Source organism: Hungatella sp. L36 (genome assembly GCF_014288035.1).
Map to the genome: position 1 here is coordinate 173,015 of NZ_JACOPC010000007.1, position 57,671 is coordinate 230,685.

General features: G+C 50.5%; 41 protein-coding genes and 1 pseudogene (2 of these 42 running past the window's edge). 5 read left to right on the top strand and 37 right to left on the bottom strand.

Annotated elements, in window-relative coordinates:
- The 7 genes and pseudogenes from H8S80_RS17900 to H8S80_RS17930 form a co-directional block, all read right to left on the bottom strand.
- Positions 1–468, bottom strand: the 5' portion of a protein-coding gene (locus H8S80_RS17900; protein WP_002605551.1) for a carbohydrate ABC transporter permease. The gene continues 381 nt to the left of window position 1, outside the view; only the first 468 of its 849 coding nucleotides appear in the window; its start codon is at positions 466–468; its stop codon lies beyond the left edge, outside the window.
- A 2-nt stretch (positions 469–470) separates the two neighbouring features.
- Positions 471–1,349: a carbohydrate ABC transporter permease gene (locus tag H8S80_RS17905; protein WP_025530677.1), complete on the bottom strand. Its 879-nt coding sequence runs from the start codon at positions 1,347–1,349 to the stop codon at positions 471–473.
- Positions 1,350–1,490: 141 nt separating this feature from the next.
- A pseudogene (locus H8S80_RS17910) lies at positions 1,491–2,810 on the bottom strand (ABC transporter substrate-binding protein).
- Between the two features lie 185 nt (positions 2,811–2,995).
- Entirely contained in the window at positions 2,996–4,471 is a 1,476-nt protein-coding gene (locus tag H8S80_RS17915) for a response regulator transcription factor (protein ID WP_187049062.1), read from the bottom strand.
- Positions 4,472–4,486: 15 nt separating this feature from the next.
- Positions 4,487–6,274, bottom strand: coding sequence for a sensor histidine kinase (locus H8S80_RS17920; RefSeq protein ID WP_117632722.1), 1,788 nt, complete (start codon positions 6,272–6,274; stop codon positions 4,487–4,489).
- A 12-nt stretch (positions 6,275–6,286) separates the two neighbouring features.
- Positions 6,287–7,279: a LacI family DNA-binding transcriptional regulator gene (locus H8S80_RS17925; RefSeq protein WP_025530676.1), complete on the bottom strand. Its 993-nt coding sequence runs from the start codon at positions 7,277–7,279 to the stop codon at positions 6,287–6,289.
- Positions 7,212–9,533, bottom strand: a complete 2,322-nt coding sequence (locus H8S80_RS17930) for a glycoside hydrolase family 65 protein (RefSeq protein WP_117632723.1) — start codon at positions 9,531–9,533, stop codon at positions 7,212–7,214. Before H8S80_RS17930 ends, H8S80_RS17925 begins: the two co-directional genes overlap by 68 nt.
- Positions 9,534–9,709: 176 nt before the next feature.
- Between H8S80_RS17930 and H8S80_RS17935 the strand changes: the two genes are divergently transcribed.
- Positions 9,710–11,410, top strand: a complete 1,701-nt coding sequence (locus H8S80_RS17935) for a glycoside hydrolase family 13 protein (RefSeq protein WP_117632724.1) — start codon at positions 9,710–9,712, stop codon at positions 11,408–11,410.
- 355 nt (positions 11,411–11,765) lie between these two features.
- Here H8S80_RS17935 and H8S80_RS17940 read toward each other — a convergent pair whose 3' ends face one another.
- From H8S80_RS17940 to H8S80_RS17965, 6 genes are all read right to left on the bottom strand, one after another.
- Positions 11,766–13,550, bottom strand: coding sequence for an ulvan lysase-like protein (locus H8S80_RS17940; protein WP_117632725.1), 1,785 nt, complete (start codon positions 13,548–13,550; stop codon positions 11,766–11,768).
- A 13-nt stretch (positions 13,551–13,563) separates the two neighbouring features.
- A complete protein-coding gene (locus H8S80_RS17945) occupies positions 13,564–14,736 on the bottom strand; it encodes a glycoside hydrolase family 88 protein (RefSeq protein ID WP_117632726.1) in 1,173 nt (390 codons plus the stop codon).
- A gap of 27 nt (positions 14,737–14,763) precedes the next feature.
- Positions 14,764–16,227, bottom strand: a complete 1,464-nt coding sequence (locus tag H8S80_RS17950) for a sulfatase family protein (RefSeq protein ID WP_117632727.1) — start codon at positions 16,225–16,227, stop codon at positions 14,764–14,766.
- A 276-nt stretch (positions 16,228–16,503) separates the two neighbouring features.
- Positions 16,504–18,153 carry a type 2 periplasmic-binding domain-containing protein gene (locus H8S80_RS17955; RefSeq protein ID WP_117632728.1) on the bottom strand — a complete coding sequence of 550 codons (1,650 nt, stop codon included), beginning with the start codon at positions 18,151–18,153 and terminating at the stop codon, positions 16,504–16,506.
- A gap of 47 nt (positions 18,154–18,200) precedes the next feature.
- Positions 18,201–19,112, bottom strand: coding sequence for a carbohydrate ABC transporter permease (locus tag H8S80_RS17960; protein WP_110323592.1), 912 nt, complete (start codon positions 19,110–19,112; stop codon positions 18,201–18,203).
- A gap of 34 nt (positions 19,113–19,146) precedes the next feature.
- Positions 19,147–20,109 (bottom strand): ABC transporter permease, encoded by a 963-nt coding sequence (locus H8S80_RS17965; RefSeq protein ID WP_002605538.1) that lies wholly within the window; start codon positions 20,107–20,109, stop codon positions 19,147–19,149.
- A 314-nt stretch (positions 20,110–20,423) separates the two neighbouring features.
- Here H8S80_RS17965 and H8S80_RS17970 point away from each other — a divergent pair, with 314 nt between their 5' ends.
- A complete protein-coding gene (locus H8S80_RS17970) occupies positions 20,424–22,682 on the top strand; it encodes a helix-turn-helix domain-containing protein (RefSeq protein ID WP_117632729.1) in 2,259 nt (752 codons plus the stop codon).
- Positions 22,683–22,774: 92 nt separating this feature from the next.
- Here H8S80_RS17970 and H8S80_RS17975 read toward each other — a convergent pair whose 3' ends face one another.
- The 17 genes from H8S80_RS17975 to H8S80_RS18060 all read right to left on the bottom strand — a co-directional run bounded on the left by H8S80_RS17975 (position 22,775) and on the right by H8S80_RS18060 (position 47,345).
- The gene (locus tag H8S80_RS17975) at positions 22,775–24,277 is read right to left on the bottom strand and encodes a peptide MFS transporter (RefSeq protein WP_002605535.1); all 1,503 of its coding nucleotides are present in this window, start codon (positions 24,275–24,277) and stop codon (positions 22,775–22,777) included.
- Positions 24,278–24,299: 22 nt separating this feature from the next.
- Positions 24,300–26,561 (bottom strand): beta-L-arabinofuranosidase domain-containing protein, encoded by a 2,262-nt coding sequence (locus H8S80_RS17980; protein ID WP_187049063.1) that lies wholly within the window; start codon positions 26,559–26,561, stop codon positions 24,300–24,302.
- Positions 26,558–27,700, bottom strand: a complete 1,143-nt coding sequence (locus tag H8S80_RS17985) for a hypothetical protein (protein ID WP_117632731.1) — start codon at positions 27,698–27,700, stop codon at positions 26,558–26,560. The genes H8S80_RS17980 and H8S80_RS17985 overlap by 4 nt, the downstream gene beginning before the upstream one ends.
- 30 nt (positions 27,701–27,730) lie before the next feature.
- Positions 27,731–28,813: a M24 family metallopeptidase gene (locus H8S80_RS17990; protein WP_002605532.1), complete on the bottom strand. Its 1,083-nt coding sequence runs from the start codon at positions 28,811–28,813 to the stop codon at positions 27,731–27,733.
- A 391-nt stretch (positions 28,814–29,204) separates the two neighbouring features.
- Positions 29,205–29,756, bottom strand: coding sequence for a helix-turn-helix domain-containing protein (locus H8S80_RS17995; RefSeq protein ID WP_002605531.1), 552 nt, complete (start codon positions 29,754–29,756; stop codon positions 29,205–29,207).
- Between the two features lie 143 nt (positions 29,757–29,899).
- Positions 29,900–30,844, bottom strand: coding sequence for an L-lactate dehydrogenase (locus H8S80_RS18000; protein ID WP_002605530.1), 945 nt, complete (start codon positions 30,842–30,844; stop codon positions 29,900–29,902).
- A 263-nt stretch (positions 30,845–31,107) separates the two neighbouring features.
- Positions 31,108–32,259, bottom strand: a complete 1,152-nt coding sequence (locus H8S80_RS18010) for a YibE/F family protein (protein ID WP_181987996.1) — start codon at positions 32,257–32,259, stop codon at positions 31,108–31,110.
- 91 nt (positions 32,260–32,350) lie between these two features.
- Positions 32,351–37,174, bottom strand: a complete 4,824-nt coding sequence (locus H8S80_RS18015; RefSeq protein WP_187049064.1) for a fibronectin type III domain-containing protein — start codon at positions 37,172–37,174, stop codon at positions 32,351–32,353.
- 206 nt (positions 37,175–37,380) lie between these two features.
- Complete coding sequence (locus H8S80_RS18020) at positions 37,381–38,529, bottom strand: glycerate kinase family protein (protein WP_117633163.1); 1,149 nt, start codon at positions 38,527–38,529, stop codon at positions 37,381–37,383.
- Between the two features lie 50 nt (positions 38,530–38,579).
- On the bottom strand, positions 38,580–39,971 hold the full coding sequence (locus tag H8S80_RS18025; RefSeq protein ID WP_002605526.1) for a GntP family permease: 1,392 nt from the start codon (positions 39,969–39,971) through the stop codon (positions 38,580–38,582).
- 150 nt (positions 39,972–40,121) lie between these two features.
- Positions 40,122–41,300 (bottom strand): CdaR family transcriptional regulator, encoded by a 1,179-nt coding sequence (locus tag H8S80_RS18030; protein ID WP_002605525.1) that lies wholly within the window; start codon positions 41,298–41,300, stop codon positions 40,122–40,124.
- A 19-nt stretch (positions 41,301–41,319) separates the two neighbouring features.
- On the bottom strand, positions 41,320–41,844 hold the full coding sequence (locus H8S80_RS18035; RefSeq protein WP_002605524.1) for a shikimate kinase: 525 nt from the start codon (positions 41,842–41,844) through the stop codon (positions 41,320–41,322).
- A complete protein-coding gene (locus H8S80_RS18040) occupies positions 41,844–42,422 on the bottom strand; it encodes a flavin reductase family protein (protein ID WP_002605523.1) in 579 nt (192 codons plus the stop codon). Before H8S80_RS18040 ends, H8S80_RS18035 begins: the two co-directional genes overlap by 1 nt.
- A 17-nt stretch (positions 42,423–42,439) precedes the next feature.
- Positions 42,440–44,110: a putative manganese-dependent inorganic diphosphatase gene (locus H8S80_RS18045; RefSeq protein ID WP_029467586.1), complete on the bottom strand. Its 1,671-nt coding sequence runs from the start codon at positions 44,108–44,110 to the stop codon at positions 42,440–42,442.
- 449 nt (positions 44,111–44,559) lie between these two features.
- Entirely contained in the window at positions 44,560–45,345 is a 786-nt protein-coding gene (locus H8S80_RS18050) for a histidinol-phosphatase HisJ family protein (RefSeq protein ID WP_117633164.1), read from the bottom strand.
- A 12-nt stretch (positions 45,346–45,357) separates the two neighbouring features.
- Positions 45,358–45,990, bottom strand: coding sequence for a sugar O-acetyltransferase (locus H8S80_RS18055; protein WP_117633165.1), 633 nt, complete (start codon positions 45,988–45,990; stop codon positions 45,358–45,360).
- A complete protein-coding gene (locus tag H8S80_RS18060) occupies positions 45,987–47,345 on the bottom strand; it encodes an MATE family efflux transporter (RefSeq protein ID WP_117633166.1) in 1,359 nt (452 codons plus the stop codon). Before H8S80_RS18060 ends, H8S80_RS18055 begins: the two co-directional genes overlap by 4 nt.
- 313 nt (positions 47,346–47,658) lie before the next feature.
- On the opposite strand from H8S80_RS18060, the gene H8S80_RS18065 reads away from it, so the two are divergent.
- Entirely contained in the window at positions 47,659–48,594 is a 936-nt protein-coding gene (locus tag H8S80_RS18065; RefSeq protein ID WP_243008000.1) for an AraC family transcriptional regulator, read from the top strand.
- Between the two features lie 72 nt (positions 48,595–48,666).
- On the opposite strand, the gene H8S80_RS18070 is transcribed toward H8S80_RS18065, so the two are convergent.
- The 3 genes from H8S80_RS18070 to H8S80_RS18080 form a co-directional block, all read right to left on the bottom strand.
- Positions 48,667–49,449 carry a glucose 1-dehydrogenase gene (locus tag H8S80_RS18070; protein WP_117633168.1) on the bottom strand — a complete coding sequence of 261 codons (783 nt, stop codon included), beginning with the start codon at positions 49,447–49,449 and terminating at the stop codon, positions 48,667–48,669.
- Between the two features lie 116 nt (positions 49,450–49,565).
- The gene (locus H8S80_RS18075) at positions 49,566–50,114 is read right to left on the bottom strand and encodes an AraC family ligand binding domain-containing protein (protein WP_002605516.1); all 549 of its coding nucleotides are present in this window, start codon (positions 50,112–50,114) and stop codon (positions 49,566–49,568) included.
- A 20-nt stretch (positions 50,115–50,134) separates the two neighbouring features.
- Entirely contained in the window at positions 50,135–51,316 is a 1,182-nt protein-coding gene (locus tag H8S80_RS18080) for a helix-turn-helix domain-containing protein (RefSeq protein ID WP_117633169.1), read from the bottom strand.
- A gap of 272 nt (positions 51,317–51,588) precedes the next feature.
- Between H8S80_RS18080 and H8S80_RS18085 the strand changes: the two genes are divergently transcribed.
- Positions 51,589–51,969, top strand: coding sequence for a BlaI/MecI/CopY family transcriptional regulator (locus H8S80_RS18085; RefSeq protein ID WP_117633170.1), 381 nt, complete (start codon positions 51,589–51,591; stop codon positions 51,967–51,969).
- The gene (locus H8S80_RS18090) at positions 51,966–53,978 is read left to right on the top strand and encodes a M56 family metallopeptidase (RefSeq protein ID WP_117633171.1); all 2,013 of its coding nucleotides are present in this window, start codon (positions 51,966–51,968) and stop codon (positions 53,976–53,978) included. The genes H8S80_RS18085 and H8S80_RS18090 overlap by 4 nt, the downstream gene beginning before the upstream one ends.
- 164 nt (positions 53,979–54,142) lie before the next feature.
- Here H8S80_RS18090 and H8S80_RS18095 read toward each other — a convergent pair whose 3' ends face one another.
- From H8S80_RS18095 to H8S80_RS18110, 4 genes are all read right to left on the bottom strand, one after another.
- Positions 54,143–54,511, bottom strand: coding sequence for a desulfoferrodoxin family protein (locus H8S80_RS18095; protein WP_002605512.1), 369 nt, complete (start codon positions 54,509–54,511; stop codon positions 54,143–54,145).
- Positions 54,512–54,611: 100 nt separating this feature from the next.
- Positions 54,612–55,556, bottom strand: coding sequence for an ROK family glucokinase (locus tag H8S80_RS18100; RefSeq protein ID WP_002605511.1), 945 nt, complete (start codon positions 55,554–55,556; stop codon positions 54,612–54,614).
- Positions 55,557–55,608: 52 nt separating this feature from the next.
- Positions 55,609–57,588, bottom strand: coding sequence for a transketolase (gene tkt, locus H8S80_RS18105; protein WP_117633172.1), 1,980 nt, complete (start codon positions 57,586–57,588; stop codon positions 55,609–55,611).
- 19 nt (positions 57,589–57,607) lie between these two features.
- Positions 57,608–57,671 carry the 3' end of a DUF5711 family protein gene (locus tag H8S80_RS18110; protein WP_002605509.1) on the bottom strand. The gene runs 1,193 nt beyond the window's last position, so 64 of the gene's 1,257 nt are visible here — the last part of the coding sequence; its start codon lies beyond the right edge, outside the window; the stop codon is at positions 57,608–57,610.

The following is a 57,671-nucleotide window of genomic DNA, read 5'->3' on the forward strand; positions in this document are numbered from 1 at the left end:
GCGCAGCGCAAACACCAGATTTAATACAATCAGCCCCCAGATATTGGACATATGAAAGGAACTGGCGATCTTCACTAACGGAATCATAACTACCTGGAAGGGTACGAAGAGACCGATGACCAGATAGATGTAAGAGAAACGGTAGAATTTGGACCGTCTCATGTTCCGGGAAAGTGCGTAAGACAGCGAGGGAATGACAAGTGCCATTAGGATCAGGGAACAGACCGTAATAATAACGGTATTTCCTAAATAGCGGAAATAGTTCTGTTTTTCAATAATTTCCCGAAAATTCCCCAGATAAAACTGGCTGGGAAAGGAGAAAAAATTGACCGTCGATTCCTCTCTCGTCTTAAATGCAGTAATAATTGTCACATACAAGGGCGCGGCAATCACCAGACAGCCCGAGATCAAAAACAGATATTTGAGGATACGGACCGGCTGCAGCTGCTTTTCCTTTTTTACATTCATGGTCAGTCCTCCTTCCTCGTCGTCCTGAACTGGAAATACGACACGACACACACCAGCACAAAGATGACGACAGACTGGGTGATCGCATAGCTGAATTTCTGGTTCATAAAGGCATTTTCATAGATTAAGAACGCAATGGACTGGGTAGAACCCGCAGGTCCGCCGCTGGTCATGACCGTAATATAGTCGAAGACCGTCAGTCCTTCTTTTGTCACCAGGATGATACAGACGCTTAAGACCGGCATCAGAAGCGGAAGCGTGATGCGGAAGAAACGCTGCACTCCATTGGCCCCATCGATGGCGGCCGCTTCGTATAAGTCTCCGGAGATATTCTGCATCCCGGCGATCAGCAGCACCATGGGGATCGACACACTCCTCCAGATATGGACGATCAGGATGCCCCACATGGCAGTAGATGAACTGGACAAAATATTTTTACTCAGAAAATCAATATTTAAACTCTTTCCGATCAGCGGGATCACCCGGTAATAGATTTCATTGAAAACAAGGCCTATGGTAACGAGGCTCAGCGTTGCCGGGAAAAAGAAAGCGGCCCGGAAAAAAGTCTGCTGTTTAATCTTCGAACACAGGATAACCGCCAGAATCAGCGCGATGGTGATGACTCCCACCACAAGAATTGCACTGTATTCTACGGTGAAGACCAGCGCACGTTTGAAGACACGGTCTGAAAACAGCCTTGCATAGTTGTTGACACCGACAAATTTATACTCCTTTGCATATCCGTTCCAGTTCGTAAAACTGTAGTAAATTCCGTAGATTACGGAAAATACGAAAAAGACCGTATATAGAATAATTGCCGGCAGTGTAAATGCCATATAAGCGGCGCGTCCCGCCTTCGGCCGTTTTGGTTTGTTTTTCACGGTCCATCACCCTTTCTGAACGATTCTCTTCTAATTAGAAAGAGGGTGAAACTAGTGCCTACCGGCGTATTTACGCCGGGAGGCACTAGCGCCGCCGGACTTAAATGCGTCCTGGCAAGAATCTCACCCTCTCGTAAAACCTTAGTTGTTATAGGTATCCATAATTAACTGATTTAAGTTGTCAAGCCACTGGTCTACATCCTTGGTATCGATCAGTTCCTGGCAGATATTGCCGTACTCTCCACCGAATGACGGCGGCCAGCTGTTGGACGGAACGCTCATGGTCTTACCAGTCTGGACATAATCCTTAAACATGGATTCAAACTCGGTCTTATTAAAGTTGACGCCCTTGATTGCCGACGGAGTTCCATCGTAATCGGAGAACTGCTGTGCATTTTCAGGGCTGGTGCAGTACTCTACGAAACGTTTTGCCGCTTCCGGATACTTTGTTGCTGCGGAAATACTGAATGCCGTATCAATGTTGACGCCCAGACGGTCAATGCTGCTTCCATTGAAGGATGGGTAACGGAACATGGCAAACTGAAGATCCGGGTTGCTCTTTACGATCTCCGGGTATGCGAAGGTTCCGGAGAAGAACATGGCTGCCTTACCGTTTGCAAAATCTGCGATGGCCTGCTCCTGGCCGGTTCCCAGGTTATCTTCCTGGCCATACTAGCGAAGCTTCACAATGGTCTCGCCCATCTGGCGGAGCTCCTTGGAGTCGGCAGCTGTCGTCCCTCCTGCTGCAATGTCTTCAAACAGTCCTACCGGATCTTCCAGCATGGTTACGCTGGCGCGGTCACAGAACTGGCGAACCGTCCATACATCCTTATCCGGGAATGTAAACGGTGTGATATCGGCTGCTTTTAACGTATCGCAGACCTTGTATAAGTCTTCAATGGTTGCCGGAATCTCAACACCGGCTTTATCAAATAAATCTTTGTTGTAGTAAACGCCCAGCATGTTTAAGGATACCGGGATCGAATACGATTTGCTGTCGATGAGGCTGATATCCAGAATATCATCCGCCACATTATCAAGCATCTTTTCTCCGGTTAAATCCATCATATATCCGGCCTTTACCTGCTCCCGGAAGGAAGCGTCCAGCGGGAAATGGGTAAATACGTCCGGAACCTGGTCGGAAGCCATTCTCGTCATCAGGACGGTCTCCGCATCCGGAACGTTGGTGTACTCGATCTTGATATCCGGGTTCTGAGCCTCGAATTCCTTGATCAGCGCCGTGTAATAATCGGTTCCCTCGTCCTTCATCTGGAAGAACTCAATGGTTGTCACTTCTCCTGTTGATGCGGCCTCCTTCGTCTCGGCTGCCGTCGTCTCCTCCGCCTTCTCCGTGGACGCGGCCGGCGCCGCCGTGGTCTCTGCCGGTTTGTTGGACGAACCGCATCCGGCCATAGACACTACCATTACTGCCGCCATTGCTACACTCAATACTTTTTTCATAGATATCCTCCTTACAATGCGAAAAATATGGGTATAAGTCACTTGTATCTTATACCCATATTATAGCGTTTATTTTTTTCAATCATATTGCAAAACTGACATCAGCAGATATCAATTATGTTACTTTTCCGTTATTATGCATTAATTTTACATTTATATTACACGTCTTTTATTGTATTTTTACATTAGCGTGATTCAGGCCTGTTTCTCTGTGTTCCCGGAGTCCGGCCGAAATATTTCTTAAAATTCTGAATGAAATAGGAAGGGCTGGTGTATCCCACCATAAGCGCCACCTCATTGATATTCATATCCCCGCTTTCCAGGAGTTCTTCCGCCTTTTTCATACGCAGGCCAAGCAGGTACTTGGAAAATCCCATTCCGGTCCGCGCCTTGAAGAGACGGCTCAGATAGTTGGGATTCATGAAATACTTCGTCGCCGCCAGCTCATTTAAAGAGATCTCACAGTAATAATTTTCTTCCAGGAATGCCTGGATTTCGTCAATAATGTCTCCTTCATTTATGGACCGGTCCGCCTCTTCGATGCAGCACGCCATGCTGCAGATATAGTCCAGAAGCCCGCCCATGTCCTCAAAATCCCAGAGAGGCCGGTAAATCGTTTCCGTATCCATGGTAAAACAGATGCCCAGCAGCGCCTGGTATGCCTGCTCCAGCTGCAGGACCGTCGTCTTCTCCTGCTGTACCAGTTTCTTGAAGCAGAACTCTTTTGCCTCCTTCACCCGCCTGGCATTCAAATGGTTTCGAATTAAATGTAAGTCTTCCTTTGAGAGCAGCTCCTTTCCCCTGTCATGATCGAAAAGGTATAATCCCCGTTCCGGATCCTGGAGCCGCAGACAGCAGGCCCTTCTCGCCTGGGAGTATGCCTCCCTTATGGAATCCGGTCCCGTGAGAAGCAGGCTGACTCCGACTGCGGCCTGACGGCCATCCTTCTTTCCCTGTTCCGCCAGCGTATTTAATGCCCGGAGCTTCTTATCAAACACTGCCATAGCACGTTCTTCCCCGCAGGAGACGATGACTCCCGCTCCGGAATGCAGGATATCCTCAAATATCAGGTCCCGGCCAAAGGACAGATCCCGCAGCCGTATCGACAGTTCCTCAAATCCCATTCCATCCACCATGATCTGAGCCGCAAAGAAACACCCGTTTTTCAGTCCTGTCATCTCCTCGGGCAGTACATCCTCGGGACGCTCCTCCCCCGATAAATACCGGAGCAGGAGAAAACTTCCTGCGCGTTTCTGTACGTCACGGAGCAGATCCTCCTGCCGCTTCTCCTCTGTGCGCGCCTTCTTTATAGTATCCAGGGTGTGAAACAGATCCTCTCTCTTGAGCGGTTTCAGCAGATAATCCCGCACCCCGTTATGAAGGGCGGCTCTGGCGTAATCAAACGTGGCGTATCCGCTCACCAAAACCACATCCACCGAAGGAAAACGCTGGCGCACCACCTCGGATAAGGCGATTCCGTTCAGTCCTGGCATCCGGATATCCGCCACCAGCACATCCATGTTTTGCTCCTCCAGCACCTTCAAAACCTCATCGCCATTGTCACAGGAGCAGCATATGGTGCTGTCCCTGTCCCATTCCAGTATTAATTTTTCTACAGCCTTTCTGGCCAAAAGAACATTATCCGCAACTGCAAACTTCATGACTTCCCCCGCTTCCTATGACTTTTTCTCACTCTCAGGGATCCTGATGGTGATCTTTGTTCCCCTGCCTACCTCACTCTCCAGGATCAAACCGTACTCTTCTCCATAATAATTCTTCAGACGGAAATTCACATTCAGCAGACCGATGGAATCCGTCTCCTCTTTTTCCAGACACAGCGATCCCTGCTCCCGGCATTTTTCCGTCAGCTGTTTAAGACGAGCTTCCGACATCCCGGCGCCGTTGTCCTCCACAGTCAGCGTTACGACGCCTTCCTCCGAGGAAGCCCTGATCCCGATCCGTCCATCTCTCTTATCCTGAGAAAATCCGTGTTCAAAACAGTTCTCAACCAGCGGCTGAAGCAAAAATTTGAGAATCTTTTTCCCTCTGACCTCCTCGGGAACATCAAATACGGTCTCGATCCGCCCCGCCATGCACAGCTTCTGAATATTGGCATACCGCTCGATCTGCGTGATCTCATCCATCACCGTGACCAGACTTCCTCCGCTGATGTTATAACGGAACATATCTCCCAGCCCGGTCGCCAGCTCCGATATCTCCGGCACGTCCTCCAGGATGGCGATAGAATTGATGACATTTAACGTATTATACAGAAAATGGGGATTGATCTGGCTCTCCAGCATCATGATCTGCGCCTTTTTCTGTAGATTCTTCGATTCATACTCCCTTAAAATGCTCTCCTTCAGCCTGGCAGTCATGTTATTAAACCCAAGAATCAGCCGGCCTAAATCATCCTGGCGGTTCAGCTCCTGTGTGATGGGAACCAGTTTCCCATTTTCCACCTGATGCATGCCTTCCTCCAGTACGCGGATCGGCCGTGTCAGCTTCACACTCAGCAGGATGCTGACGCCGATGAATACCGCGGTCATAATCACAACAATGATCACATAGGAGGCCATTCCCTGCATCATATGAAGCTTCAGCACCCGCCCCGCAGCCATGCTGACGATGGTTAAGTCCAGCGCTTCATTATAAGTCGCCACCATACGCCAGTCTTCCCCGGAAAAGCTCAAATTCATCACCTGATTTTTATTGGCGGCAAAGCTCTCCTTCCTCTCAAGAAGCGCCTGCTTCACATGGGAAGCCATGGCATCCGTCACCCGCTGTCCCTGATAGATTACGTAATCTCCCTGTACCGCCAGGCTATCCATGCTTCCATCCTCGGTAAAGACCATAAAGCTCTGCCCGAACTGCTTTAAATCCAGGTTGATAAAGGCGTACCCCACCTGTTCAAACGTATAGGTATCCACCAGGGAGAACCCGTAGGTAATCGTCCTGACACTCTGCTGGTTGATCACGGTCTCGTAGACCGATGACAGCATATTTTTAATCTTTTCCGCCTTCATGGTCTCGGCAAAGCCTTCGATCCGGCTCATGTAATTCTCATTATATCCGGCGCCGCTGTAGGCGTTATTCTTGTTGGACAGATAAGTAATGCTGGAGACGTAGGGATTGATTTTCGCCGACATCACATTTTTTCTCAGCTCCCGCAGAGTGGTGATGTATTCCGGCCGGTCCATGTTGAAATCATTTTTCACATACTGGATAATGTCCGGATAGACCAGATACATGGCTGAAGTGGTCTTCAAATGGTTCACAATGGTCTCCAGCCGGTCATCAATCATCTCATTTGCCTGCGTCATGTTCACGATGCTTCTGTCAATCTCCTCCTCCATGCTTCTTCTCAGCACAAGACTGACCAGGATTGTTAATGGAACCAGAATTACGACGAGACAGGCCGCCAGAATCTTTCTTTGAAGCGGAATATGTTTATACCAGTTCATCCCCCCACCTCTCTATACGGATTCCCGGAGGCATACCTCGCAGGGCACGATCACGGTCGGCTCATACGCTTCATTCCCCAGAATATCTGTCAGCATCCTGGCCGCCAGAAATCCCTTGTATTTCTGGTTCTGGCGGATGGTTGACAGCTTTGGTCTGGCGTATTCGCTGCTTAAGAGTCCATCAAATCCAAATACGGAGATCTGTTTCGGAATCTTTATGTGCTGCCCCCGCAGTGCGTTGATGACTCCCAGGGCCATCAAATCGCTGGCGCAGAAGAATCCGTCGATCCTCGGCTCCTTCTCCATAAGCCGGATCGCCTGTTCATGAGCCATGTCGTAGCGGAAATCGCCCTTCACAATCCATTCCGGCCTGACCGTAAGCCCCGCCTGACAAAGTGCCTGCCTATATCCCTCTTCCCGCTCCTTTTCCACGATGGAATGGCCGCTTCCGGTTATCATGGCAATGCGTTTCCGGCCGCGTTTCACCATGTGTTCCACGGCAAGTCTTGAATAATAGGCATTGTTGACGATGACACATCCCTTTCTCTCCCCTGTATACGGAATATCGATGAAGACACAGGGGAAATCCCCTTCAGCCAGCTTCTTAACCGCCGGTTCATCGTAATCCGCATTCATCAGGATCATTCCTCCCGCCCCCCGCTGCCTGCAGTACGTCTCGAAGCATTCCGGGCTGTTCTCCATCATATATACCACGGTCTCGTAACCGTTCTGATTGGCAAACGAATTCACTCCCTGCATAATACCAAAGAAAAAGGAAGAGTTTTCCGTCTGCTCGCTGACCCCTGTCACGACAACAGCCAGCTGCATCGGCTTCTTAGCAGATAACGTCTGTGCCGTCAGATTTTTCACATATCCCATGGCCGCCGCCGTCTGGCTCACGCGCCGTTTCGTCTCCTCGCTGACGTCCTGTCTGCCGTTAAGCGCCCGGCTCGTCTGTGACACCGACAGGCCGCAGGCCTTTGCTACATCCACCAGTTTTACCATACCGCACCTCCTCATGATCCACTGTGATCTCAAACCTTTCGCCTTTCCAGACGAATGAAAATGAAACACTTCGCCAGGATTCCGGCAGATGGGGTTCCATCGCAAGACACCCATCCTTTACCGATAATCCGGCGAACCCCAGAACGATACACTGCCAGATTCCGCCCATTGCCGCCGCATGAATCCCCTCTGCGGAGGACAGCCCGCCGTTTAAATCCACTCCGGCGGCCTTCCGGAACAGCCGGAAGCTTTCCTCTGTCATACCGAGGCGGGCCGCCGTCATGCTGTGCACATTAAAGCTTAAGGATGAATCGTGAACACAACGCGCTTCATAATATTGATAATTTTTAAGAATAATATCCTCCGGAAACAGGTCCGGCATCGAGGACAGCAGCATTACCACATCTGCCTGCTTTAAGACCTGATATCCGCAGAGCTGTTCTACATTAAAGCTTTCCAGAATCTTCCTCCCACCCTTTTTAAACGGCGTCAGGTCCAGTTCCGGCAGATTTAAAAATGCCTCATCCTGCGGAATGATTCCCCTGCCATCCGGCTTTGGAAGCGCCAGCTTCTCCGCCCGGTCCTTCATCCATACTTCTCTGGAGACAGCGCCCGTCTTCTCCTCCAGTGCTTCCAGAAGATCCGTCTTACCTGCCTGCAGGAGCCTTTCCAGGATGCGGAGCGCCTCATTGATATTCCATGAAGCCATATAATTCGTATAGGCATTGTTGGATACGTGTTCACTGTATTCATCGGGTCCGATCACGCCGTGTATCTCGTACTGTTTCCTCTCTTCGTTCCACTCCGCGCGGGAAGCCCAGTACAGCGCCGTCTCCAGTATCATCTCATAGCCGCATTCTTCCATAAATGCGGTATCGTCCGTGGCTTCAAAATATCGATGGACTGCATACGCAATATCCGCATTGACATGAATCTCCTGGGTACCGGTATAGATGGGAATCGGCTTACCCGTCACCACGTCGGGCGCTCCCTCTGACGGTGTGACCTCTCCGTCTGTAATCCAGGCGCTCTCCCATGGGAACAGCGCCCCCTCACATCCGTACTGCGCCGCCTTTTCCTTCGCCTTCGGCAGCGTGAGATAGCGGTAGCGCAGCAGCCGTCTGGCCACCTCCGGCTCTGTGTACAGCCAGGAGGAGAAAAGGAACATCTCCGTATCCCAGAACGTATGGCACTTATAGGCCTCCCCAGACAGCCCCTTCGCACCGATATTCATCCGCTCGTCATGCACTGGCGTCATGATTCGCAGGTGGTAAAGGGCAAATCTGGCCGCACAGGAATCAAACACCTCGTCGCTGTCAATCCGGATATCATGTAAGTCCCAGTACCTTTGCCACGCCTCGCCGCTCTCTTTAAGCGAATGCTCGAATCCTGCTTTGGCGGCTTCGGCCGCCAGTGCATTGGCATCATCCACTATGGAAAGGCTCTTGTTTTTCCCACACACTGACTCTTTGAAAGGTGTATCTGCAAAAGGGCTTTCGCCGTCCCAATACTCTGCATCTCTGGAGGTATAAAAAGCGGCCGCATTTTCAAGCACGATCTCCTCCCCTTTTTCCGCGGAAATATGGTAGAGCGTTCCAATCCTGCGCCGGTCCATGTCAATGGAAGCGCGGTATGATCCTGCAGTCAGCCTCGGAGCGCAGGCAGCGGCAAAGCGCACCCCTGAATCCCACGCCTGAAACGACAGTTCCTCCCGCTCTCCCGGAACGCAGTGCCTCGTACCTTCCGTAAAATGCTGGGCCCCGCTGTTACTCACCTGTCCGTTGATTCCGGTCCTGATCTCCAGCTTTGCCGGTTCCTCCAAAATCAGAGACAGTCTCTGCATCAGCAGGTGGCGGTTCTTTAGCGACACAAACCGCTCCATCTTTACCTTCACCTGTTTTCCCTGTTCCGTTCTGTATGTAAAGTGCCTCTCAGCCAGCCCGTTATCCAGATGAAGCACGGCACAGTAATCCTCATGATTTCTTCCGCTCAGCTGGAGCAGCTCCCCGTCGATGGTAATCTCCTTTCCCATCACATCCGGAAGATTCGGAAGCTCAGAGACCTCGCCAAAACAGGAATCATACGTCCCTGCAATAAACGTATCGCGTTTCTGCCCGGGAACCGGCTCATCCACCGCGCAGCGTACCCCCAGATACCCGTTTCCCTGGCAGAACAGCGATTCCATCTGGGGCTGCCACGACCGATCCCACCGGGATACCGACACGCTCCATTCCCCCAATTCTATTTTTCCCATAAAATACCTCACTTTTCCAAAACGTTTGTGGTACAAATATGATTCTATTATTGCAATATTACACGTAAAAGTCAAATATTTTATATAGAATATTTACTTCTTTTCCAAATATGAATGAAAACGTTTGTGGGATCGGTTATCTCATGCTACAATAGCGTTAAAAGGAGGGGATTTCAATGAAAGAAACTTGTTGGAAAGAGGCGGTTGTCTATCAGATTTATCCGAGAAGCTTTATGGATTCCAATGGAGATGGAATCGGAGACCTGGGAGGAATTATCCGGAAACTGGATTATTTGAAAGAGCTGGGCGTGAACGTGATCTGGCTTTCCCCAATCTACCGTTCTCCCAATGATGATAACGGATATGACATCAGTGACTACTGCGAAATCATGGAAGAATTTGGCACCATGGAGGAATTTGACCGGCTGCTTAAGGCGATGCACGAGAGAGGATTAAAGCTGATGATGGATCTGGTCGTCAACCATACCTCTGACGAGCATCCCTGGTTCCAGGCTGCGTTAAAGGACAAAAACAGCCCCTACCGGGATTATTACTTCTTCCGGGATGGGAAACCGGGCGGTCTGCCGCCTAACAACTGGTGCAGTCATTTCGGATTTTCTGCATGGGAAAAGGAACCGGAGGGTGATCAGTATTTCCTGCATCTGTACACAAAGAAACAGCCTGATCTGAACTGGGATAATCCGTCTGTGCGGGAAGAGGTGTACCGCATCATGCAGTTCTGGACGGATAAAGGAATTGACGGCTTCCGCATGGATGTAATCAACTACATCTCCAAGGCCGCGGAGCTTCCTGATATGCCTGAGGATGGCCCCTATCTGGCCACACCTTACTTTGCCAACGGCCCGCACGTCCACGAATACCTTCAGGAAATGAACCGGCGCATCCTGAGCCAGCGGGATTTCATCACCGTCGGCGAGATGGTCTCGGTCACCACGGACCAGGCGCGCCTCTATACTCACAAAGATCGCCATGAGTTAAACATGGTCTTCACCTTCGAGCACATGTATCTCGATGCGGTCGGTGAAGACAAGTGGCAGATCCGTCAATGGAAGCTGTCCGAACTAAAGGCCGTATTCGGGAAATGGCAGACCAGCCTTGCGGACGGCTGCTGGAACAGTCTGTACTTAAATAACCATGATCAGGCACGAATGGTAAGCCGCTTTGGGGACGACGGAAAATACCGCGTGGAAAGCGCCAAGATGCTGGCTACCTTCCTTCATACGCTCCAGGGAACTCCTTATATCTACCAGGGCGAGGAGCTGGGTATGACCAACATCCGGTTCAGCTCTATCGGCCAGTACAAGGACATCGACACGCTCAACCATTATGCCGAGGCTGTCACGGTATTTCACGAGGATCCGGAACACGTTATGGAAGCGATCTACGCCAAAGGGCGCGACAACGCCCGGACACCAATGCAGTGGGATGCCTCCCCGAATGCCGGATTCACCGACGCGGTCCCATGGATCCCCGTCAATCCAAACTACACAGAGATAAACGCGGAAGCGGCCATCCGTGACAATGAAAGTATCTATCATTACTATCAGGATCTGATCCGTATCCGCAGAAATCATAAAGTTGTTGTCTATGGCGACTACAATCCGGTATGCGAAGAACATCCGTCCATTTATGCCTATACACGGCGCTATCAGGGGCAGATGCTCCTGGTGATTCTTAACTTTTTCTCAGATCCGGCTGTCATTGACCTTCCCAAAGCGTGCCTTCCGGAAAACGGGGTCCGGCTGATTGGGAATTATGAAGACGCTCCGGCCTGCGAGGTGCATATGAAGCTTCGGGCGTTTGAGGCTGTGGTATTCCTGGGAGGGGATGGGGGTGTTTCAATCCACGCTCGATAATTTCACAGAGTGCGACTGCATCTTATAGATGCGAGGCTTGACTTCATGTCAGTGGGGGAATTCTCGCTTATTTTGTTAAAATGTGTAATTTATTTTTTAAGGGTACTTGAAAAATACAAGTACCCAGTGTATAATATAACTAGAAGTAATCAAAGGCTAACAAAAAACCGATGATTGCCGATCAAGCAAACAGTAATTTTAAGTTACCGGGCTATCCTCTGGGCTGAGAGGATAGCTCATTTTCTATTCTGGTGATTATCCAGATATGTAAGTACCGTAAATATCACTATAATTAACGATAATATTTCCATTTATAAATCAATTCCGATTTACAACCATATGAAGTAAAACAAAATCATAATCCATCCTCTTCCCCACTCTCAACTCTTATTCCTACCTCAGCCCAGCCTGCCTGCGGATTGATCTGTACCCGAAGCGCCTGCAGCCCGGGTATAAGATTAAAGATACGCTCTGTATTGTACGGTAAACGCATCTCCCGGTTTGACTCCATCAGCACCTGCCCGTTCTTCTTACATATTATTACCCGTTTTCCATTCTCTTCCACTGACACCGCTTCATCGGCGCCGCTCACCAATGGACAGATCAGCGTTCCGTCATTAAACTCCGCCCGAATGCGCAGTTCTTTCCCTGAAACCTGGTAAGTAAAACAATAGCTCTGTTCTCTGCCAGACAACGTTCTGTGTTTTTCGTCTCTCAGCTTTCCGCTGGCAGTAACCAGTCCGCCTTCTACCGATACCCGGACATCGTCATCATAGAGACTGCTGTACACAATACCGTCCTTTTCGGCTTCAATTCTCACTGCCAGACACTCCTGTCTGACCCGGCAGGGAACCTGCATATTGTTTGGTTCCTTTAAAGTATACCGGCTCATCCCGGCACACAGCAGAGTTCCCAGTCTCTCATGGTGAAGAAGAGACAGTGTTCCGCCCCCGACATGACCTCCGGGTAAATACTCCCAGTCACAGGCTGTCACCGTGGCTGTCATGGATCCCTTTGTTGCAGTCCAGCTTTCCGTCTCCGGGTAATACCGGATTCCCTCGGTCCGCTGTCTTGGCAGGCGCCGCTCTGTCCGGTCGTCTGCTCCCTTCCGCACTAAATTTCTATCCAGAATTCCAGCCAATACATTTGCATGGGTAAACGTATGATGAACGCACGGCGCCTGACCGGCCAGCCTATAATGCGGACCTCCCGCCAGCAATCCATCCACGGTACATTCCTTCAGCAGCTTTAGATTTCTTATAGCCGCCAATACAAAATCCGGGTTGTCATCTGCCAGAAGCAGGTATCCCAGCGCACAGCCATCTGAAGTGCGGCTCCCCCAGTAGCTCCATTTATAATTTCTTGTCCCAAAACTGTTGTCCCAGGCACCATTTTCAAGCAAAAACGGCAGATGCGCAGCCAGTCCCCTTTCTGCAGCCTCCAGAGCTCTCCGGTCTCCGCTCAGATGGCCGTACAGAGCCAGAGACGGCAGCGTCTCCTCAACATTGTACCCGATATCGATGGGGCGGCAGCCTCTTGGACTCCTCTTTTCACGAGGCACCCCCTCTCCATACAGCAGATCATGTTCGGTAAATGGAAGCCCGGACGGCTCAGCCAGTTCTTCCGCTTTTCGTTTATAGCGTTCCTCGTGCAGCACCAGCCAGCACTCATATAAGGCCAACGCATTGGATATGGGATAATTAATATTATTATCCTTTAATTCATCAAACCGGTACAGGAATTCTGCCGCCAGCTTCAGGCGCTGTCTCCAGGCTGATCTCGTTTCGTCTGACAGCAGCGCTTCATGAAACAACAGGCAGTCCGCCAGCTGGATCACATTAAAAACCGTCGTGCCCTTCCAACCGGAGTCAATATCATTTAAAAAGGAGCCATCCTCCTGTGACACCGTATTTTCCGCCCAAATAAAAAGCCTCTCAGCGGCTTTCACCCATTTTTCATCTCTCTCAAGCGCAGCCATACATAAAAAGGGATACATCGCCTCAAAGCAGCGCCCGTGAATCTTCCCGCACGCGGGGCAGAGAAGGCCGCCGTCGAGCCTTGGGTTATTCGTATTCCTGATCTGAAGGCGATGCATGGCTTCGCACCATTCCTTCAGGAGATCTCTGCATACTTCTGCCATATTATTTCCCCCATTACCAATATGGATTCCAGTCATATTTTAATCTCACCAGACCTTCCAGATAATAATAATCCCCCCAGAGATTGCACTCATCGATCCCATGGTCAATACAGTCGTTGTAAGGTGTCTTTCTCCCATATACTCCGTGCAGAAGAAGTCCATCCGACTCTGAATCAGATTTCGCCGCGCAGGTGTCATAAAGCGCTTTCATCAACCGGCTGGCAATTCCGGTATAGTACGAGGCCTTCTCCTCCGGCAGATATTTCGCCATCTCCAGCATACCGCAGGCCGCGACCGCCGCCGCAGAGGAATCCCGGGGTTCCATACTGCCATCCTGGAAGATAAAATCCCAGTATGGAACGAGACTGTGGGGAAGATGATCCAGGAAATACCCGGTTACCTCCTCAAACAGCCTGACATACTCCGGATTTCCCGTATAGCGATAGCTCAATGCGATGCCGTACACGCCCCAGGCCTGCCCTCTGGCCCATGCGGAGTCGGCGGAATACCCCTGATGTGTGACTCCCTTCAGCGGTTCCCCTGTCTCCGGGTCAAAATAATAGGTATGGTAAGCGGAACTGTCAGGACGGATCAGCACGCTCAGTGCCGTATGTACATGGGCCTCCGCTTTTTCCCTGTAACTACTGTCTCCGGTTACCTCGCCGGCCCAATACAGCAGCGGCAGATTCAAAAGGCAGTCGATAATCAGCCGGTAATTTCCAGGCTCATCTGGCTTTCCCCATGCCTGCAGGAACTGCCCCTTCTCATGAAAACGCTCCAGAAGCCTGCGGGCCGCCTTAATTGCGGTTTCCTTCGCCTCCTCGCTGCCGGTCAGCTTCCAGGCCGCCACACAGGATGGCGTATACAGAAATCCGAGATCATGGGTATCCGTCTCAATCTGATGATCGATGCGGTACCGAAAGGATTGGGTCTGCGCAAGCGCCGTCCGTTTCATCTCGGGATCACCGGAACACTCATATGCCAGCCACAGCTGTCCCGTCCAGAAGCCGTTGGTCCACTGGTTATTTGGTGCTTCCGTGTAAAAGTGATTGGTACTGAAAATATGTTTGAACCCGGTTCCGAATCTGGACATGGAAAAACGGGTCTGGGACACGGCTGTTTCGAGGGCCTCCTCCAGTTCCGCCGGAGCCAGCTTCGGATAGTTCTGTAACTCTTCTTTTTTCATTCTCTTCTCCTGTTCTTCCTGTTTTTATTATAACACAGGAAAAGCCTCATATTTACGCCGGAATCCGGCCGCATCAAAGGGAGCCATTGTGAGTAAATCCCCTGTTTCCCGGCTGTGCGCGGCTAAGCGGTTCGCCATCTCTTCCGCTATCTCGTCGTATTTTCCGTCAAACATCAGATTGGAAGTTTCCTGCACATCCGCCTCCAGATCGTACAGCTCATAGAAGGTTTCATCCTTAAATAAATCCACGATCAGCTTCCATCTCCCCCATATCATACAGCGCTGAAAATTAGACCGGGAGCCATTTCCGTCATACTGGATATAAGCAGAATTTCTGTCCTCCGCCCTGCTCTCTCCACGAAGCAGCGGCATCAGCGATGTGCCGTCCATTTCATTTCCGCTATCCACCTGGAGGTAATCACACAGTGTGGGCAGTACGTCGATGTGGCTCACTACCTGGTCATACAATTTCTCAGAAGGTGTGAACTTCTTCGGGAACTTCATAAACAGCGGCACGCGGGCCGATTCCTCGTACATACACATCTTCTGAAACAGGCCGTGGGAGCCCAGCATCTCTCCGTGGTCACTGGTAAAGAGAATCAGGCTGTCATCATAGATTCCCTGCCGCTTCAGCTCCTCCAGAACCCGGCCCACGCAGTGATCCAGCATTCTCACCAGCCCCAAATAGACTCTCCATGCCTCCTTCCAGTGCTCCCGCCCATAACGGGTCCCCACGATTCCCGTCAGATTATACATCTGAAGCGGGGACTGCCTGGGATAGTACACGCCGATATTATCCGGAAGCGCAAAGTCCTCCGCGCCCACTGCCCTATACCATGGATCCGGTATCTGAAGCGGTGGATGAGGTGCTAAAAACATGGCGTTTAACAGAAGAGGCTTCGTGGTATCCCGCCGCCGCAGGCCTTCCAGCGCCATTTCCGTAAAATAAGAATCAAAATAATACTGTTCTCCCGGTTCATACCTCCCGGTCTCCGCGTTGGAATAGCTGCTCACCCTCGTAGCCTTTCCGTCCACCATTTCCGGTACCTTTGTGCGGAATTTCCCGCCTCCCGGCATGGCAACGCCGTGTTCCTTCAAAAATTCTTTATAACTCTTCTCCGTAGAAAACCAGCGCGTACCGGAATCCACACGATCTTCCAATTTTCCTCCGGTTGTAAACAAATGCTGCTTCCCACTGTGGATACTGTCCCAATCCCGCTCCATCATTGTGTATAAGCTGCCAAATTCCGGCCTGACATCTCCATAAACGGCGTCGGCCGGCTCCCACGGGTTGATCAGAGAACCGTTTCTGTTGGGATAAGTTCCGGTAAAAAACGAACCTCTGGCAGGCACGCAGAGAGGGCAGGCACAGTAGGCCCGGCCAAACGCAGTCCCGTCCGCTGCAATTGAGTCAATATTGGGGGTAAATCCCTTTCCCAGCACATCATACCGCAGCTGGTCCGCCATAATTATAATAACGTGTGGCTTCAATTTCCGTCTCCTTTCCTTTTTACAAAGAGCCGCACCAGAGCATATTTGGCAACAGCTCTGATATACGGCTCTCCTGATTCATTATTTCCGCGTAACAGTTCAGGACGGCGGGAAAAATAGTGCGAAAGCAGGCGTTAAGCTCGCTTATAAGACTGTTTTTGCACTATTTTTCACATCGGATGGACATACGATGCTTCTTGACCGGTTTTTTCGGTCAAGAAGATAAGCCGTCCTAAACAGTTACATTTCCGCAAAATATGGGGTAACAGGCGCTCCTTATTCTGCGCTGTAGCGGGCGTAAGCGTCCTTATAAATCTGGATATAGCGTTCCACATTCATATCCTGAAGCTTCTTCTGGAACGAATCCCACTCGTCCTCCACGCCGCCTTCCACGATCCAGCCTGCATACTTCTGGGCTACGTAAGAGTCAATATCTGTCTGCAGCACGCCGATTTCTTCAATCTCGTCCCCAGTGAAGAACACATTGGGATACATCTCGTCGGCCGGTACATTGTACGGAGCATAGAAAGCATCCAGTTCCTTACGCTCTGTTAAGTTAGCGTTTAAGTCCAGCTTGTCAATGATCGGCTGCATCACTGCGAAGGTTCCGTCATTTCCCGGGCTGTAATCATGAATTGCCGTATCGAGAGTGACGCCTTCCGGCAGCTGCATCTGGTGGTAACGGCCTTCTCCGGTCTTCTCCAGAACGTGGCCCAGCAGGCCCTGGCAGATCTCCAGGGAACTTTCCGGATCGTAGGACTGATCGATCCAGCGCATCAGAACTTCCGGATGCTCCGCTTTGCTGGTAATTGCGAAGGAACCCTTGGAGATGATCTTTGCATCCACGGTTCTCCAGATCCGCTCGCCGTTGGTATTGATAAGCGGCGCCATGGCTACGTAGTCATCCTTGTTGGCCGCCGCTGTGGCATTGCCGCTCCAGCCTAAAAACATGCCGACAATCTTGTTGGGATCCTGAATTTTGGCCACATAGACGTTAAAATCATGTGTAAATGCTTCCTTGTCCACCAGCCCCTTTTCGTACAGGGAATGGAACCAGGAAATGGCCTCTTTATACGGTTCTGTCATCGGCGTATATACAACATCTCCGTCGTTGATCACGAAATGATAGATATCATCCAGCTGTCCGAAGGTTCCGAATAAAGACTGGATTCCCTGCTGCCTGTTGTAAGGGTCGCTGGAGCTCATACGGAACGAAAATGGGATTTCATCGTTTGTATTGCCGTTTCCATTGGGATCTCCGTCCTTGAAGGCCTGAAGAACGGTTTCCAGCTCTTCCCTGGTCTCCGGCACCTTAAGTCCCAGATTATCGAGCCAGGTCTTGTTGATGAACAGCTTGTCATGGGTGGTCGGATTTAACTCATTGATGGTCGGCAGCGAGTAGATATTGCCATCCGGCGCCGTAATCTGCTTCCTGTACTGCGGGTTCGCGTCAAGAATCGCCTTTAAGTTGGGCGCATACTCGTCTATCATATCATTTAACGGGATCAGCATTCCCTGGGACGCATACTTGATGATATCCACATCTTTTAAGATATCCTGTCCGTAAAATGCATCCGGCAGCGTATTACTTGCAAACAGCAGGCTCTTTTTCTCATTCCATCCGTCATCAGAGGACATATTCCAGTTGACGATTACATTCGTATCCGTCTCCAGCTTCTGAAAGAATTCCAGCTCCTTAAAATTTTTATTTTTCTGTGTGCTGGCCGCGATCTCATACGTAATCGGCTGGTTGACGATGGGCAGGCCTTCCTTATTTACTTCAAACGCAGCCTGCGTCTCTCCGGCTTCCGCGGCTTTGGTGGCTGCCGGCGCTGCCGTCTCGTTGGCCGCCTTGGGCACACAGGCCGTCAGGGCCGATGCCATAACCGTAACTGTAAGCAGTGTACTCATAAATCTCTTTTTCATTGTTTCCCTCCTGAAAAAATATAGTTTTATGTAATTTTCCTTCCAGGTCAGCCCTTGACGGAGCCAACCATAACACCCTTTGCGAAATGCTTCTGCAGGAACGGATAGATCACCAGAACCGGCAGAGTCGATACGATAATAACGCCGTACTTGATCAGCTCGGCAGCCTTCTGCTGTTCAATGATGCTGTCCACATCGCCCAGGCCGGAAGCCTGATTCTGAAGCAGAATATTTCTCAGTGTCAGCTGCAGCGGATACAGCCCCTCATCCCTTAAATAGATCAGGCCGTTCATGAATTCATTCCAGTGCGCGACGCCGTAATAGAGGACGAGCACCACCACAATCGTCTTCGACAGCGGAAGCACAATGCTGAAAAAGTACCGGATATGACTGCAGCCATCGATGGAAGCCGCCTCGTACAGTTCCTCCGGTATGCTGTTGCTGATATAATTGATGGCGATAATCAGGTTAAACACGTTGATAGCCGGAAGCAGAACCATAACCCACGGCGTATTGTACAGATGAAGGTCGTTCATCCATAAGTAAGTAGGAATCAGTCCCCCCTGAAAGTACATGGTAAACATGACGAACAGCGTGAGCGGCTTCCTGGCAAAAAAGTTCTTTCTGCTTAACGGATACGCCAGCATCATGGTAAGAATCACGTTGATGGTGGTTCCCACCACGGTGTAAAAAATGGTATTGCTATAGGATCGCCAGATCTTCGTATTTTCAAATATTTTTTCATAGCCGGTCGTGTTAAACCCGACGGGCCAAAATGCCACCTGGCCATTGTTGATCGCCACCGGATCGGAAACCGACGCGATTACGATAAAATATAGTGGATACAGTACACAGACTGCCACTAGGCCGAGTACGAGATAATTAAAGATATCAAACAGGCGGTCGGCCGGCGCCTGCGTCCCAAAGCTTCTGTGCAGCTTCGTTTTTTTCTGTGCCATTTTGTCCTCCTTGTTACGAGCACTTGGCGGCTCGTTACCACAAACTGTTGTCAGTCGTCTTCTTCGCAATGTGATTGACAGTGACCAGAAGTATGATATTGACCAGATTGTTAAACAGGTTGATGGCCGCTGAATAGCTGTACTGTGCATCTATCATACCAACTTTATAGATATAGGTCGATATAATTTCACTGGCTGCCAGATTCTGGGCATTCTGCATTAAATATGCCTTCTGGAATCCCAGATTCATCACCTTTCCCACCTCCAGAATCAGCATCATCACAACCGTAGGCAGGATACCCGGAATATCGATGTGCCAGATCCTCTGCCACTTATTGGCTCCATCCACCTGTGCCGCTTCATATAAGTCGGGGCTGATTCCCGCCAGCGCCGCGATATAGATGATTGCGCTCCACCCCGCGTTCTGCCAGATTCCCGAGAGTACAAATGTCAGCTTAAAATACTTCGCATCTCCCAGAAAGAAGATGGGCTCACCTCCGAACAGCTGAATCACCTGGTTGATCAGACCATTTCTCGGTGATAAGAATATGTACAGCATACCGGTCAGGACGACGATCGATATAAAGTGCGGACAGTACACGATCGACTGCACAAATTTCCGGAACCTCTGGTGCTTCACCTGATTCAGCATAATTGCCAGAAGAACCGGAATCGGGAACCCCAGCAGAATCTGTAGAAAGCTGAGTCCCAGCGTGTTCTTAATTAATGGCCAAAACTGGGAAGATGAAAAAAAGCGATCAAAATGTTTGAAGCCGCACCACTGGCTCCCCCAGATTCCGTCCACCGCCCGAAAATCCTTAAAGGCGATCTGCACTCCATACATGGGTACATAATGGAACAGAATAAAATACAAAATAGGAACTGCACATAATAACAGAAGCTGCCAGTCGCGCCTCAGCGCCCTTTTCACTCTGTAAATCCCCGGCTTTCCGGGTGCAGGCCCGACCGCGTGTTTCGTGTCAGTACTCCCCCTCATTCCCTGAAACCTCCTCCATATTTATTTGTCTGACACCAGTATAGCGGCAGTTCCCGCCTCGTTTCAATTCACATTTTTTGCAGACCTTCCAGCCATTTTTCCAGCGGTCATAACCGCATACTGTTTTTGCTTTCTACATTTGCCATTTTTTGCTTCTTTGCAGAATTTGCACTAGATTCCATGGGGCTTTCCGCCATTTTTTATTTATCTTTTCCTTGTCCTTATTTTCTTTCGCGGTACTTTGCTTGAAAGTGTTGTGCATTTACCATATAATAAATATTGTTAAATATCAGAAACGGGGGCGGTGAGATCTTATGCTGAAAACAGGGAAAAAGCGAAAATTCGGGAGGCACTATATCCGCTATCTGATCTCCTATATGACCGTGCTCTTAATCCCTCTCGTCATCCTGACCTTCTTCTATTCCTCCCGATTTATGAAGAAATTTTATGATGAGATCTACGAAACCGTAGACTTAGAGCTGCTGCAGATCAGCACTCAGCTCGACAATGAGCTGGAGTCCATGTTAAACATCGTAGGGCAGCTGACGCTGACCGGAACGATACACGATGCCTCCGAGGCGGAAACTCCACTGGCCCTGAGCCCGACCATCACCTATCTGTCGGCCTTAACCTCTGCGAACCCTTTTATCCAGGATATCGTTCTGATTCTGGATGGGAAAGAATACGTGGCCACCAGTTCCACGACCTGCCGGAAGGACTATTACTTCAGCCGCATTTTCCGCGTTCCCGGCATGAGCTCCAGGGAATTCCAGGATCTGCTTCTGAACAGCAAGGCCTCCTTCTGTCTTCCCAGGCAGAAGCTTCTTAACCTGGACTTAGGCCCTGCCGAGGCAAACGTCGTGCTTTTTTCCTACCCGGTCTTTACCGATTATCAGAAACACGAGGGCACAGCTCTCTTTTATGTAAACAACAGCTCCATTGAGGCACTTTTAAGCCAAAAGCTTCAGAGCTATCAGGCGCAGACCTATATCCTGGACCAGAACGGGGCCGTCGTAACCACCTCAGGGGAACACGATCGGATGCGCGGCATTTTAAGCACTTATCTGGGAGATTCCATAGAACTGTCGTCCACGACCAGTATAGATGGGGAAGAATACGTCGTCCGCACACACAGGTCCGAGAAAAATGGGTGGACGTATCTGGCTTTTATTCCGGACAGGCAGACCACATTTTCCCAGGTTTCTTCTATTATGAAGGAATTCCTGCTGGCTATCGTGATTATTCTGCTTATCGCCAGCTTCACCATCTTCTTTTTGCAGAAGGTGAATTACGCACCCGTCCGCCGTCTGCGGGACAGGGCAAAGCTGATCTCCCCGGACGCTGCTTCCTACAACGAACTGGAAACCATTGCCGGAGCACTGGATTACTTATCTACTCAGAACAGTTCACTGTCCACTCAGCTGGCCAACAGCCTCACAGCCGTTAAAAATGAACGCTTATACCGCCTCTTAAACGGCGCCTACGCTTCCAGAGAAGACTTCAATCTGGATTGTTCGGAGCTGGACCTCTCCCTGCCAAATGAGTACTTTACCGTCAGTATCGTGATGCTGCATAAACAGTTTGACAACTTGGACGGGCTGGCGCAGGAGATTAAGAAGCAGTTTTCCGTTCCTTATATTTACTATTACCTGCATAATTTCCATCCCAACCAGATCGTGCTGCTCATGAACCAGCCGGATCACATGCCGGTCTCGGCAAGATTTTTCGGGGATGTGCAGAAATATTTAACCAGGCAGTACGGGCTGATGACCACCGTCGGAATCGGCACCTGCGTGAACAGTACGGAGCGCATCGCCCAGTCCTACATGGAGGCCGTCAGCGCCCTGGACTACCGTTTCGTAAAGGGCAACGGCACCGTCATTGAGTTTCGGGAGGTCCTGGGGCCGGCGCACGCAACGGTCGTTTACCCTCACAAGGAATTTGAGAGTCTTAGAAATGCACTTTTTTCCAAAAATGAGCAGAACATCAGGGATGCCATTCAGAATATCATTCATTTTATGGAGCAGAGCCAGCTTCCTCTCTATCTGGCCAGAAGTATCTGTTTTGACTTAATCCATCTCGTAAATGAACACTGCCGCGGTCAGAAAAATGCGGCCTCCAACTCTCCGATCGAACTGTCGGGTATGGAGACCGCGCAGGAGATTATACAGATGCTCCGGGCCTGGAGTGAGCATTTGAGTGGGCTCACCACCTCTGCGGCCAAACGGGTCGTTCTGGATGAGGTTATGAAATACTTGGAGGCCAACTGCCTCCGCTGCGATTTTTCCGCTTATGAGGCAGCCGGCCACTTCGAGATGACGCTTCCGGCCTTCAGCAAATACTTTAAAGATCATACCGGTCAGAATGTGATGGATTACACCATTCACCTGCGGATGGAACGGGCAAAAGAACTTTTACGTACCACCGCGCTTCCGCTGAAAGAGATTTCCGAAGCCGTAGGCTACTACAATATCTCCAGCTTTACAAGGCGTTTTAAATTAAACCAGGGGATTACCCCCAGCGAATACCGAAAGGTGTTTGTAAAAGACAGGTCGGAAAGACCACCATGCTAAAATGGCCCCCCTCCATCTGGCACACCAAAAACAGAGGCGGCACCCGAATATAATCTGGGGTGCCGCCTCTGTTTTTTTAATTAAACTGTCAGTTACTCCGTTTTCTCCAGCATTCCCATTCCCGCAGCAATCTTCTTTCCAAAGATCAGGACGATCAGTCCTGCCGCGCAGGTAATCAGGCCAATCACCAGGAAGAACGGAACCTCAGAACCCTCCTTATAGAAATTCACTGCCAGGGTGTTAAGCGCCGCACCCGTGGACTGAGACATGGACCACACCGTAATCATCTGGGTTGCAAACGCCTGCGGGGCCACGATGGACGCACAGGAATATCCAACCGGGCTGGTAAATGCCTCACCAAGGATAATAAGCAGATAGAACACTACGATCCAGAGCGGGCTTACCTTATCCGCAGCTCCGTAGAGCATGAAAGGAAGCGTCATGAAGAGCGGTCCGCAGCCCCACAGAATCGTTCCAATACCAATCTTTGCCGGTGCCAGAGGCTGTCTCTTTCCGAGCACACTCCACAAGGAACCGACCACGGCCCCTAAGAAAATGGCAAATACGGCCGGAAGTGTCTGGAAGGACGCCGCCGATATCTCCATTCCAAATATCACACGGTCCACTCTCTGTTCCGTAAAAATGGCAAGAATGGAAGTGGACTGGGTCCATACCAGCATGGCAAAGCAGTTGCAGATGAAGGCGGGGATTAGGTTGGCGACTCTCGTCTTCTCCTCTTTCTGCGTCTTCGGGCTTGTAATAATAATCACAAAGTAAATGATCGGGATAAAAATGGCGGCTGTACTGATTACGTTGGAGAATACCCCGATCGTCAGGATCCCGCTGATAAACAACACAGCAAATACAGCAATGGCGACTACAATGGCAACAATCATTTTTACAATAAAGCTTTTCTTCTTGTCCGCAGGAAGGGGATCATCCGGCTCGTAACCAATCGTTCCGAAAAACTTCTTCTCTGTGATCAGATAGGCTGCAACCCCCAAAGCGGCAAATACGGCACAGACCAGAAATGCTGCATGGTATCCGGTAGCCAGTGCAATGGCACCGGAGATAACAGGCGCTGCCGCGCCGATGTTGGATATCACATAACCAATCGTATAGGCTCCGTCTCTTCGGCTGTCGGACTTGTCGTAAAATTTTCCCATCAGAGCGTCCGCGCTTCTGCCGCAGAGCATGGCGGATACAAGGAGCAGACACATGGCTCCCACGTATCCCACGATTCCGCCGAATGGCAGGGCGAGACAGACGTACGCCAGTACCGTGACGGCTCTGGAAAAACACAGCGCGCGCCTCGTTCCCAGGATACGGTCGGCCACATAGCTGCCGACAATACCGAACATGAGGGAACACGCCGAGTAAAGGGATATCAGCTGCGCCGCGTTGGCCTGGCTCAGTCCCAGCCCCTCCGGTTTTACAGCATACAGATAATAAATTAAAATGGCGCTCATGCCATAGCTGGCATAAGAATTGCATAACTGCATAAAGCTTAAGGTTCCCACTCCCTTGGGATGGCCTAAAAATGATCTCTGTTTACGTAACTCTTCATTTGAAATCGCCTGACTTGCTGTTTTCATGAGTATTTCTCCCTTTTTTTATTTAAATCGTCTTAAAGTAGACCTGATACGGCTCGTGGCAGATACTGCTGAGCGGAACAAATTTAATCTCCTGGTACTGCAGCGAGATCTCTCCCTCCGCCTTCACAAGCTGCTCTAAGGCTCCTTCTCTATCGAATGGTAATTCCAGAAAATTCACCGAATCGGTCAATGCCGCCAGTACATAAGGTCCATACGTGAGGCTGGCGGTATGGTGATCATCCGGCGTCCGCTCCAGATTCACCCGACACGCAAACCGGATCTCTGCCCTCATGCTGTCGCTTCCATCGTATCCAATCTGAATATATCCGGCCTCATCAGACGGGGCCTTCACGGCTGCCCCGTCAATCTCCAGCTGATACGATCCGCCGCACCAGTACGGAACTCTTATTTTCAGCACTGTGCTTTTATTTCCCTGTACCTCCACAGAGATATGGCCCGGGTCCGCCGAATTCGTCGTCTGCCTGATCGTAATACCTGCGGCTTCCAGAACCGACGGAATAAACAGATTAACATAAATCGAGTCTGCATCGTGGTAATAAATACTGTCAATATATTTGAAATGGCTCTCCAGCCCGGTTCCGTGACAGCAGGAATTCTCATCCTCAAAATCCTTATGAAATCCAGGTGCCAGCGGCATAAAGTAGGTGCTGGCCCCCGTCGCTCCGTGTTCACAGGAAGCGGCGATATGGTTGAAGACCGTTCTCTCATAATAATCCATATAGAGGGCCGAGGGCTGGTACTGGTATAGTTCCTTCGTCAGCTTCAGCATATTATAGGAAGCGCAGCTCTCCGCCGTATTCTTGGTCAGAAGACCGGCAACCGTTCCGGCCTCATGGAACATCTCCCCCTCACCGGTACCGCCGATGGTATAGATATGAGCGCCGGTCACCGCTTCCCAGAAGAAACGGGCGATATCCCGGTAATACGTCTCTCCGCCTGCCTCAAATATCTTCATGCAGCCTACCATCTGGGGAATGTGCTGGTTCGCATGAAGTCCATCCAGCGCGTCTACGTTCTTTGCCATGGGGTAAAACAGCCTGTCGTTGTTAAACAGCTTCGCAGCCTCCAAATGCTCCGGCTTTGCTGTGTGTATGTATAATCGGGCCATGGCGTCGTTCATGCCGCCGAACTCACCTGCAATATAGAGACTCCACATACGGTTCAGCTGGGCGTGGGGTACCTTTGACAGCCTCTCGTACACCCAGTCTCCCAGATCTCCGGCAATAGTGAGTGCCTCGTCACAGCCCGCAAATTCGTAGCAGTCCAGAAGTCCGGCGAGAATCTTATGGAGTGTATAATAGGGAGCCCAGATCTCCGGATAGCGCACCAGCTGTTCCAGACGGTCAAACTGTTCTTCTCCATAACCGCTTAAAAAGCCTTTATGGCAACCCTTTTTCTCGTGCAGGGCAGTCTGACATTCCCGAAGCGCGTGCACCATATACTCTGCTTTTTCCCGGATCACCGGGCTGCCGGTCGCCCGGTAACACAGGGCCAGCCCCGATAAATAGTGGCCCGTGGTATGTCCCCTTAAGTTGCTGTCAGGAGCATCCCATCCGATCATCTCCGGCGCCCCCTTCTTATTCAGTCCCGCAGCATCCCGGAAATTATAAAGCATCTGGTCGTCATTGACCTGAAGCAGAAACTCTAAAAACCACTCCTGCGCCTGATAAAACGGGCTTCCTTCGATTAAGTAAACCCGGCCGTCCGAACAGTCTCTGACAATTGGTACAGGATTTACTGTCTCCGCCTCCAGCGTTTCCACAACCTCTATTCCGGCAGTCACAGGAACCGTGGTTCCTGATATAAAGCCGTGTTCCTCCACGAATCCGGTTTTCTCATAGACAGCTTCTCCATGATTGTTCCACTCTACCGCGTGGGAAATGGTCTTGCCGTCTTCCGTCACCACCACCGCCACAGACGGCAGATAGTAAGTCTGTCCCTTTGGAGCCTTTTCCTGGATTGGATATACCTTCGCAATCCTGATCCGGTTTTCCTCCTCCAGCACGCGCACGTCAAAGCAGCGCTCCGCCTCCGCGTCTCCGCACGTGATCACTGCCGTAAGTTTGATCGTCCTGGTGCCCATGCCGAATTTGGGGCGGGTAACCTTTCCTTCCGGAGTGATAATCCTGTCGTGGCCGCTGATCCACCGGATATCGGAACCGTACACTCCCTTTTTCGGAAGCGGCAAATCGAACTCTACGGTCCTGGTATTGCCGATATACAGAGCCTCTCTGTCTTTCTCCACGATTTCTTCTGCCGTCATGATTCCTTTACCTCCTGATATTTCGTTCCGTCGATATCGTATTCATTTCGCACCGTATCCCATGGATACGGAAGCTGCCTCGTCGTATAGAGCTGTGAGAAATATTCGTATGCCCCGGTGTCGTAACGCTTCAGCTCTTCTCTCGTATTGACTGGCCCCCGCACACCGTCCCACGCTCCGTCTTTTCCCTCTTCCATGACGTTAAACCAGATTGTGGTCAGTGTGGCGAAATACTCTTCAAAATTGCTGATTGCATAGCTTCCCGGCCATTTTCCAGCCGCTTTTGCCGCCTCATATACCTCAATGGAACGACAGTACAGCGTCTGATCGGCCAGATTTTTGATACCGATCAGATGAATGGCGTGGGCGAATTCATGAGCCAGAATCAATTCCTGTTTATAACGGGTCTGATGCGGTCCTTCGAGCACTCTTAAGATGTTGGCCTCAGAGATGGACGTGACCGGATTTTCATCGATACCACCGTAGCCCTCGACCGGCCGGTTCATATACAGACAGCCCGCGCGGTGCTCCGGTATATCGTATGCATCTTCATCCAGTGCGTAGATCGCCAGCTCCGCATGAAGCTCCCTCATTCGGTCCGCTGTCTCAGGCAGCTTCTCCAGCAGAATATCAATCATCTGAGCCGCAGCCTCATGAGCCCTGTCGCTCACCTTTTCTCCTGACTTAATACGGATTCCCATCTTCGAGGTTGTAAACTTCCGATAATACGGCTCGTAGGAAACCTGGTGGACTACGGTATTTATGCCGGCTGCTTCTATCAGACTTTTGGAACATACAATCCGGTGATCTGCCTTATATTCCACCCAGGCGGTAAGAGTGTCTGAGGATTTGATATGGGATTCTTCTTTCAGGAATTCCTTTTTCAGGCGTTCCTCTCCCCCGATTTCTCTTGCCAGCGTTACCGTAGTTCGTCTCTTCGCCGTTTCATGCACGGTACCGACATCCCATTCGTCATCGTCTTTCCGTTCATAAAGCTCCAGTTCTGTTCCATCTCTGTACACATGGAAAACCATGTTTTTTTCTTTGCCGGATACCGGCTCTCTCCCCCAGTAAAATTCAATATGCCTGCTGTCAATCCGCCGCACACGTTCAATGGGAAGCACACATTCTTCTCTCATTGCCGTTCCCCTCCATACCTTCCCGGAACATCAGAGTATAATCAAATCCCGTGTAATATTAGGTGTCAGACACTCCGCTCCGTCACCCGTGATCAGGTAATCATCTTCAATCCGCACACCGCAGATGCCCTGTACGTAGATTCCCGGCTCCAGCGTATGTACCACATTACGTTCCATCCGATACTCATTTCTCGAAGACAGGAACGGGTTCTCATGAATATCCAGACCGAAGCCGTGTCCCGGTCCATGAGGCAGGTGATACCCCGCGCCACCTATAACCGCTTCCACGGCAAGATCCACGTCCCGTGCGCTGACTCCCTCCCTCAGAGTACTTTCCGCCGCCTCCTTGGCTGCCTTCACCGTGTTATAAATCTTCATCATCTCGTCTGACGGTTTCCCCAGCGAAAAGGTTCTCGTGATATCGGAACAGTACGCCTCATATTTACATCCAAAATCAATCGTAACCATGTCTCCCTGCTGGATCGTTCTGTCCGTTAAGCTGGCGTGTGGATTAGCTCCGTTCACCGGGCCGGAAGCTACAATCGTTTCAAACGCCACATCCAGGCTTCCCCGTCTGCGGAATTCATTTTCCAGAATGTTGCGGATCTCCTTCTCGCTCTGTCCGGGCCGGATCTGATTCAGCAGAGACAGGAATGACTGTTCCGTAATATCGCAGGCTCTGCGGATCAGAACAAGCTCTTCCTCGTCCTTCACCATCCTGGCATCTGAAATATACGGTTTCATGTTCTGGATAGTTCCATGACAATGGCTTTCCAGCTCCAGGTAGTCTGCGTGCGAGATCTGTCCGATATCAATTCGGATTTCCCTGGCTCCAATCTCATCGAGCAGTCTGCCTGCGGTTTCGTAAAGCTTCTGCCCTGACTTGATTAAGACAATCTCAAATCCTTCTGTCTCCTGTTCCGCCTGACTGGTAAACCGTCCATCTGTGATCAGATAATTTCTGCTTTCACTGAGAATAATTACCGCCACTCCGGCTTCGCCGCTGAACCCGCTCACATATCGGATATCCGTTCCCTGGGTCACAAGCAGGCTGTCTATCCCATCCTGCCGCATGCTGCCGAGGATTTTCTGTACTCTTAAACCATAATTCATCTTGCTTCCTCCAACTATAATTATGAACTTAATTTCATTATTATGAACACATTGTAATCTTACCTCATACTTTTGTCAATGCATGGCGCTGAAATATTTTATTTTTGAGCAATAGTGCTAATTCTGCAACTTTTTATTTAGGAATAATCACAAAAAGGCTGTGAAATCCATAATGGATTTCACAGCCTCGTATTTATAATGCAAAAGAGCCGAATTTCTCCGGCTCTCCCAAGTATGCATCCGCAAATACATACCCCAATTAGTATTTATAGTATACAATACCGGTTTCATAAATGCAGAGATTAGATAAAATTTTTCAAAGAATTCATTCTCCCAGACAAATCGGGATGAATTACTATAGATGCTACGTCAAGATTCACGGAATCTTCCACTATTTCGTTTTCTGAAAAACCCAGTAGGTAACCACCCGTTTATCCCCCAGATTATAGATTCTGTGTGCCGATTTCTCCGGAATATAGATCGAATCTCCCTCTTCCAGGGTATAGACACTGTCCTCCACCTCGATGGTCAGGACGCCCTCGATCACGGTGCACACTTCCGGGAACAGGTGTCTGGAGACGATTCCCTTCTCCTCCGCTCCCGGGTCAATCGTTATGAACTCATAGATCTGCTTGTCATACCCGAAATCCAGTGTTTCAATCGTCATCTTATAGCGGGGATGATCAAACACCGACCTCTCATGCTTCCGGATGACCGTATGGTGCTGCTTCTCCTTCGTCAAAATCTCGATGATATCGGTCCGCAGCGCCTCGGCCACCTTCTGAAGGCTTTCCACCGTGGGACTGTTTTTCCCGGTCTCCAGATTGCTTAAAAAGCCGACCGAATAGCCGGTATACTCGGAGAGCTCCCGGATGGTAACGCCCTGTTCTTTTCTTAACTTGCTGATTTTTTCGCCTATTCCATCGAGATTAATGTAGTTCATAAAGCTCCTTTTACATCACATTTCCTGTAAACTATCTGTCTGAACTTTATCTTACTACATCATTTTAAAAATGAAAAGCGGTTTTCCATATTTTTTCATATTTATGAACCAGGGTGTGTTTGAAAATTCATCACAGGCCAGCTTTAAAGCTTCAGCTCTCCAATAATTTTCTTCAGCTCCTCGGCCGAATATACCAGTTTTCCCATCTCCATTAAGTCCAGGGGGATATCCAGCACCTTTTCCGCGCCTTCCTGGCCGACTACCGTCGGGATGCTTAAGCAGATATCGTGAAGTCCATAGAGCCCGTCTAAGTAAACCGATATCGGCATGATGGAATGTTCATTCCGGATCACAGACTCAGCGATTCTGCAGACCGCCATGGCCACACCGTAGTAGGTGGCCCCCTTTTTCTCTATAATCTCGTACGCGCTGTCCCGGACGCTCTGGTAAATGCGGTCCATGGACTCCATATGATCGAAATATCCCCTCAGTTCACAAAAATGATTTAACGGGATCCCCGATACGTTTGCCGCGCTCCACACAGCCAGCTCACTGTCGCCGTGCTCCCCGATGATAAATGCATGAATGCTTCTGCTGTCCACATCGAGATGGCGGCTCAATAAGTATTTCAGCCTGGCCGTATCCAGAACAGTCCCGGAACCGATGACTTTGTGACTGGGATAACCGGAAAGCTTAAGCGCCACATACGTCATGATATCTACCGGATTGGACACGATGAGCAGCGTCGCCTCCTGATTCTTCTCCACGATCTTTGGTATAATACTCTTGTAAATCTCCACATTTTTATGGACCAGATCGAGCCGTGTCTCTCCAGGCTTCTGATTTGCTCCCGCTGTGATAATGATCATGGCACAATCCGCGATATCCTCATAGCCTCCGGCCTTGATTTCCATAGGCTTCGTAAACGGCAGACCATGGCTTAAATCCATCGCCTCCCCTTCCGCCTTCTTTTCATTGGCATCAATCAGAACCAGTTCCGAAAAAATCCCCTTCTGTACAAGGGAAAATGCAATAGATGTTCCTACAAATCCACAGCCGATAATGGCCGCCTTCTGAATATTTATCATGATGAACTCCTCCTTCAACCAGGTTTATTTTATGCTGCTGTCCGGCACGGCATGACTGCACCGCCTCATGAACCGGAAAACAGAGTGCCGCAAAGGCACCCTGTCATATGGGAAAATACGATATCCTGTTTTATAGTTCAATGACAATCTGCCTTTGCATGATTTACTCAATGGTACCGGCCATAATATTTCCAGCCATTTCCATCTGGTTACAGTATAGCAGACTCTTTCTCTCTTTGCAATAGTGATAATGATAATTATTTTTATTTAGTCTTATTATTTCGTTCCAGCACATACGCGGACAAGAATGAGGTCACCGGAACGCACAGGATAACTGCCAGACTGCCGGACAGGCTGTGAGCCGCCTCAATAGCAATATAATCCGAATTCATCAGCTGCTCCGGCTGAACACCGTATGAGATCAGCACCAGCATCATGGTAAGGGCCGTCCCGGTAAATGCGAGAACTAGGGTCGCGCACATAGTACCGATCATATCTCTTCCAATGGCGTACCCGGCTTTGACAATCGCTTTAAAATCCATGGATGGATTCTGATGTTTCATCTCAAAAAGAGAGGCCGCGATGGACATACACATATCCATAACTGCACCCAGAGAAGCGATCAGAATGCCTGCGAAAAGAATATACCTGATTTTCAGCCCCGTGTTTTCCGAGATCAGTAAAAGCTCCTCCGCCTGACTTTCATTATAGCCGTCGAGGTGCAGGACCGCAGTTATGACCGCAAACGCCCCTGCTGCCACCAGCACTCCCGCCATGGTAGAGGCGATAGCCGTCAGTGTCTTCGCGCTGTACCCGTTCAGAAGCAGCATGGAGACAGCTGTGGAGACAAGAATTGTAAGAATGCTCAAAAGTACGGGGGAATGGCCCCTGTATATCATGGGAAGCAGAAACGCTATGATAAAAAACATGGTAAACGCCAGGCTGAGAATACTTTTTACTCCTTTTCCCCGGCCCACCAGCACCATACACACCATAAAGACAATGCCAGTCATTATAAGTCCTGAGGTTCTGTCGTAATTATAGACCGAATAAAACGGCTCCACCCCCTCAGGGCAATCCGCCTTGATAATTAACGGCTGCCCTTTTTTGGCATAAACATTATGGGTCGTGCTGAGATAATTGACTACCGTAATGATATCCCCTGAATGGCCCTTGTTAAGAAGCTCCACCTTCAGTTCCTGGGTTCCCAGCCAGCGCCCCTCCGCTTCCTCCACCGGCTCCAGCTGCTGATCCGTCACCTCCAGCACCCTTGCCTTTACGTAATTGATGGTCCCATTTTCATACATGGTATAGGTAATTGGGTTAGCCCTGTTATAAATGCAGATGGCTGCAATCATCAATACTACCACAGCAGCCAGGACGATCTCCCCGCGCTTCCTCTTAATCCAGTCCATAATTGATTTCCTCCCTGTTTCCGCGTTAGCCGGAACAATCATAAAACTCCCGGACCGGCTGGCCGATCCGGAAGTCTCCTTTTTATTCTTATTACGGATTTATACACGCACCTGATTCGTCGAACCGGTACTCCGTTCCATTATAGTGAACCGGTGCAGTAGCCATCGCCCCATCCTGGTTCAAATAATACCATTTATCCTGATACAATACCCAGTCTGATGCCACCATAGCTCCTGACGGCTGTAAATAGTACCATACGCCCTTCACCTGAATCCAGCCAGTCTGCATATAACCGGCCTGGTCAAAATGATACCAGCTTCCCTGTATGGACACCCATGTATTGACCGGATACGTCTTATTCTGATACTGATACCACCAGCCCGTCTGGTCCTGTATCCATGATCCCTGCACACTGCCGGAAGAACCATGATTGGAAGACCCATTGTCAGAAGACCCGTCATCAGAATCATTTCCACCATCATCAGGCTTATCCGCCGCTTTTTCTGCAAGTACAAACGGGCTCAGCGCATTAACAACAAAACTGATTGCTCCATCTTTTTCTGTAAATTTTACGTTTTCATATGCCCCATTGGTGTAATGCAGCAGTACCAGCCGGTTTAAATCAATGCCCTCCGGCGCGTCGATGGTTATCTTCATCGGAACCTTCGGCTGGATATTCCCGCCTGACACCTCCGGATCATCACTTATGATATCCAGTCGAATATCCAGTGCGATAACATCTTCCGTCTCAAATCCCACAGACTCCGGCAGTTCCATATCGCTTACCTTCAGAACAGCCGCTGCCCTGACACCAGCCTTTAACGGAATACTGAGCGCTGCGCCTTCTGCCCTCACACCGGTCACCTTCTCAGTTTTCAAGTCGGTTTCAGTCGACAAATCGCCGTAGCCTGCCAGGATCCTGTCTTCCAGCTTTTTGATTTCCTCCATTTCGGATTCATCCATTGTATTAGGATCATACGAGAGCGCTCCGGCCGCCTCAGCCGCCTTCTTCAGAATTTCCTGCTTCTCTCCCTCTGTCTCCGCCTGTTCGAGAGCCTTATCCAGACTCTCCAGAATCTCTGCTACCGTATCGCCCGTCACATCAGGCTGCGGCTTCGAAGCTTCTGTCCTGTAAATTGTAAAATGGTCTACTTCCGACATATCCGTCGTACGATAGGTTGTAATTGCAAAGGAGCTGTCCGTTACCTCCACGTTAGTGATATTCGGGGTACTCTCCTGATTCATCACCGCCGCGTAAGGAAAATCTTTATTATGTATTGAATAATACTTGCTGCCGCTGGCGGAGTTGGCTGTCACATAAAGCACTTCGCCTTCCGCCGGGTCTGTCACACTCTCCGGCACCGTTCCATCAGCAGGAACCACCGGATCCGTTCCGTTCATCATATAGCTTCTGGTATAAACATGGTCATGGCCCATCAGCACTACGTCGATTCCCAGCTCCGTAAATACCGGAGCGAGCTCCGCCCGCCTCTGGATAATATCATTGTCCGACTCGTGGCTGGCCGTGCTGTAGATCGAATGATGGAAAGTTACCACCGTCCAGTCCGCATCGGCACCATTTTCTTCCAGAACTTTTTTCATAAACTCCCGGTGCTCCGCCGTACTCATATTGTTGGAGTTGAGAGACATAAAGAGCACATTGTTATACGTATACCAGTAGTCTCCTCCGAATTTTCCGGTCTTCTCAGTCATTCCCAGACTGCTGACATTCGGCACCTGGAAATGCTGGCTGTAGGCGCTGCTTCCCGCGTCATGATTTCCCACGTTTACCGCTGTTGGCAGGGACAGCAGCTCCTTCGGGCTTAAGTATCCCGCATACTGCGCCTCATTGCTGGCCGTGTTGACCTGATCTCCCGCGCTGATTAAGAAGCTGGTCCTCGGAAACGCCTTTATGGCCGTCTCCATAGTTCTCTGCCATCCTTTAATATCCGTATCCGTGCTTCCCGCCCCGATCTGCGGATCGCCTGCAAGCAGGAAATTAAATCCATTCTGAGAATCCTGGACCGTCAAGTCATACACATCTGACCAGGTAGTTCCGTCTCCGACCCGGTATGCGTACTCTGCCCCGGATTCCAGACCGCGAATCACTGCCTGATTCGTGAAAAAGCCTTCCTCATTGGCGCTCTCCTTCTCTGCTGCAAACTCTGCCGCTGTCTCAGGAAATACGCGGTCGGCCAGATCACTCTTCTTTACAAGCTGTACCTTTCCCGGCAGCTTTGAATCAGAATACCAGGTAACCATGGTCTCTGACTCGTCCGCACCTACTCCGAGAGAAACGGATTTAATAACAGCTTGCGGGGGCTGATAGCCATCCTTATAAATTGCAAAGGTATCCACTACAGACATATCGGTAGTACGGTAAGTTGTAATTGCAAATGACTTATCTGTCACCTCCACGTTAGTGATATTCGGAGTGCTCTCCTGATTCATCACCGCCGCGTAAGGAAAATCTTTATTATGTATCGAATAATACTTGCTGCCGCTGGCGGAGTTAGCTGTCACATAAAGCACTTCGCCTTCCGCCGGGTCTGTCACACTCTCCGGCACCGTTCCATCAGCAGGAACCACCGGATCCGTTCCGTTCATCATATAGCTTCTGGTATAAACATGGTCATGGCCCATCAGCACTACGTCGATTCCCAGCTCCGTAAATACCGGAGCGAGCTCCGCCCGCCTCTGGATAATATCATTGTCCGACTCGTGGCTGGCCGTGCTGTAGATCGAATGATGGAAAGTTACCACCGTCCAGTCCGCATCGGCACCATTTTCTTCCAGAACTTTTTTCATAAACTCCCGGTGCTCCGCCGTACTCATATTGTTGGAGTTGAGAGACATAAAGAGCACATTGTTATACGTATACCAGTAGTCTCCTCCGAATTTTCCGGTCTTCTCAGTCATTCCCAGACTGCTGACATTCGGCACCTGGAAATGCTGGCTGTAGGCGCTGCTTCCCGCGTCATGATTTCCCACGTTTACCGCTGTTGGCAGGGACAGCAGCTCCTTCGGGCTTAAGTATCCCGCATACTGCGCCTCATTGCTGGCCGTGTTGACCTGATCTCCCGCACTGATTAAGAAGCTGGTCTCCGGAAATGCCTTCATGGCCATTTTCAGGGTATTCTGCCATCCCTCTGTATCCGTATCCGTGCTTCCCGCGCCAATCTGCGGATCACCTGCAAGCAGGAAGTTAAATCCATTCTCATAATCCCGGGTTGTAAATTCATAAATATCGGACCAGGTTTCCCCGGCGCCGACCTGATAAACATAAGCGGTATCCGGCTTTAGTCCTGTCATGACTGCCTGGAAGCTGTAGAACCCGGCGTCGTTTGCCTCCGTTCTTTCCGCAGCAAACTCGGAAGCCTGCTCCGGGAACGAATCTCCGTCCATATCCGCCTTCTCTCCGATTCTCACTTTGCCGTCTTCCCCTATTGAGGAATACCAGGTAACAGCCGACTGAGTCTCATCATTCCATACCCCCAGAGAAATCGCCTTAAATGGCTTCGGCTGTGCAGCCTTCAGGGAAATAAAATCAAAATAGATGTCGGAGCTGCTGGCCCTGTCCTGATGAAGCTCTACTGCAATTGTATTTACACCGTCTCTCAGCATGGAAACGTCATTAATTGTGACAATATCATGGCTTGGAGCTGACAGCCCATTGGCCGAACCGTATGCCAGGTTCTTGTCATAGCCGCCCTCCGGTACCTGCCCCTCATACACATTCTTTCCATTGATGTACACGATCACCGCGTCATCGTAGGCGATTTCCGCCTCCAGCGCTTCCAGATCGGAGACATCGTTCAGATAGACATCCGTGCGGAAGAAATACGCGGGCACTGCCGTTTTCGTATCGTCAATGTAATGCTTTAACAGCGTATCCGGGATATATCCGCCTCCCAGGTCTGCAATCGCGCCTTTCTTGGCTCCGAAGCTTCCCTTTCCGGACTTCCACTGTTCATCCGCAAACTCCGTATGCGTCCATACGGTCCGGTCCTCACTGCCTTCCGCCGGATCGGTGTTGTTCTCCAGGTAGTTCCAAACCGTGCCCTCTGTCGTAATGAATTCATCCGATTTCGAGGCGGGTGTCCCTATTTCCAGAGAGCAGAAATCAAAGTAAATATCCGAGCTGTTGGCCCTGCCCTGATGAAGCTCTACCGATACAGTGTTGCTTCCCTCTTTCAGCATGGTCAAGTCCGTGATCTGGAACTTATCGTTAATCGGAGTACCCGCGTTTGTTCCTCCATACTCCAGATTCTGTGAATAGCCGCCCTCCGGAACACCGGCCCTGTGAACTTCCTCGCCATTGATATAGATGATGGCCGCGTCATCATAGAATATCTCGCCGTTTAAGGCAGTGATGCTGCCGATATCTTCCAGTTCAATTGTCGTACGGAAGAAATAGGCCGGAATATCCGTATCTTCCGCCATATCCGGCCCTTCTATATACTGGGTCAACAGAGTATAGGGAACCAGGCCGTCTCCCAGATCCGCAATCTCACCTTTCTTCGCCCCAAAGCTTCCTCTCGCCTCTTTCCAGCCGGAATCATCGTAATCCGCATGGGTCCAGACCAGTCTGCCGGCCTTCGACGATGCTTTGTTTTTGCCCGCCGCAAAACGATAAAATCCATATTTTCCCGACGCATTGGACGGCGATGCGTCAGAAGGTGACGCGTTGCTGGGGGTACCCGGCATTTCCTCATCCGTGTCATCCGCTGCTGCCGGATCCGTATTATCGTCCAGATACCTCCATACGGTTTCTTCTGTCGATATCAGCCTGCTCGTCCGTACCTTCGCCCCTGGATCACGATCCGGCTGTACAGGCGCGCCAAATGCAGCCGTTATATTGCCCGCTGCCAGACAGGCGCTCAGTAAAAGAGCTGTCAACCTTTTTAGTTTCACACTCATCATTTCCTCCTTAAAAGTTTTTTTCATACTTATGTTAGCAGGAAATTAACTGAGCAAATACCTTATTGTTGTAAATGGTTTGTAAATTGTTTGTATAGGCGTAAATTTCACAACAAAGAGTCCAGCCCGCTAAACTTTTCGTAACAAAAACGGCCGGAGCACATCCTGGCCCCGGCCGCAATTCCTTTTATTTCACCCTATTATGATCTGTCCTGAAGTCTCATTCCCGCCTTTACCATACGGAATGCCCGCTCCGCCGCTCCGGCGTACAGCTCTTCCGCCCGTTCCAGCGCCTCATCGAGCCCCATGGCCCCGTTGATGGTGGTAATAATGCTGTCAATCCCGTGATCGAATATCATCTCCGCCTTATCGCCCATACCGCCGACGATGGCGATCGCCGGGATTCCCTTCTTCCGGCAGCGATTGCCGATTCCGCTGGGAACCTTTCCAAAGGCAGACTGCCAGTCGATTCTTCCCTCACCGGTTATGACCAGATCCACACCTTCCAGAAGTTCATCAAAATGAATCAGATCCAGCACAGTCTCGATTCCCGACTTCATCTCCGCCTTAAGGAATACACAGAATGCCGCTCCCAGACCGCCGGCAGCGCCGGAACCCGGAATCTGGTCCACATCGGTACCCATTTTCTCCCGGATCAGGGCCGCGTAGTGAATCATTCCCTGCTCCAGTTCATCTAAGATCTCCGGAGAGCCGCCTTTTTGCTTTCCAAACGTATAGGTCGCTCCGTCAGGACCCGTTAAGGGATTATTTACGTCACACATTATGGTGAACCTCGCATCCTTCACTGCACTGTGAAGTCCGCTGATATCAATGTCCGCCACCCGTGCCAGATCGTTTCCGCATCCGGAAAGCGCCTCTCCGTTCTCGTCCAGGAAACGAATTCCCAGCGCACGCATGGCTCCCATGCCTCCGTCGTTGGTCGCACTGCCGCCGATCGCAATCGTAATATCCCGGCATCCGCGGTCAAGAGCAGTTTTAATCAGTTCACCCGTTCCGTAAGTCGTTGTAACCCTTGGATCTCTTTTATCGACAGGCACCATCGGCAGTCCGGATGCCGCCGCCATCTCGATGACAGCCGCACCGTTCCCCGTCTCGCCGTAACGGCTGACCACCTCTTCCATCAGAGGACCGTGTACGTCTACCTCGTGGATCGATCCGTGAAGCACGGATATGACAGCGTCGATCGTACCTTCCCCGCCGTCGGCCACAGGAATCCCCATGGTCTCGCAGTCCGGGAACACATTCTTCGCAGCCGCGTCCAGAAGCGTTATAATCTGTTCAGAAGACAGTGTCCCTTTAAATGAGTCCGATGCAAATAAAAATTTCATTGTCACCTCTCCTGTCATTGTAATTAGTAAAATACTTCAACCTGTCTCCATTATCTGAATACTACGGATAATAAGAAGATCCAAACCATGGATGCGATACCAAGTACGAGTGTACATAACGTCTGTGTCTTATATCCCTGTTCCGGCTCCATCTCACCAAAGTTGGTAACCACCCAGAAGTACGAGTCATTCGCGTGGGAAACCGTCATTGCGCCCGCGCCGATTGCCATTACCGCCAGTGCCGCACGTACCGGTGACGCGAGTCCCAGAACGCCCATGAGCGGTGCAAGGATACCAGCCGTAGTCGTGATGGCCACGGTCGAGGAACCCTGTGCGGATTTTAAGATAGCCGCAAGGATGAATGGGAAGAAGATACCGATGCTTTCCAGAACAGCCGCGTTGGAGGTAATGTAATCAACCATGCTGGTAGAGGAAATCACTTTTCCAAGTACACCGCCGGCCGCTGTTACAAACAGGATCGGTCCTACTGTCTTTAAGGTATCATTGGTTACTCCGTAGAATTTATCCATCTTACCGGCCTGTGCCATCTGAATGACGCCAAATACGGTACCTACAGCCAGAGCGATAATCGGTGTTCCAAGGAAGGTTGAGATATCGAATAAAAATCCGGTCCAGTGAGCCATGGAAGCGATTGAGCCGAGTGCCATAAGAACGATCGGCACAACGATCGGAGCCAGAGCGATAAATCCGCCCGGAAGCTTGCCGTATTCCGCAACCAGCTGCTCGTAGGTCTTCGTTACTTCACTGCTGTCCGCCTCGTCTTTTGCCCGAACCTTCTTGCCGATGTATTTCGCATAGAAATAGCCGGCGATCAGCGGAGCGATCGATACGAGAACGCCCATTCCCATAACAAGGAGAAGGTTGTTTCCGATTCCCAGCGTGTTGGCCGCCGCGATCGGTCCCGGTGTCGGCGGAATAAATACGTGGGAAATGTAGAGACCTGCGGATAAGGAAACCGTCATCGCCACGCTGGAAGTCATGGTTCTCTTCACCAGCGCCTTACGGATCGGGTTCAAAATTACGAATCCGGAATCACAGAATACAGGGATCGACACGACCCAGCCCATCAGAAGCATAGCCAGTTCCGGCCGTTTCTTGCCAACCAGGCGGATTACCATGTCTGCCAGCTTAAATGCTGCTCCGGTCGCTTCCAGGATGCTTCCGATCAAAGCGCCCAGGATAATGACGATACCAATACTGGTAAATGTGCCGGAGAATCCGGCTCCGATAACATTGGCAATGCCCTGTGTCACACTGCCATCCTCCGCCGTCACATTCACGAGCGGAATACCTGCAATCAGTCCCAGGATCAGAGACACCGTCATAATCGAGAGAAACGGATGAATCTTAAACTTGGAGATTGCCACAATCATAACAATGATTGCGATTACAAAAGCGATAATAAGTGGAAAACCAGTCATACCATGCCCTCCTTAATCTTTGTGCACTTTGTCCTCTAAAATGCACAAAACACGTTTTAGTATGTATATACTATACAATACTTAAGAAGGCACAGTCAATGTTCCTCAGAACATAAAATCATCACAATTTTTGTTTTCCAGCACATCCGCTTACCATTCTATCTCAACCTTTACATCCTGGAAAAACAGCATTGCCATATAAAAAACCGGAGCGTTGCTGATCAGTCTCACGTCGTAGCCAGTAAGCTCCGCCAGCTTTTTCAGCTTGTACGTCAGCGTATTTTTGTGAATATACAGCGCGTCCGCGGCGGCCGTCAGCGATCCTTCCGCGGCGAAGTACGCCTCCAGGATATCAATCCATCCGGACAGCTCCTCATACGCGCAGTTCTGAAACAGCTTATGAATGTAGGCGATCTTCATCTGCTTGGAAATATCACCGGCAAACAGCTCCAGTGTCACCTGGTCATACGACCGGATATTGGAGGAGGAGATTCTCGCCGATCTCCACGCGCGGTTTGCCTGGCTGTATGCCGTCGGTATATCCTCAGACTTTCCGTCTATGCCGATGGCCAGTTTGATATGATACCGCTCCAGAACCATACCGGACAGTCTTTCCGCCAGCTCCCGAATCTGAGTGTCCGCGCACTGTTTGACCAGTATGATCTGGCGGCCTGTATTTCTCAGGATCATGTTGGTGGGAATGTACTCCACCACACTGGAGATATCATTCTCAATCTGCTCGATCAGCTTCTGTCCGTCCGCCGTGGATATATATTTCTCCAGCTTTCTGACGCTGACGACCATCACACGCCGCGGCAGGCTGATATCGATTCCCAGGGTGTACCCCCGCTCCGCCAGCGCCTGGGATTTTAACAGGCCGTTTCCCAGAATCCAGTCCTCCAGAAAACGACTGACAACTCTGGTCTTCAGACGTTTCTCATCCTGTTCCGAATTCTCACGAATCAGGATCTCCACCATCTTTTTAACAATTCTTCCGTAATCCTTTACCTGCTCATAGCCGCCGGTAATACCGATGACCCCGACACACTCTCCCATATGGATAATCGGAAGATTTAACCCAACACGGGTGGAGTTGGTCGCGCATTCCGGAGTTATGTAAAGTTCAGGAAGTTTCTCCCCGATCACTCTCACAGCGCCGTCGTGCAGATGGCCGATCCGCGACTTATCCGTACTCGCGATGATTACCCCGTTTTTGTCCATCATATTGATGTTCTGATGGACGATGCCGCCGATATCATTTACTATGGCCTGCGCGCTGTGCCTCGTAAGCTCCAGTCCGTGCATGCCGGACAAATTCTCATTTTCCATAAACCGCCCCGTTCCGTTGTCACGTTCTGAGTCCGTAGATGTCCTCCAGCATTTCCCTTAACAGATCGACCGTCTGCCCCGCATCCCTGCCCGTTTCATCCACGGTAATATCCGCGTATCTCTCATAGTACGGCACACGCTCCTCGTAGAGATCCCGAAGCGTCATCCCATCCTTCAGCACGACGCCGCGATCCACCAGATTGCCCAGCCTGGCTTCCACCGCCTCATAGCTGAGCTTTAAATAGACCACCGTGCTGATCTCTTTTAAATGTTCCATGGCTTCTTTCCCATAGATCACGCTGCCGCCCGGCGCTATGATGCTTTTATGTACAGAAAGGCCGGCATTTATCCGGTTTTCCACCTCCATGAAGCCGCCAAGCCCCTCTTCGGCTATGATCTCCTTTAACAGGCGGCCTTCCTTTTCCTGTATCACGATGTCCACGTCCACGAAGGAGTAGCCGAGACGTTTGGCAAGAAGAACACCCACCGTGCTCTTTCCCGAAGCCGGCATACCGATCAGCGTGATATTGTCCAGTTTCTGCATTATTTGTGCTTCCTTCCTTTCTTCTTCACCGAATACCCGAAGCTCCCCAGCTTTTTCCCCAGTTCAAAGTACTCGCCATGAGAGTAAGCCACCAGCCCGGTACTGTTTAAGTGGAATTTCCCGTTCTCATCCATGAACTTCTCGTTTACGGAGACGCCCACCACCTCCGCCAGGAACAAATCATGAGTCCCCAGCTTCTTCACTTCCGTCACGCGGCACTCCAGATTCACAGGACTCTCCCCGATCCCCGGCGCCTTCACAAATTTTGAGGGCGACGGTGTCAGCTTCATCTCTTTATATTTATCTGTGTCCCGTCCGGATTTCACACCGCAGTAGTCCGCGGCGTATACCAGATCCTTCGTAACCAGATTCACCACAAATTCCTTCGTCTCCGTCAGAATTGCATGGGAATACCGTTCCGGCCGGACGGATATGGACAGCATGGCCGGAGAAGAACAGATCGTTCCCGCCCACGCGACCGTAATAATATTGGGCTTTTCGCCTTCCCGCCCGCAGCTTACCATAACCGCGGGAACCGGATACAGCATATTGCCCGGTTTAAAGTATTGTCTCGCCATCATAATTCCTTTCTGTATTAGGCCTGAACTGCCAGCATGATTCCCGGAATCAGCTGTTTCTTCCTGGATACCACGCCCGGAAGGCTGACCACGTGATCCTTAACGCCTGCGCCCTCTTCCGAATACGTCCGGAATGCACCTGCGATCAGCTGCTCGGCCCCCTGCCCCTCACAGAGAAGCTCCGTGGACTCGGTCAATATATTGGTCAGCATGAAGAACATCATATCCATGCCGTGCTCCTCTCTGGCCTTCGCCATGTACGGCAGCATGCGGTCCTTTAACTCTTCCAGCTCACCCGCGTTTAAGGAGCTGATCTGTCCCACGCCAAAGGAAACCTTTCCGACCGAGAACTTCTTGAAGTCCTGATAAAAGATCTCCACATCGGTCTTTCCCTTCAGATTGCTTCCCGCAGCAAACATGGAAGCAGCGTACGATTCCACTTCCACCCCGGCGATTTCAGCCAGATGGAGCGCCGCCCTCTTATCCACGTCGGTACAGGTCGGTGACCGGAACAGCAGCGTATCGGAAATGATGGCGCTGCACAGAAGACCGGCGATCCACGGTTCGATCTCCACACGGTTTTCCTGATACATCTGATAGACGATGGTGGCGGTACAGCCTACCGGCTGATTGCGGAAAAATACAGGCGCAATGGTTTCCACCGTTCCCAGTCTGTGGTGATCGATGATTTCCAGAATCTCGGCACTCTCCATGCCTTCCACCGCCTGGCTCTTCTCGTTGTGATCCACCAGGATGATGCGTTTGCCCTTGGCACCTAACAGGTTCCGGCGTGAAATCATGCCGCGGTATCTGCCGTTCTTATCGAGAATAGGGAAATCGCGGTGGCGTTTGCTCGCCATCACGTCCTTGATATCATCGATATAATCGTCCATTTCGAACGTAATCAATGCCTCTGTCTTCATAAAATAGCTGATCGGCATGCTCTGATTGACAAGGCGGGCAGCCGTAAAGGTATCATACGGTGTCGTCATAACCGTACATCCGTGCTCCTGCGCCAGCTTCTTAATCGTCATGGAGACAGCCGCGCCCTCGCACACGATGATGCAGGCAGCGTCCATCTCGATCGCGCAGAGCTGGGATTCGTACCGGTTCCCAAGAATGACCAAATCGCCCCTGGATATATAATACTCCATCATATCCGGATTAGCCGCCGCGATGAGAACCTTGCCCTCGCTGAAATACGATGTCTCATCCCCCACGATCATGGCCCCTTCCAGGGTCTCCACGATATTGGCGTACTGCGTATTGGCCTTGGATAAAATGCTGCTGTCATAGACGTTCATATAGGATTTTGCAATATCACCGACTGTGATAAGCCCCTCCAGCAGCCCTTCCTCCGTGACAGCCGGAATGGTGACGACGTTCGCCTCCTGCATGATATTCCATGCTTTCTTTAAGGAAAGGTTCTTCTTCACGCCCGCCGTCTCCCTGATCTCGATATCACGGACCTGCGTTTTGACGTTCTCGATAATTTCCGGGGCCTCCACATTGAAATGCTTTAAAACAAACTGTGTCTCTTCATTAACTGCCCCGGCCCGTCCCGGCTGGTAGTTCTCCCCCGTAACGCACCGTTTTAAGTTGGCATAACAGATGGCCGAACAGATGGAATCCGTGTCCGGATTCTTGTGGCCGATAACAATGGTTTTTCTGCTTATTTTCTCTCCCATGAAGCCTCCTTCTATTTTTCATAATCTGTTTACATGAAGTTCATATTTTATTCACATGTATTTTTTATACTAAATGCATAGGAAATCATTTATGCGAATTGATTATATCGTCAAATTGCACATAGATTTTTCATAATTGCCCCGGTTGCTCGTCGACCGGGGTCTCCTCATTTTTATGGGGATTTTTTGCGTAACAGGAAAGCGCCCCTGGGAAGGTACTTTTACTGCCCGCGTGTTCATTATAGCATAGAATTTCATGAAAATCACAGGAATTCCGCCATCTTCTTCGGATGGATGATGGATTGCAATATAGTATACCATATCCGTAAAAATTGTAAACATCCGGTAACTGTACAAATACAAAAAAGGCCGCTGCAAACGGAGACGGAAGCTCTGGGCTTCCTCATTTGCAGCGGCTTTTCTGACGCGTTAATGGAATGTATTCTATATTACAGATCGTGGTAAACCGGCTCCATCCTGGAAAAGGTGTTAAACGTCCGATATCCCATGTCCTTCAGCACCTGTTTTACCTCAGCGATGTGGTCACCGAGATGCACCGTCTCATGGGTATCGGAGCCAATCGTCAGAATGGTTCCTCCCAGTTCCCGGTAACGTCTCAATATGGCGCGGCTCGGCATCAGATCCTTCAGGCCGTATTTGAAGCTTGACGTATTGACTTCAATGCCCTTTCCGTCTGCGATCACCTGACGCAGAATCCGGTCCACCATTTCCATGATCCGGTCATCCGGATAGTCTCCGAAGCGGTCGTACCTCTTAATCATGTCTAAATGCCCCAATACGGAATATCCACTGTACTGCCGGACCACATCGTAGATCGCCTCGTAATAGGCCGTCTGATACTCTTCCTGGCTCTTTCCTTCCTGGAATTCATAATTCCAGAACTCCCGGTCTCCCACCTGATGATTGCTCAGGATGACAAACTCGAAGGGATACCGTTCAAAGTCACGGCGAAACAGAGGAATGGTGTGGCTCTGCACCCCGAATTCGATCCCCGCCTTTATGGCGATCCGGTCCCGGTACCTCTCCTTAAGTCTCTCCACTTCCTCGAAATACGCCTCATAGCCGCAGTTTAAATCCGTCTTCACGCCGTAATCCACGTGTTCTGTAAATGCAATCTCGTCGAGCCCAATGGCCACGGCTTTTTTCACCATGTCCTCCATGGGACATTCCGAATCATCGCTGTAATACGTATGTGTATGGTAATCCGCCAGCATGTCCTTCTCCTTTTATTCAGTACGGCTGCTGAGAGCCGCCTCTTCCGCCAGATCTTCCTCTGTAATCTCACGATCCTTATAGTAGTATTTCCTGTCATTTTCATTGATGGCACGAATCACGCGGCAGGGGCTGCCGACGGCCACCGAATCCGCGGGGATGTCCGCGGTAACGACGCTGCCCGCTCCGATTACACTGTTCTTCCCGATGGTCACGCCCGGACAGATGACAGCTCCGGCTCCGATCCAGCAGTTATCCCCGATCGTCACCGGATCCGCGTACATATAGCGGCGCATCTCCGGATTAACCGGATGGCCCACGGTAGCGATGGTCACCGCCGGCCCAAACAGCACCTGGCTGCCAATCGTGATCTTCCCGTCATCCACAAAGCTGCAGTTAAAGTTTACATAAGTACCATCTCCGATGGTGATATGAGTGCCATAGCAGCAGTAAAACGGCGGCTCAATCCATGCCTTCGTCTCCCTGCCGAAAAGCTCTGTCATAATCCGCGCCCTCTCCTGCGGATCGTCCGGTGACGACGCGTTAAATGCCGCCATCTGCACTTTACACCGTCTCCGCTCCTCAGGCATTCCCTCGCAGTCATCCGTAAACAGTTTTCCATCTGCAATACGTTCTCTCATCGTCATACAAGCTCCTCCCTGGTCAGGTTTCTGACCCACTGATATTTTTTATAATGGCGGTAGACCGCCGGAAGCTTCACAAATTCATCCAGGTTCAGCAGAAAATAAACCGCCAGCACCGGAAGCTTAAAGACAAAGGCCGCCAACAGGCCGATTGGAACGATAATCATCCACATCGTGACCGTGTCGCACAGGAAGCCGAATTTCGTGTCGCCTCCCGCGCAGAAGATTCCCGCCACCACCGTCATATTGGCCGACTTCGCAATCAGATAATACGCACACATAAACAGCATTCCATGCAGATACGCCTGTGCCTGTGGGCTTAAATTGGCGGCATACCGCATGATCCAGGGACTGAACGCCAGCAGGATGACGCCGGACACGGCTCCCATTACCAGTGACAGGCGGCCGAGCCGTCCGCCGTACTCCCTGGCCCGGACAAGGTTTCCGCTTCCCAGCTCATTTCCCACGATGATTCCGCTTCCGGAGCCGATGCCGATGCAAAGGCAGGAGATCAGGTTCTTCACGATTCCGGCGATGGAGTTGGCCGCCACGGCATCACTCCCCAGATGGCCCATAATCACGGTAAACATGGTAAAGCCGCAGCCCCACACCAGTTCATTGGCCATAACAGGGGAGGTGTATTTGACAAAATCTTTCCGCAGCACGGCGTGAGACTCTTTCAGAAGGCTCCAGTGAATCCGTACCACATCTTTCTTACAGTTTTCCCACATCGCCAGACCTAACTCTGCCGCCCTGGCAATCACGGTCGCAATGGCCGCGCCGCTGATTCCAAGCTTCGGAAACCCAAACAGTCCAAATATCAAAATACCATTCAGCAGAATATTTAAAACCATGGAGACCGAGCCAAACACCGTGCTCTTAAGCGTCCTGCCGCTGTTTCTCATGATACAGAGATAGATCTGGGAGATTCCCGCCAGCAGGTAAGACCAGCTGACAATCCTTAAGTATACGGCGCCCAGCGCGATCAGCGTTACATCGTTCGTAAAGATGCGCATCAGCGCCTGCGGGCAGAGGGCCGCCGCCGCGAAAAACAGGAACGAAATCACGAAGGAGTACTTGAGGACGATCGCCAGAATCTTTTCAACAGACAGCCGGTCATTCTTTCCCCAGTACTGCGCAGCCAGAATCGTCGTCCCGATGGTCAGGGCCGCCCAGAACAGGCTCAGGACAAACTGCACCTGCGCCGCCAGCGATACCGCCGATAAAGAATCCTGGTTCACCATACCGAGCATCATGGCGTCCGAAGCGCTGACCAGCGCCGACATCAGATTCTGAAACGCGATCGGCAGAACCAGAACGAATAAATTTTTGTAAAAGTGTTTGTCATTCTCTCTCATCAGAACTCCCCGTAAGCCGCCATCCACCGTGTGTGCCGCTAGTACTGCATTGCGTAATTAACTGTGATAAAACACCCGCTATCTACGCCAGAGCCGCGCCTGCAAAGCTAGCCGTAGGGTCCACTACGCCGTCGCTTTGCAGACACGCCTCTGACGCAGATATCAGGCATTTTATTCACAATTAATTACGCAATGCAGTACTAGGCTGTGGTCTGGCTTTGATTTATATTTTATAATTATATTACTTGATATACGGGTTCAATATCGGTATAATCGTTATATATTATAACAATCGTATTTTATGGTGAGAACAATGCTGAATAATGATGGAAAGATAAATGTTGATGTTATGCAGGACGCCTCTGAGATCGTCCGCTACGACGAAACAGGCATACCGCTCTACATACAGACAGGAGAATTGTCCCGGTATCCGGACAGGAAGGCACTGTGCCACTGGCACGATGACCTGGAGTTTATCAAGATTATCGATGGTGAGATGAACTATTATATCAATGGAAAGAATCTGGTATTGAAAGAACATGACGGGATCATGGTCAACACGAGGCAGATGCATTACGGCTCCTCCATCGACCAGAAGGACTGTTCCTTTCTCTGCATTCTCGTCCATCCCGCGCTGTTCTCGTCAAACAAGCTGATTTTCCGCAAATACCTGCTGCCGATTCTGGAGGACCGGGAAACAGAATATGTATATCTGGATTCCAGCTGCCCCGGCCATGCGTTTATTCTGGACAGTCTAACGGACATGACGGAACTAAAACGGCAGGGGGAGTATGGGTACGAGCTGGAGATTATCGGACTGTTTTATAGGGTATGGAAGAATCTTGCCCGGCAGTTTCAGGCCGGTAATCCTGCCGCACCGGGCAGTGAAGACATGGATACGAAGGTTCAGAAAGATATGGTTTCTTTTATTTACCAGCATTATACGGAGCGGCTGACGCTGTCGTCCATAGCGGCTTCCGGCGGAGTGTGCCGCAGCAAATGCTGCCAGATATTCAAAAAATACTTATGCCAGTCGCCGATCGATTTTCTGAATTCCTACCGGCTGGAGGTAAGTTCTCATCTCCTTAAGAAGACGGATAAGAGCATTACACAGATTGCAACAGAGTGCGGATTTAACCACTTAAGCTACTATTCTGAGCTGTTTACACGCCATTACGGATGTACGCCCAGACAGTTTCGCGGTCAGTATCGCGGTCAGCTTCCTGGCCGGCTTCCTGCAGACAGCTGACAAACCGGCTTGGGGGAAGGTAATATCTGCCGGGTTGTCAGCACAGTTCTATGCAGTTATTGTCACACGTGTTTAATAGGCGCTCCACCCCCCGTCAATCGTCAGCGTCTCACCGTTGATGAAGGAAGCGGCGTCTGACGCGAGGAATACTGCCGCAGTGGCAACCTCGTCCGCAGATCCGTTGCGGTGGCGTCCGGAATTACCGGTTACGGCCTTTGTCAAGCCGAGCTTGCTGGGCTCTCTCATACCGCTTCCGATGTTGCTCTCAATGGCACCCGGACACAGCGCGTTGCATCGGATTCCTGCGTCGGAATACATGAAGGCCACGTTCTTCGTCAGACCTACGACGGCAAACTTGGAGGTGGTGTACGCCAGACCGCCGCGGCCGGCGCAGAGACCGCTTAAGGAAGCCGTATTGATGATCGTTCCCTCACGTTTCTCCTTAAGGAAATACTGGACCGCCTTCCTGCATGCATACATGACGCTGTTTAAGTTGATATTCATAATCCTTTCCCATACATCGTCCGGCATTTCCGCAATGGGAAGAAGGTTATCCAAAATTCCGGCGTTGTTGATGACCACGTCCACTTTTCCAAAGGCTTCGACGGTATAATCAATCATCGCCTCCACTTCCTCTTTGCTGGATACGTTCACCTTAAGAATCTTAAGCTTATCGCCGTACTCCGGTTCCAGCTCTTCTAAAAGCGCCTTCAGGCTCGCTTCATTGATGTCCGCAGCCACTACGGAAGCGCCCTCCGCCAGGTAACGTTCCACCATAGATTTTCCAATTCCGGAACCTCCGCCAGTGATTATAGCTGCTTTCCCCTTTAATGCCCCGATCATACATCTCGTCATACTGAACTACCTCCTCTAAACTGATCTGACCCTGTCAGAATTTTGACTCAGTATAAAATAATTTTAGAAGAGTGTCAATATGGCCTGATTTTTCGTCTATTTTTTGACAAATCCATTTAAAAGGCGGAGCAGTCGATGACTTTTCCATGTTTTCGGCAGAGGACCATAATCCGCATAATAAGAGAAAACTGCATTCTTCCGCCGTAGCAGTCCGTAGATTCATTTTCCTTCAGAAGCCGGTCCCACAGCCGTTCCACACGGCATTTATACTCCTGATCCAGGCGGTAAACAGATGGATTCTCTTCAAATACCGGCACTGGACGGTGGTAGGGCGGGATTGCAAACAGAAACAGCATGGCACCCATGTTCATCACACACTCTTCCCCCTCCAGCACACATCCCTCATCTGCCTGGGCCTTCCAGACGTGATATGGATAGAGAATAAACACCATCCCCGGCTCCAGCGGATAAACCCGGTTGTTCAAAACCATGCGCCCTTTTCCTCTCCGTATGGAAAGTACGGTCACGTCCTCCCTGTTCTCGAAGGCCCCCTCCCCGTTTAAACGAAAGGCGCGCGCCTTCAGTCTCTCCGGCAGCAATTCCGGCGAAAAATACTGTTTTCCCCGAAATCCGGAGTCTTCTCTCGTCTCCAGTGAACATTCCATGTTATTTCCCTCCCGTTGCATTATCTGCGGTTAAACCCGTCATGTATGGAAAAGCGCCGGTACTCTCCGGGCGTCATGCCATGGCGCTCCGAAAAAATCCGGATGAACGTATGGGAACTGTTATAGCCGCACGCAAACGCGATATCCACCACCGGCATCCGGCTGTTTTCCAGCAGCGATTCCGAATACGTCATTCGCAGCTCTGTCAGAATACCGCTGTGATCCAGACCAAAGTTCTCCTTTAACAGGGGATTTACAGAGCTTTTCTCCAGATACAGGGCCTTTGCCGTGTCCTGTGTGGTCAGTGGTTCACGGTAATGGCCAAACAGATAATTCAGGATCAGCAGCGCGCGCGTATCGATATGGGCCGCCTCTTTCCCCGCCTCCGGCAGGACGGCCTTCTGGTACTCCTGGGGCGTCATCCCCATCACCTGCTTAAAGGACCGGTAAAAGGAGGTCTCCGAATGGTATCCGACGTAACGTGCGATGTACTGCATCGTCAGTCCGCCGAAATGCATCATATCGCAGGCCCGGTCCACCCTTGCCCGGTTTAGAAGGCCTGCGAAGTTCAGACCTGCCACAAGGCTTAGCTGACAGCTGACCTGCCGCACCGTTACTCCATAGACGGCTGCCAGCTTTTCCCTCGTCAGATTCTCGTTGCTGTAGGTGAAAATATGCTGGAGCAGCTTCCAGGCCAGACTTCGCTCAAACGGCTTCCCCTGTCCCTCCTGCTGCTCAGACTCCCTCGCTGAATAGCGGAGAAACAGCGTGACGATCTCCAGAAACAGGGAGTATCCCTGCACAATATCCGCGGCCCCACTCCCGGAGCCTTCTTCCATCAACTCTTCCATCAGCGACCTGACATCGTCTGCATCTTCCCCATACAGTCTCACCACCGGAGAGTTTTCCGTCAGGACAGTCATCGTGATCTTCAAGCTGTTCCGATAGGTGACGTAGGAAGCCGAAGCATAGTCAAACGGACAGCAGAGCAGCTCCAGCGCCTTCCCCCACTCCGGTTCAAACTGGTAGATATGGTATGTGTGAAGCCAGCCGAAGCTCCCTTTTCCAAGCTCCAGCTTCACGCCATTTACGTGGAGGGTTCCGCTGCCGGAGGCCACATAAAAGAGCAGCGCCCCACACGCAAAAACGGCCGGGGTCTTCTCTGTGACCACTCGTTTTTCAGGTTTAAATCCATAATCCATACCGGGCCTCCTCTTTTCCACTTTATCGTCATTCCAGACTGGAGTTTTCCACTTTGTAAGTGTTTTTCCACTTTTTATACATATCATTTTACTTAAAAAGATCTTCTATGTCCATACTTATGTAATTTTTTCCGGCTTTTCCTTTCTGTCCGTTAACAATAAAACAAGATCGTCCATTAATTATCTAAAAGATTTTATGGTGTTGACTTTTAGATTGCAGGATGCTATCCTAATATTAGAGTGCATTATGCAATCAAAAGAGGAGGAGCAACATGCTGCAGCAGGTATCTGATTTCGAATTGGAACTGATGAAAATTATTTGGGAGAATGGAGGAACCGCCCTCTACGCGGAAATTGTCGAAAAGCTGGACAGCAAAGGAATGTCAACCACCAAGAACACCATCATCTCCCTGCTTCTGCGCCTGATTGAAAAGGGCTTTTTAAAAACGAATAAGATCGGACGCCGGAACAGATACACCGCCCTTGTTTCCGAGGCGGAGTACCAGGCAGCCCAGACAGAAACATTTCTCGATAAGATCTATGAGGGAGACGCAAAAGGGCTGATCTCCACGCTGATCCAGAAGGAACTGATTTCCGCCGATGACTATGAGGAATTAAAAAATCACTGGAAAGGCGGTGATAATAAGGAATGAACGAGCTGCTAAAAACAATCCTTTCCCTGTCTCTCTCCGGGTCATTGCTGATTCTTATTTTTCTGCTTTGCAGGCCCATTGTCCGAGACCGGTTAAGCAAACAATGGCAGTATTATATCTGGCTGGTTGTCATTTTCCGTCTGCTGCTTCCCTTTACGCCGGAAGCCAGTCTTGTGGGAAATCTGTTTCAGCATGTTGGTGCTGCGGCGGTTTTGACGGATGCGGACTCGTATGCGGAACCGAATGATATGAAACTGGACAAAGCTGAGTCTGACGATCATGACCGCCCCGCCGCGGAACAGCCTGGTGCAGGCGGTGGGAATTATGCGGGGCTAAAACAGGAGACACGGCCGGGCATATTCCACATGGCGGCCCAAAATGCAGCAGCCCTGTGTTTATCAATCTGGCTGATTGTTGCTGTCGGACTATTGATCCGGAAAGTAACCATCTATCAGAGTTTTGTAAAGTATATCAATGCCGGACGGGTTGAGATTTCCGATATGGCGCTCTGGGAGCAGATAGGAAGTCTGATCGAGCAAACAGGCGTAAGAGGTGCTGTCGGGCTATACACAAACAGCCTGATCTCGTCCCCGCTCTTAATCGGTTTCTTCCGGCCATGTATCATGCTGCCGTCTGCAGAACTTCCGGATTCCGATTTTCAGTATACCATCCTGCATGAATTGACCCATTACAAGCGGAGGGATATGTTCTACAAATGGCTGGTGCAGATTTCAATCTGCCTCCACTGGTTTAATCCTCTGGTCTATCTGATGGGCCGGGAGATTAACCGCGCCTGTGAATTTTCCTGTGATGAAGCAGTCATAAAATCACTGGATAAGGACGGACGGCGGGCTTATGGGGATACCCTGCTAAACGCTGTAAATCTGGGCGGTACCTACAAGGATTCTCTGGCTTCTGTGACACTCAACAGGAGCGCAGAACTATTAAAAGAAAGGCTTGACGCAATTATGCATTATAGAAAAAAATCAAAAGCCACGGCTGTGATCACCGGCATACTGACGCTGGCATTACTCTATGGCGCATCTTTTACAGGAGCGTATGCCGCCGATCTCCATGGCGCTTCGCCTGCGCAGCTCAACACACAGGGCACTGCGGCCCCCGATGTACCGATCACTGATTCGGCAGAAGATGTGAGCCGCCTGACAAAGGAACTCGTTTCCGACGACATTTTAAGCATGATAACCACCTGTAATCCCGGAATCTGGTATGTAATAGAAGGAACAGAGTATCAGTATATTTATTACAGCGGTTTACCGCATAATTACGCCTATCAGCCCCAGTCAGATGCAAATGGCCTAAGCGTCAGTGTGTTTGATATGGGTAAGGGAAACGTAGATTATGTGCTTATTGCAGTTCCGCGCAACGTAAAATTAACCATTTTCTATAACTCCAGGGAGGTCAGCTATACGGAAAAGACAAAGCAGTTTGTTGACGGTTCTGACTCAGCTATTACCGGCGGCCCCTATCTTACCGTAGATTCATGTAGTATTCAGTATGAGGATGCTCCTTACAGATGGCCGTTTGTCAGGCTGATCGTAACAAACAATTCCGACCGCACCATCAGCCGCTGTGACGTTGGTCTCCTGGCTTATGATAAGGACGGCCAGCCATTAGAGCTTTACTGGGATGCCCGAAATGTGGCGAAAAACGGCGAGGTTGGCAGTATTGGTTTTAGTACAGACGGTACAGATTACGGAATCGTTACGGGTATCGAGCCAAATTCCCCCAAATCTTATCAATGGCTGACTTCGGGATGCTACGAAAGCATTGCCCCCGGTAAATCGAGTGAAACGGATGGACTGCACTTATTTGACGGCTGGTGGGATCAGCCCGGCCATATACACAAAGTTAGTTATCTCCTTGCCTGTGTGAAACAGATTACCTTTGAAGATGGAACCGTATGGAATAATCCGGAGTATGAAAACTGGTATACCACGTATCAGGGAGTGCCGGTTGACCTAGACGTTGCGAAATCCTATTATGACTGAAGAAGTTTTGGGGATGGACTTTTTGGGATGGAGTTTTTGGAATGGAGTTATGGGGATCTAACCGAATGAAAGCCAAAGAATTGCTGCTATCCTGAGGAAGTGCAGTAAAAAACAGCGCCCGAAGTTACTTGCTTCGGGCGCTGTTGAATATTCATTATAGTTTCTTATGCCTTCCACAATCCATGAAGATTGCAGTATGCATATACTTCTAAGACCTCGTCGTCCTCGCTGATCATAAACTCTGCCTGAGGCTCCTGGCCCGGTTTCAGTTCTTTTCTCTGGTTGCCCTGCTTTGTCGCCAGCGCGATCCATTCGATATAGTGCTCTTCAAGCATCGGGTGCTTGGCAGAACCTACCGTTACGGTCACCTTCTGACCGTCTGTATGTATCACAGGGACATGCTTCTCAACCGCAGCATCCGTGGTATTAGGAACCAGCTCCTTCATGACATCTCCGCAACAGACTACGGGAACGCCGCTGCTCTTTACATATGCGATAATATTGCCGCAGTGGTTACAAACATAAAATTTCATAACAATACCCCTTTCTTTATGTACTATCTATAGTTTGAGTTTACCACGTTTATTCCTGATTTTAAAGTCCAAACGGCCATATTAACGAAAAATTAGCAAATTAATCCAATATCTGTCTGGCCGCCCCATAAATTCCGGCATCATTGCCCAGGGTCGCCAGTACGATTCCACTCTTATTCTTGGAGATCGGAGTATACTTATCGTAATGCTTATAAATGGTATCGATCAGGAATTGTCCTGCCTTTGACACACCACCGCCCAGTACAAACACCTCCGGGTCCACTACCATGGAGATCTGTGCCAGTGCGAGGCCCAGATAGTGGCCTACCACTTCCATCGTCTCCAGTGCCAGCGCATCGCCGGCTTTTGCGGCATCCAGCACATCCTTCGCCGTGATATCGTCGCCGAACTCCCTCATGGCAGACGGGGCATCCGATGCGGCCATCTTTCTTCTGGCCTCCCGCGCGATGCCTGTGGCGCTGGAAATCTGCTCTACACAGCCTACGCCGCCGCAGTTGCAGCTCTCTGTCTCTTCGTCACGGATATGGATGTGGCCGATCTCTCCAGCCAGTCCATGCTTGCCTGCAATAATCTTCTGGCCGATGATAACGCCTCCGCCAACGCCGGTTCCCAGCGTTACCATTACGATATCATCGAATCCTTTTCCGCCGCCCTGCCACATCTCGCCGAGGGCCGCCACGTTGGCGTCATTGCCGCTCTTTACCGGCAGACCGCCCAGGAGTGCGCTAAGCTCTTTTCCCGGATTCACGTTGTGCCAGCCTAAGTTTACGCATACCTCGACAGAGCCGTCCGGCATAACCGGTCCCGGTACGCCCAGTCCTGCGCCGACTACCTCTTCCATTGGAATCTGCTTCTCTTCCAGGGTCTTTAAAATGGAGGCCGCCACATCACCGATGATATACTTTCCGCCCTCTTCTTTTCTGGTGGGGACTTCCCACTTCAGCAGAAGATCGCCTGTAGTCTCAAATAATCCGATCTTTACACTGGTTCCGCCTACATCAATGCCAATACATTTCTTTCCCATTTTGAACTATACTCCTTTTTCCCTTTCGTATTATCCGACGGCGCTGTCACCTTTATAAGGATCTGGCAACCTCGGCCACATGATCGGCGGTGAAGCCGAAATGCTCAAACAACTGGTTTGCCGGGCCGCTGGCCCCGAATCCGGTCATGGTCACACAGGCTCCGTCCAGTCCAACGTATCTGCCCCATCCGAAGTCGCTTAAGGCTTCTACGGCTACACGTTTCCGAACAGACTTCGGAAGTACGGATTCTTTATATTCCGAGGACTGCTCCTCGAACAAGTCCATACACGGCATGGAAACGACACGGACCTTTCTGTCTGCAAGAAGCTTCTTCGCATTGACAGCCAGCTCTACCTCGGAACCGCTGGCAATGAAAATCAGATCCGGCGTTCCTTCACAGTCGTCGATCACATAGCCGCCCTTTAACGCCTCTCTGCTGCTGCCTTCCATCGGTGTTAAATTCTGTCTCGTCAGAACCAGCGCCGTAGGTGTCTTTTTGGAGGTCAGCGCGGAATACCATGCGCACTCGGTCTCGGTCTCATCACAGGGACGGAACACATGGAAATTCGGCATGGCGCGAAGCATGGCCATCTGCTCGATCGGCTCATGGGTCGGCCCATCCTCGCCGACGCCAATGCTGTCATGCGTAAATATATAGGTCAGCGGTACTCCCATCAGCGAGGAAAGACGCGCCATGGGCTTTGTATAATCACTGAATACGAAGAAGGTAGCGATAAAGACGCGCAGTCCTCCATGAAGCATCATTCCGTTGCCGATCGCGGTCATCGCCAGCTCACGGACACCGAAGTGCAGGTTGCGTCCGCCGCGGTTCTCCCTGGAGTAGTCTCCCATATCCGACATATTCGTCTTGTTGGAAGGCGCTAAGTCGGCGGATCCACCGATCAGATTCGGCATACAGGTCTTAATCTTATTTAAAATCTTTCCGGAAATATTTCTTGTGGCATCGGCTTTCTCCGGTTTGCTCCAGAAATCAGCACACGCCTCAATGGCTTTTTCGCCTGCGTTCTCATCGTGATAAGCATTCCACAGCGCCTCCATCTCCGGATATTCTTCGCAGTATGCTGCAAACATTACGTTCCATGCGGCTTCCGTCTCGGCCTTCTCTTCCGCAAGGTGAGCGTAGTGCTCATATACCTCGTCCGGTACGTAGAACGGTTCCATAGATGGCCAGCCTAAGTTCTCCTTCATCGCCAGCACATTCTCTTCTCCCAGAGGCTCGCCGTGAGCGCTTGCCTTGCCCTGCTTGGCCGGGCATCCGAAGCCGATCTGCGTCTTAATGGTGATGAAAGACGGATGCTCGGTGTCTTCTTTTGCCTCCTCGATGGCTTGTCCGATTGCTTCCAGATCATTGCCGTCTTCCACGGTGATCGTCTGGAAACCGAACGCTTCCATGCGTTTCTGGACATTCTCGGTAAATGCGATATCCGTACTTCCCTCGATAGAAATTTTATTGGAATCATAGAGGACGATCAGTTTGGACAGTCCCAGTGTTCCTGCCAGTGAGAACGCCTCGGAGGAAATCCCCTCCATCATGCAGCCGTCGCCGCCCAGCACGAATGTATAGTGATCGACTACCGGATACTCCTCCTTATTAAAGACCTCTGCCAGATGAGTCTCTGCAGCCGCCATACCAACAGCCATAGCCATACCGGCTCCCAGCGGTCCTGTGGTTGCTTCGATGCCGACCGTATGGCCATACTCCGGATGTCCCGGTGTCAGGGAACCCAGCTGTCTGAAATTCATGATATCTTCTTTTGATAAATCTCCATAACCGAATAAATGGAGCAGGGAATACAGAAGCATGGAGCCGTGGCCGCCGGATAAGATAAAGCGGTCCCGGTTGGCCCAGTTCGGGTCTGCCGGATTGTGGTTCATGTGATTTGCCCATAACTCATAGGCGGCCGAAGCGCAGCCCAGCGGAAGACCGGGATGACCGGATTTCGCTTTCTGTATGGCATCGGCGGAAAGGACGCGAATTGCATTGACTGACATGGTTTCGATCTTACTCATTGGTATTAATCCTCCTGGTCTATTGTAATCTTATCTCTTTCATGTTCTGAGGCCCGGTAACCAGCAGTGTGTTTGGATATCTG

Bases quoted from the DNA above. Each gene is read 5' to 3' on its own strand.
- H8S80_RS17940 (WP_117632725.1), bottom strand. From the start codon at position 13,550: ATGGCAGAAGTATGCAGAGATCTCCTGAAGGAATGGTGCGAAGCCATG.
- H8S80_RS18095 (WP_002605512.1), bottom strand. From the start codon at position 54,511: ATGAAATTTTATGTTTGTAACCACTGCGGCAATATTATCGCATATGTA.
- H8S80_RS17960 (WP_110323592.1), bottom strand. From the start codon at position 19,112: ATGGCACAGAAAAAAACGAAGCTGCACAGAAGCTTTGGGACGCAGGCG.
- H8S80_RS17945 (WP_117632726.1), bottom strand. From the start codon at position 14,736: ATGAAAAAAGAAGAGTTACAGAACTATCCGAAGCTGGCTCCGGCGGAA.
- H8S80_RS17955 (WP_117632728.1), bottom strand. From the start codon at position 18,153: ATGAAAAAGAGATTTATGAGTACACTGCTTACAGTTACGGTTATGGCA.
- H8S80_RS17975 (WP_002605535.1), bottom strand. From the start codon at position 24,277: ATGAAAACAGCAAGTCAGGCGATTTCAAATGAAGAGTTACGTAAACAG.
- H8S80_RS17915 (WP_187049062.1), bottom strand. From the start codon at position 4,471: ATGAAGTTTGCAGTTGCGGATAATGTTCTTTTGGCCAGAAAGGCTGTA.
- H8S80_RS18010 (WP_181987996.1), bottom strand. From the start codon at position 32,259: ATGGACTGGATTAAGAGGAAGCGCGGGGAGATCGTCCTGGCTGCTGTG.
- H8S80_RS18090 (WP_117633171.1), top strand. From the start codon at position 51,966: ATGAACGAGCTGCTAAAAACAATCCTTTCCCTGTCTCTCTCCGGGTCA.
- H8S80_RS17970 (WP_117632729.1), top strand. From the start codon at position 20,424: ATGCTGAAAACAGGGAAAAAGCGAAAATTCGGGAGGCACTATATCCGC.
- H8S80_RS18080 (WP_117633169.1), bottom strand. From the start codon at position 51,316: ATGGATTATGGATTTAAACCTGAAAAACGAGTGGTCACAGAGAAGACC.
- H8S80_RS17990 (WP_002605532.1), bottom strand. From the start codon at position 28,813: ATGAATTATGGTTTAAGAGTACAGAAAATCCTCGGCAGCATGCGGCAG.
- H8S80_RS17965 (WP_002605538.1), bottom strand. From the start codon at position 20,109: ATGAGGGGGAGTACTGACACGAAACACGCGGTCGGGCCTGCACCCGGA.
- H8S80_RS18040 (WP_002605523.1), bottom strand. From the start codon at position 42,422: ATGGCGAGACAATACTTTAAACCGGGCAATATGCTGTATCCGGTTCCC.
- H8S80_RS18020 (WP_117633163.1), bottom strand. From the start codon at position 38,529: ATGAAATTTTTATTTGCATCGGACTCATTTAAAGGGACACTGTCTTCT.
- H8S80_RS18025 (WP_002605526.1), bottom strand. From the start codon at position 39,971: ATGACTGGTTTTCCACTTATTATCGCTTTTGTAATCGCAATCATTGTT.
- H8S80_RS17930 (WP_117632723.1), bottom strand. From the start codon at position 9,533: ATGGGAAAAATAGAATTGGGGGAATGGAGCGTGTCGGTATCCCGGTGG.
- H8S80_RS17995 (WP_002605531.1), bottom strand. From the start codon at position 29,756: ATGAACTACATTAATCTCGATGGAATAGGCGAAAAAATCAGCAAGTTA.
- H8S80_RS17935 (WP_117632724.1), top strand. From the start codon at position 9,710: ATGAAAGAAACTTGTTGGAAAGAGGCGGTTGTCTATCAGATTTATCCG.
- H8S80_RS18070 (WP_117633168.1), bottom strand. From the start codon at position 49,449: ATGACGAGATGTATGATCGGGGCATTAAAGGGGAAAGCAGCTATAATC.
- H8S80_RS18085 (WP_117633170.1), top strand. From the start codon at position 51,589: ATGCTGCAGCAGGTATCTGATTTCGAATTGGAACTGATGAAAATTATT.
- H8S80_RS18075 (WP_002605516.1), bottom strand. From the start codon at position 50,114: ATGGAATGTTCACTGGAGACGAGAGAAGACTCCGGATTTCGGGGAAAA.
- H8S80_RS17985 (WP_117632731.1), bottom strand. From the start codon at position 27,700: ATGAGAGAAGAATGTGTGCTTCCCATTGAACGTGTGCGGCGGATTGAC.
- H8S80_RS18100 (WP_002605511.1), bottom strand. From the start codon at position 55,556: ATGGGAAAGAAATGTATTGGCATTGATGTAGGCGGAACCAGTGTAAAG.
- H8S80_RS17925 (WP_025530676.1), bottom strand. From the start codon at position 7,279: ATGGTAAAACTGGTGGATGTAGCAAAGGCCTGCGGCCTGTCGGTGTCA.
- H8S80_RS18035 (WP_002605524.1), bottom strand. From the start codon at position 41,844: ATGCAGAAACTGGACAATATCACGCTGATCGGTATGCCGGCTTCGGGA.
- H8S80_RS17920 (WP_117632722.1), bottom strand. From the start codon at position 6,274: ATGAACTGGTATAAACATATTCCGCTTCAAAGAAAGATTCTGGCGGCC.
- H8S80_RS17980 (WP_187049063.1), bottom strand. From the start codon at position 26,561: ATGACGGCAGAAGAAATCGTGGAGAAAGACAGAGAGGCTCTGTATATC.
- H8S80_RS18055 (WP_117633165.1), bottom strand. From the start codon at position 45,990: ATGACGATGAGAGAACGTATTGCAGATGGAAAACTGTTTACGGATGAC.
- tkt (WP_117633172.1), bottom strand. From the start codon at position 57,588: ATGAGTAAGATCGAAACCATGTCAGTCAATGCAATTCGCGTCCTTTCC.
- H8S80_RS18050 (WP_117633164.1), bottom strand. From the start codon at position 45,345: ATGCTGGCGGATTACCATACACATACGTATTACAGCGATGATTCGGAA.
- H8S80_RS18065 (WP_243008000.1), top strand. From the start codon at position 47,659: ATGCTGAATAATGATGGAAAGATAAATGTTGATGTTATGCAGGACGCC.
- H8S80_RS18000 (WP_002605530.1), bottom strand. From the start codon at position 30,844: ATGATAAATATTCAGAAGGCGGCCATTATCGGCTGTGGATTTGTAGGA.
- H8S80_RS18030 (WP_002605525.1), bottom strand. From the start codon at position 41,300: ATGGAAAATGAGAATTTGTCCGGCATGCACGGACTGGAGCTTACGAGG.
- H8S80_RS18045 (WP_029467586.1), bottom strand. From the start codon at position 44,110: ATGGGAGAGAAAATAAGCAGAAAAACCATTGTTATCGGCCACAAGAAT.
- H8S80_RS18060 (WP_117633166.1), bottom strand. From the start codon at position 47,345: ATGAGAGAGAATGACAAACACTTTTACAAAAATTTATTCGTTCTGGTT.